Below are 54452 nucleotides of genomic sequence, written 5' to 3'. Positions count from 1 at the left end.
GCGAGTTGAGGTGGATTCCGTCGGCACTCCACATCGCGGGGTCGGCGACTTTCGCCACCGTTTCCCGCGCCGGAAACGGGATTCCGAACTCGGCGGTCGCACTCGCCAGCTCCGCATTGAAGTCATGAATCCGCTGCACGGTCCGTTTCTTGCGGAACTGCGAGATCGGGGATATGTCGAGCAGCGGCGGGCGCGGCACCGGGATGGCGAGCGCGACCGCGCCCCGCTCGCCGGCCCAGCCGAACAGCTCGCGCAGCCGGCCCGCCGCGTCCGCCCGCTCGAAGCCGCGCAGCGCGTCGTTCATCCCGCAGCCGAGCACGACGAGCCGGGGCCGCAGGTCCCGGACGGCGGGCAGCTGGTCGCGCACGACGTCCTCGACCGTCGCGCCGGGGTCGGAGACGTTGAGCATCTCCTCCCGGCGAATCGCCAGGTGACGGGCCAGTCGTCCGGCCCAGCCGAGCCACCCGCCGGCCGGGTCCGGATCGTCCTGGCCCTCGGCCACGCTGTCGCCGAGCACCACCATGGCGGGCCCGGCGGCGCCGGCCTCGGGCCGGCCGGCCATCACGCGACGAGGTCGAGCAGGTAGTCGGTGAGGTCGGTCACCGTCTCCCGCCGCCGGGCCTCGGCCACGTCGACCTCGACCTGCAGGTGGTCCTCGATGTCGCTGATGATGCTGATGGCGTAGACCGAGTCGACCCCGTAGCGGGCGAGTTCGACCGCCGGATCGATGTTTTCGGTCGGCCTGTCGAGGTAGAAGGCGATCCTGTCAAGAAGCCACGATTGAAGCTCGTCGTGGGAAATTGTTTCCGATCTGGTCACCGCATTCCTCCTTATGGCAGAGGATCATCGAATCAATCGCGATAGCTATCGGAAGACGAGCAACACGCAAGATACAGCCAAATGCAGGGCGTGTCTCGACCCGGATGTGAACGATCGGACACGGGCATGTCTCCGACTCGTAAACCCAGTCAGTGACCTGGTAAAAACGGCAGCAAGTTACCCACTGGTAGCCAGTTCCGATATGGGCCCACCCGAACGCCGGCCGGCCACGCCGTCCTCCCGGGTCCCATCGATCCGTCTACTCCCGCACAGCGTCCGGCGGCACGCTACCTGCGTCGTTCCCCAGCAGGCGCCCGCCGGTCGGCCGGCCCCGGCTCCCGCCCTCCGGGCACGTTCCATGAGAATTTCGGACAACCCCCCAGATCCGCCCATCCAAGTCGAGTCAGGGATGCCTTGCCCGAGGGGAAGGAACACCTGTCCTCGCGGTATCAGTGCCTGCAGACCCTCAGGCCACGGGTACGGGCCCGGCCAACCGCGAGGCCACGGGGTTGGGTTCGCGAGCCTCGGCGAGCCGGTCCCGGACGGCCTGCGTGTGCCGCGTCCGCCAGCGGTGCGCCGCGAGGCGGTGGAATCTGGCGAGATGCCCGGCGGCGGGGCGTGCTCCCTCGCTGAGCGAATAGCCGTGGTGGAGCAGGCGGGAGTTGAGGACATGCTCGACCAGATCCGCCTCCCACCCCTCCAGGCGGTCGCGCCATGCTCCGACTCGCCGGGTGTTGACGGCCTCATGCGTGCGCAGGTGCCATTTCCGTGTGGACGGCACCGTCCGCCGGGCGTGCTCGTACGCCCGCGTCATCTCAGGGTCGTACTCCTCGCCGATGAATGCGCACAGCTTCATCAGCGCGTCCTCGGGTTCGGCCACGAGATCCTCGTAGCGGAGCTCGTGGAAGGTACGGGGGCCCAGACGGGCCGCGAGGTTCGTGCCGGTGTCGACCGCCTCCCGCCAGGTCAGCGCGGCAGCGTAGATGTCGCCCTTGAACCAGGGCATGCCCATCAGGGAACTCACCGCGTCCCGGCCGTCCCGGACGAGGTGGACGAACTGCGCGTCCGGGAACATCCGCTGGAGCATCGGCACCCGGCGGAAGTAGCTGGGGCGCTTGTCCCCCCACCGCGGTTTGCCGTGCCGCCGCGCATAGGCGCGGAAGACGGCCGCGAGCGCCGACCCGAGCGTCGGCGGCCCGTGCACGATCTCCTCGATGACGTCGGCGGCGTCCAGTTCCAGAACCTTGAACTTGGTGTCCCGGCCGCCGGTGATCCACTCGGCCAGCGCCCGCCGGTTCTCGGCCCGCTCCAGGTCGCCGAACCCATGCCGCGCCTCGTACGAGGTGTGCACGAACCGCGTCTCGGACGGGAACGCGATGCGCCGGTGCGAGTGCAGCATCTGCTGAAGCAGCGTCGTCCCCGATCGCGGACACCCGAGAACGAAGATCGGCCGGCAGAACTCCCTTGTCATGGCCGGCGAACGTACCCGCGGCCCCTGCAACGAAGCTCAAGCGAACCTCAACACATCCTGAAAGCCGCACAGCCCCTCACAGACCCACAATGTGGCGCTTCGAAAGTTTCGAATCATTGGATTCGATCTTGATCAACAAATCCGACCGCCCCTTCGATTTCATCGAAGTCCGGCGACGCAAAATATGACCTACCAGGGAAGATGTTCCACCAACAGCGATCACGAATTACGAAACATTTCCGAAACTGTTGACACAGTGATCGCGCCCAGCCAACACTGACGCCGTGTTCACCCAGGGGGGCGACCCCCTGGAACCCCCGTTACGCGGGCCGGGTGACCTCCGGGCGCAAAGCCCCCTCCGGCCACCCTGCCCGTGACACGGGGTCGGGCTTCGAACCCGCGAGTGAGGAGGCTCCCATGAACGACTCCCCCGTCCCCCGCAGACACGGCCTCACCAGGCTCGATCTCCGCACCAGGCCGTTCGCCGCCGCCTGCGCCGTGGCGCTGGCCGCGGCCCTGGCGGTCCTGCCCGGGACCGCCAGGGCCGACACGACCATCACCACGAACCAGACCGGCACCAACAACGGCTACTACTACTCCTTCTGGACCGACGGCGGCGGATCGGTCTCGATGACGCTGAAATCCGGCGGCAGTTACAGCACCCAATGGAGCAACGTCGGGAACTTCGTCGCCGGCAAAGGCTGGAGCAACGGCGGACGCAGAAGCGTGAACTACTCGGGCAGCTTCAATCCGTCCGGCAATGCGTACCTGGCCCTCTACGGGTGGACCTCCAACCCGCTCGTCGAGTATTACGTCGTCGACAACTGGGGCACCTACCGGCCCACGGGAACGTACAAGGGCACCGTCACCAGCGACGGCGGCACCTACGACATCTACCAGACGACGCGGTACAACGCCCCTTCGGTCGAAGGCACCAGGACCTTCAATCAGTACTGGAGCGTCCGGCAGTCGAAGCGAACGGGCGGAACCATCACTACCGGCAATCACTTCAACGCCTGGGCGGCCCACGGCATGAACCTGGGCAGCTTCAGCTACTACATGATTCTCGCGACCGAGGGATATCAGAGCAGCGGAAGCTCCAACCTGACGGTGGGCTGAAGCGGCGGCGGCATACCTGTGGCGCGGCACGCCTACCGGCCGCGCCACTCCGCCGGGGTGTCCAGAGCCTCCAGGAATGCCGCGGCGGCCGGGGACGGGCCCAGCCGGCTCCAGATCAGGTGCTCCACCCGGGTGGGGGGATCGCGGAGCTCGACGACACGCAGGTCGGGAAATTCGGTGACGAAGGCGGCGGGCAGCATGCCGACGCCCAGGCCGAGCCGGACCAGCCGCGCCACGAGAGCCGGGGTCGTCACCTCGAAGGCGACCTCGCGGCTCACTCCGGCGGCGGCGAAAGCCTCGTCCGACTGGGCGCGCCCGGCCGTACCGGCGGAGAAGTCGACGAACACCTCGTCCGACAGCCGGCGCAGATCCACGTCCACCGCGTCGGCCAGCGGATGGCCGGGCGCGACCACCGCGACGAGCTCGCCCTGTGCGAGGACGCGGCCGTGGACGCCCTTCGGCCGGACGTCGCGCGGCAGCCCGAGGAGGGCGATGTCCATCGTGCCCTGCCGCACCCGTTCGGCCAGGTCGTCGCTCCCTCCCACGCGTAGCGTGATCCGCACCTGCGGATGGCGGACGTGGAAGCTCTTCAGCGCGCCCGGCAGGTCCACCGCCGTCACGGTGGGGATGGCGCCGATGGCGAGCCGGCCGCGGATCTCCCCGGACACCGCAGCGACCTCGGCGCGAGCCCGCTCCGCGGCGTCGAGCGCCTGCCGGGCGGCGGGCAGGAACGCCTCGCCGGCGGGCGTCAGCCGGACCCGGCGGCTGGTCCGGTCGAAGAGCCGGGCGCCCAGCTCCCGCTCCAGCCGGGCGATCTGGTGGCTCAGCGCGGACTGGACGACCCGGCAGCGCTCGGCCGCCCGGGTGAAGTTCGCCGTCTCGGCCACCGCGACCACGTAGCGCATCTGCTGGAGCTCCATCGATCAATCTTGTATCGAGATCGATGAGATGACAAACATGTGTTGGACTCATTGATCGCGTCGGAGCGAGACTTCCGGCATGACTTTGAGGACTGACATCCGCATCGAGCGACCGCATTCGACATTGCGATCATGGCTGGGGGTCTCCGCGATCACGGCCAGCCTGTTCGCCTTCCTCACCACCGAGCTGATGCCCGTCGGCATCCTCACTCCGGTGAGCGCGAGCCTCGGCATATCAGTTGGAGTCGCCGGGCTGATGGTCACGGTGTACGGCGTCTCGGCCGGGCTGGGCGTGCCGTTCATCGTGGCGTGGAGCAGGCGTGTCAACCGGCGCGTCCTGCTGTCCGCGCTGCTGGCGATATTGACTCTGGGGAACCTGGTCACCGCCGTCTCGCCGAACTATCCGCTGGTCCTGACGACGCGGCTCATCATGGGATTCGCCAGCGGCGTGTTCTGGGCCATAGGTGTCAGCATGGCGATGCGTCTTGTTCCGGAGCGCCACGCGAACAGGGCGGCCGCGGTCGTGATGTCCGGCATCTCGATCGCCGCGGTGGTCGGCATGCCGCTGGGGACGTTCCTGGAGAACCTCACCAGCTGGCGGACCACGTTCCTCATCTGGAGCGGCCTCGGTGCGCTGGTGTTCCTCGCGGTCACCGTCATGATTCCGTCGTTGCCGTCGGAGAACGCCGTTCCGGTACGGGAGGTCTTCACGCTCCCGCTCAAGAATGTGCGGCTGCGTTCGGTGATGTTCACCATCGTGCTGTTCGTGCTCGGCCACTTCGGGGCGTACACATTCGTGCGGCCGTTCCTGGAGGACAATTCGTCCATCACGCCGGGCGCCATCACCGGGCTGCTGATGGTCTACGGCATCGGAGGCGCGGCGGGGAACTTCGTCGCCGGGCACACCGCGACCAGGAATCTGCGGGCCACCTTCATGACCGCCTGCTCGGGACTCGTGGCGTCCCTGCTTCTGCTGCTCGCGATCGGACACTGGCAGGCCGGCCCGTTCATCGTGCTCGTCCTATGGGGAGTCTCCTTCGGCGCCTGGCAACTGTGCCAGGTCAACATGACGCTCGCCGCCGCTCCCGACACCTTCGAGGCCGCGATGTCGCTCAACACAATGGCCTACAACACGTCCATCGCGCTCGGCGCGCTCTTCGGCGGACTGTTCGCCGATCATGTCGGCGTCAGGAGCGTCCTCTGGTTCGGCGTGGCACTGACAGCGGCATCGCTGCTCGTCACACTCCTCACCCGCCGGGCCCCCGCGAGGGCCGCTTCCGCCGTCACAGTGCCGGTCGGCGAGTAATCCGAATTAGCACAGTAAAGGCGCGCCCGGTACCCGGGCGCGCCTTTCTCTAGAGGCGGGGGCGGGACTCGAACCCGCATCACCAGGCTTATTAGACCTGCATGCTCCCGTTGCACTACCCCGCAGCGATAAGACAATGCTAAGAGGCCGCCCGGCCCGATCACCAATGATTTTCGAGCCGCCTCCGTCGCCTGGTGGTCATCCGGTCACGTAGGGCTTCAGGGCGGCCTGAATCTGGCGGACGTAAGGATCGCCGTCCCTATCTTCGCTCCGGGGACCGTTCCGCCGGGCCTGGGCCGCCTTCGGACAGGACTCGGCCGGGTCGTTCTGTCCTCCCCCGAACCTGTCGCCCGCGAACTCCGAGCTTCCCAGTCGCCTGCCGGTCCGGGCCTCGTACACCGTCACCCGGTACTTTGGCACCGTAAAGGTTGACGGCGTAGTCACCCGAGGAGCCAACGGGACCGGGTCCGCCCAAGAGTACCCGCACACGAAGATCGGCCGCGGGGCCGCCGCGGCACGCGGCGCCGCCTCGTCGAAACCACGGGGCTTCTCGCACATCGCACGAACACTCCCCCGGCCACCACACCGCGAGCCATGGCCAGTCACCACGACGACCTCTCCGCTCACGCTGATCGGGGCATCGTGATTCTCGAATCACGCCCTCGTGCGCACATGATCGGGCCGTGGATATCCCACAAGATGACGAAACATCGGTAGCTGCAATCGCCCGGCCATCGAGACGCATTCGAGACGACCTCGAGACGACGTCCACGCGTGCAAAATCCCCATGTGCGCGATTACATAGGGCTCGGTGTGATCCGGCGTCAGCCCCCGCGGCCGAAGGGACACGCCCTGGCGAGCTGTCCCGGCTCCCCCTGGACAGGTTCGTATCCCTCGGCGAAAGGGCTGCAAGCGTGGGCATCGAGCACACCAGCGGGACCGACACCCACACCGAAGCCATCGACAAGCCCACGGCGCAGGGCCGGCCGCCGGGTCTGCGGCCCGACAACCCCGGCTCCCCCGGCCAGCCGTCTCGCTTGGAAAGCCTCGCCCGCGCTCGCGAACTCCCCCAGGAGCAGAACGGCTCCGAGAAGACCGACGTAAAAACGGTTCCGTCCCAGACCGACGGCACCGGCGAGAAGAAGGACGCCCCGCAGCCCAGCGGGCCCGAACAGAATGTGGACGAGCCGAAGACCGAGCCCGTCAACGAGAAACGCCGGACCGAGGGCCCCCGCGCCCGCACCGACGAAGACCCGGGCGATCGCGACCAGCCGACACCAGGCATGAGCGAGCCACCGAACGGAACCGGTGCCCAGGGCGCAGACCGCGGCAATACAGCCGAAGTCCCGGGCACCGAGGCAGAGACCGATAGGACCAAGGCAACCGAGCCCAAGAATCTCAATATTTCCGAGGCCAATTCCAAGGACGGCGCCGCCGGGCAGGTTCCCCATCCAGTGCGGGGAGTAAATGATGATCTGTCGGCCTGGATGGCCGCGACCGAGCAGATCGTCGGGAAGGGAGAGCCCGCATCACCTGCCGACAAAGCGTCCGCGAACGACACCGGGGAGAAGATCGAGGTAGCGGCGGATCGGCTCGACATCCCTGAGGACCTCAGGTCGCAGGTCGAGTACGGCCGCCCGCAGGGAACGAATGAGGACGGCGCGAAATACGAACTCCCACTGTTCGATGAGATGCCCAAGAGAGAGGACGCGATGCAGGGGGCGCTCGGTGACTGTGGCGTCATCGCGGCGATAGGAGCCGTGGCCGGAACCTCACCGGACAAGATTCATGACTCGGTACGAGACAACAACGACGGCACGGTGACTGTGGCCTTGCACGAGGCGGAATTCAGAGATCGAGACGTGACGGCACCCACCGGACGCGTGATCGACGTCACGATGTCGAAGGATATTCCAGTATTTACCGAAAGGACGAACGAGGCCGCGTTTGCGCGATGCACGAGAGCGGGTGTCACCTGGCCCGGGTACATCGAGAAGGCCCTAGGTGCCGTCGATGAAACCTGGCCACCCGATCGCGGCCAGAACCCACTGGTCGGCAACCCCAGCGAACGTGGCTATGCTCGCCTCGACAAGGGGACCGGAGCCTGGACCCAGGCCGAGATCCTTACACAGCTGACCGGGAGGGCGGCTCGTGTCAACCGCCTGGACACCGATCCGGGAGCCGTCGCCGACAACGAAGCGGTCCTGACCGACCTGGTCGAATCTGAGCGGCCGAGCGTGTTCTCGACCCTGCCGGATTCCATGCAACGCGCCGATCCGGATGCATACAAACTGAGATGCCAGCACGCGTATGAGCTGATTGGTGTCGAGAACGGCAAGGTCCTTATGCGAAACCCCTACGGCCACAAGCACCCTGACGCGATACCCGTAGCAGAATTTTCAAAGTATTTCAATAGCTACTATGCCGCACTCGAAGACGAAGCCGGAGGTCAGTGAAGATGGAAGGCATTACCGAACACCGGATCAAGCCCAACCGGTTCTATACGATCGGGAAGGCCGGCTTCGATGTCATGCGAGTGAAGCGCCAGGATCCCCCGGAGGTCATTCTCGGGGTCTCAATGGAGAAGACTGCAGAAGAATTCGAGTACACGCTTCACCCCGGTGAAAATTTCCCGGTGGACGACGAGACATGGCAGGTCGCCGAGGTTGTTTTTCCAGACAACGCCGACTGGGAGTGGGAAGTCGTCGTGCGTCGAATCAGTTGACTTCCGCTTCGAGATTCAGACGTTCTTGAGGGTCTCAGCGAATCGCCTGAACTCATCGCGGCTCACGATGATCTTGGGGCCGCCGGGATCCTTGCTGTCACGCACTGCAACCACACAAGAAACGGATGCCAGCTCGACGCATGCCCCGCCGTTCTCACCACTCTTCATTGCCTTGCGCCACACAGCACCACTCAGGTCCATTTGCTTTCTATGACCTTTCTTATCATCTCCCGTGACATGCTTGCCGGGAGAGCCTTGCTTCCCAATATTCTTATTGTACGAGCCAATCCAGAAAGATCGTTCTCGTCATCGGTCGTAATTCCGCGCACCGTCGTCTCAAGATACGCCACCTCGCTCCGGTCCTTCATCGTCGCGACAATGAACGCCCCGCCTGTCCCAGCGGGAACACCGTCGTCGTTTACGACGACCTGGACCGTGACGTTCGGTAGCTCGCTCATGACTATCAGGTGCTCCAGTTGCTCCCTCATGATCTCGCGTGAACCTATGAGATTCGTGATCGCCTGTTCGCTCACGAACGCGATCAGGGTAGTCGGAGCTGGAACGTCTCGCGTGAGGATCTCCTGACGCGCCATGCGGGCCGCCACGGCTTCCGGTGTCGCCAGGAAAGCGCGAGCGTAGCTCTCTTTTTGCAATAGACCAGGGATGACGGTGTGTTCCCACCAGGTCAGCACGTCGGCCTCGGCCTCCACCTCGGGCCAGTCGAACCACGTCGGGAAACCCGGCGTGCCGTCGCCGTTCAGGTCGTCGTAGAGGTTGAGGAGTACACCCCCCGCCTTGAGCTCCGGGTCCATGATCTCGACGAAGGTGCGTCTGCAGCGCTTCTTCCCGTTCTCGATCTGTGAGACGAAGGCCGCGGTCTTGCCCGTACGCTGCGCCACGCGCGCCTGGCTCAACCCGGCCCGCTCCCTGTACCGCCGCAGTTGCCGGCCGAAGGCCGCCAGCGCGGGCGACGTCGCCGCACGTCGTCGGGGGGATGCCATGCCCATCGCTCCTTAACCGACTGGAACCGCTTGTAACCGCTGCTGAAGATCAGCAGCAGGTTGTTTCGTCTTCTCGGAGATTAACGCTAACTCTGCGTCAATGGGTGGCTTACTGACAGATACGAGAACCGGACACGATTCGAAGGTCGTACCCCGATGTCAGCAGCAGCTCTCGCGCCGGAGACGCCGGCGCTCGTCCTTGAACCGACCGACCGGGCGCCCGCGGAGGCGCGGCGTTACCTGACGGAGCGGTTCCGCGAGATCGGCCATACCGAGGACTTCGTCGGCCGACTCGTGGTTACGGAATTGGTTACAAATTCCCACAAGCACGTCGGATTCGGGCACATCGTCGTCCGCGTCTTCCCCGACCCGCACGAGCCGCTCACCGTCATCGAGGTCTCGGACGAGGGCCCGGGGCGACCCGCAATTCAGGAAGAGGACCGCGACGCGACCTGCGGGCGTGGGCTGCTGCTCATGGCTCAGCTCGTCCACGACTGGGGTGTCCGGCCGCTCGACAAGGAAGGAAAGACCGTTTGGGCCCGTTGCGGCCGCTGAACGTCCAAGCCGAACGCCAGCGCCGCTGATCAGGTTGGCGACCTGCTCAAGAACCGTATGTTCCCCGTCACAGTCCGCCCTGAATCATTGGAGCGGTGTTGCGACTCGAACGCCTGGCAGGACTGTTTCTCCTGCCCAGGTTCATCACTTGGGCACCGTGCGCATCACTGGTTGCGTACGACGTCGCACAGAAGATCTCTGGAGGACGCTATGTTGCAGTCGACGCCGCCGGACCCGCGAGGCCCTGAGCCCGGGGGCCGTCCGTGGCCGATTCCGCCGCTTCCGCCGGGTCCGTCTGTACTCGGGTGACTTCGGCCCATAATTCGGGTCCTCATCGCTAGATGACGAGGACCCGCCCAGTACTGGCCCTTCCCCGCTCGGGGGAGGGCCAGTCTCGTTCACGGCCCCGGCGGACCGGCTACCCGGCCTCAGCAGATGCGGGGTAGGGGGTCGCCTACCAGGAGGTCGACGATGCGGGTGCCGCCGAAGGCGGTCTTCAGCAGGACGAGGCCGGACGGGTCGTCCGTGACGCGGCCGATGACGGCGGCGTCCGCGCCCAGCGGGTGGCCTTGCAGGGCCGACAGGGCCGCGTCCGCCGCGTCCGGGGCGACCACGATCACGGCGCTGCCCTCGCACGCGACGTACATCGGGTCGATGCCCAGGAGTTCGCAGGCGCCGCGCACGGCGGGACGCACGGGGATCGCGTCCTCGTCCACCACCACGGTCGTGCCCGAGTCCGACACGAACTCGTTGAGGACGGTCGCCACACCGCCCCGGGTCGCGTCCCGCATCCGGCGGACGCCGCCGGGGCACGCGCCGGCCACGTCGGCGAGCAGGCAGTTCAGCGGCGCGGTGTCGGACGACAGGTCGGCCTCGATGTCGAGCTCGCCGCGCGCCAGCATGATCGTGACACCGTGCTCGCCGATCGGCCCGGTCACGAGCACGGCGTCGCCCGGGCGGATCTCGCCCGGCGGCGAGGAGTGGGCTACCCCCACGCCGGCCGTGTTGATGTAGCAGCCGTCGGCCTTCCCGCGCTGGACGACCTTGGTGTCGCCCGTGACGATGTCCACGCCGGCGGCCTCCGCGGCGAGCCGCATCGACGCGGTGATGCGGCGCAGGTCCGCGACCGGGAAGCCCTCTTCGAGGATGAACCCGGCGGACAGGTGCAGCGGGGTCGCCCCGGACACCGCGAGGTCGTTGACGGTTCCGTTGACGGCCAGGTCGCCGATGTCGCCGCCAGGGAAGAACAGCGGTGACACCACGTACGAGTCGGTGGTGAAGGCCAGGTCGGCGCCGTTCACCGCGAAGCGCGCCGAGTCGTCGAGCCGGTCCAGCAGCGGGTTGCCGAACGCCTCCCGGAACACCGCCTCGACCAGCGTGTGGGTGGCCTTGCCGCCGGAGCCGTGCGCGAGCGTGATCGTGTCGTCGCGGAGCCGGGCCTTGCGGCTCCGGGCGCGCTCGATGCGTTCGAGGACCTGCTCCTCACGGATGATCATCGGATGGCCTCTCTGACCCGCTCCCGGGTGAAGCGGCCGAAGTTGTAGTAGGCGGCGCAGGCGCCCTCGGACGAGACCATGCACGTCCCGATCGGCGTCTCCGGCGTGCAGGCCGTCCCGAACACCTTGCATTCCCACGGTTTCAGGACGCCCTTGAGCACCTCGCCGCACTGGCACGCCTTCGGGTCCGCGACCCGCCCGCCCGGGATGTCGAAGATGCGCTCGGCGTCGAAGGCCGCGTACTCGTCCTTCATCCGGAGCGCGGAGTGCGAGATGAAGCCGAGCCCGCGCCACTCGAAGTAGGGACGCGGCTCCATCGTCCGGCCGATGACCTCCAGCGCCTTGGCGTTGCCGTCCCACGGGACGACCCGGCCGTACTGGTTCTCGACCTCCGACCGCCCCGAAGCGAGTTGGAGGAGCAGCATGTGCACGGACTGCAGCAGGTCCAGCGGCTCGAACCCGGCGACCACCAGCGGCTTGCCGTAGTCGCCCGTGATGAAGGAGTACGGCCGGCAGCCGATGACCGTCGAGACGTGCCCGGGGCCGATGAAGCCGTCGAGCCGCAGGTCCGGCGAGTCGAGGATCGCCTTGATCGCCGGAAGGATCGTCACGTGGTTGCAGAACACCGAGAAGTTCGTCACCCCGGCCGCCGCCGCCCGCAGCACCGTCATCGCGGTGGACGGCGCGGTCGTCTCGAACCCGATCCCCATGAACACGACCCGCCGCGACGGGTTCCGTTCGGCGATCTTCAGCGCGTCCAGCGGCGAGTACACCATCCGGATGTCCGCGCCGGCGGCCTTGGCGTCGAAGAACGATCCGCCGCCGCCCGGCACGCGCATCATGTCGCCGAACGAGGCCATGATCACGTCCGGCTGCGACGCGATGTGGATCGCGTCGTCCACCCGCCCCATCGGGATCACGCACACCGGGCAGCCGGGCCCGTGCACCAGCGAGATGTTCTCCGGCAGGTAGTCCTCGATGCCGTGCTTGTAGATGGTGTGGGTGTGGCCCCCGCACACCTCCATGAACTTGTACTGCCGGCCGGGCTCGCACAGGGACGCGATCGAGGCCGCGAGCGCCCGCGCCTTCTCCGCGTCCCGGTACTCGTCGACGAAGCGCATCAGTCGATCCTCGATTCCCGCAGTGCGTCGATCTCGTCGTCGTAGGCCGCGCCGATGCCCTCCAGCATCGTCAGCGTCGCCCGCGCCTCGTCCTCGTCGATCTTGGACATGGCGAACCCGACATGGATGAGCACCCAGTCGCCCGGGGCGAGCCCCTCCCCGTCCAGCAGGCCGATGTTCACCGCCCGCCGGACGCCGGTCACGTCGACCTTCGCCAGCGGACGGTCCGGCATGATCTCCACGATCTCGCCCGGTATCGCCAGGCACATCAGCGGGCCTCCCGGGTCAGTTCCGCCTGCGTCAGCTCCCACAGGACGTGGTAGACGGTCGTCTGCGCCTCCTGGATGCGGTGGACGGACGACGACGGCACCACGAACAGGTGGTTCAGGCCGGGCGTCTCCGCCATCTGCCCGCCGGTGTAGCCGGCGAGGCCGACCGTCACCATCCCGCGCCGGGTCGCCTCCCGCAGCGCGGCGATCAGGTTGTCGGAGTTCCCGCTGGTCGACAGCGCCAGCGCGATGTCGCCCGGCCGCCCGAACGCGGCGAGCTGGCGGGCGAACACCACCTCGAACCCGACGTCGTTGGACAGCGCGGTGACGACGGCGACATCGGTCGTGAGCGCCAGCGCGGGCAGCGGGCGCGCCGGCCCGCCCGGGTTGAGGAACAGCGCGGCGACGTCCTGCGCGTCGGTCGAGCTGCCGCCGTTCCCGAACGTGAACAGCCGGCCGCCAGACCGGAAGGCGGCCGCCATCCGCGCGGCGCAGACCGCGAGTTCCCCGCCGTACTTCTGCAGGACGGTCTCGCGGAGCCGCACGATGTCATTGGCCTTCTCCAGCGTCGAGCGGCGGACGTCCTCCATGAGGGTGTCCAGCCCCGACCCGCCCGCGTAGAGAAACGGATAGAGCATCTCGGTCACGTCACGACCCCGATCGCCTCCTTGGCGTGGACGAGCACGGTGCCGCCCACGGCGGTGTCCACCAGTGCCACGCTGACCTGTTCGAGCCGCCCGTCCCCGATGTCGACGTCGGCGAGGCCGCCGTCGAGCAGCCGCACGACGACGGCCGGGACCGCCTCGTCCGCGCAGGTCACGCAGTGGTCGCCCGTGCAATCCGTCACGCGCCCACCTCCTGGCCGAGCACGCCGGGCTGCTCAAGGAACACGTGCACCAGTTCCCAGAGCACGTGGTAGGCCGTGACGTGCACCTCCTTGACGACGCGCGGGTCGTCGGACCGGACGGTCACCAGATGGTCGGCCGCCCCGGTCAGCGCTCCCCCGTCCCCGCCCGTCAGCGCGACCGTCAGCATGCCGAGGTCCCGGGCGCTCTCCATGCCGCGCAGGACGTTGTCGCAGCGGCCGTCCGGCGAGATCCCGAACGCGATGTCGTCGGGCCCGCCGAAGCAGCGGACCTGGTGCGCGAAGACGTCGCCGAACCCCGCTCCGGCGCAGACCCCGGTGAGGGTCGCGACGTCGCCGGTGAGCGACAGCGCGGGCAGCGCCCGCTTCCCGACGATCACCGGGTGCACGAACTCGACCGCCACGTGCTGCGCGTCGGTCGCGGCGGCGCCGTTGCCGAAGGTGAACAGTCGCCCCCCGCGGTGGAAGCGGACCGCCATCGCGTGGCAGGCGGCGGCGAGGGCGTCCGCGTCCCTGGCGAGCGCGGCGCCCGGCTCCACCCGGCGCCGGAACACCTCCGCCACGGTCATCGTGTCGTCCGATCACATGTCAGCGGTTCCATCACATGGACTCGGCCTTCATGTACCGGCGCAGCGCAGGCATCTCCTTGACGAGGACGACCAGCACGGTGAGTACGAACAGGGCGACCATCAGCCGGATCATGCCCGGGCCGATGCGGATTCCCTTCCTCATTTCTCCACTCCCCTCTCTGTGAGTTCCTTCGCGAGCAGCCGCTCGATCAGCAGGACGGCCTCGGCGACCGCCGCGCCGACCGGCGCGCTGAGCTTCATCTCCCACGTGGCGTCCGTGGTCCGCGCCGACGGTTCGCACGCGACGAGCAGGATCCGCGCCGGTACCGGGCCGTTGTCCCTGGCCAGCCGCAGTACCTGCGCGGGGTCGAGACCGTGCGCGTCGACGGCGACGCCGCCGAAGCCGTCCGGGTCGGGCTCGACGAGCGACACGGTGCCGGGCTCGTGCCCGCGCGCCGCCGCGTCGACCAGGACGACGGTCTCGTAGCCGTCCCCGAGCGCGTACATCAGGTCGATGCCGCGGATGCCGAAGTCGGTGACGTCCACGCCGGGGGGCAGTGTCCGCTCCGCCAGCCTCCGGACGACCTCCACGCCGAACCCGTCGTCGCCGTGGAACACGTTCCCGATGCCCGCCACGAGCACCTTGCGGGACGGCGCGTCCCCGGCCAGCGGCTCGACCTCGTCCAGGCCGACGAAGAAGCGGTGCCCCAGCTGGTTGCGGGGGCCGAGGTCGCGGCCCGGGTCGTCGTCGAGCGCGACCACCAGGTGCAGCCTGCCCTCCATGTCCTCGTCGACCCGTTCGACGGTGGCGGTGCGCCCGACGAGGGCGAGGTCGAAGATGTCCGCGCCGCGACCGCGCGGGCACAGCCGGACCCGGCTCCCGGGCGCCATCTCCCGCCCGCCGGCGACCGTCCTTCCGCCGCTCACCAGACGTCCTTCCGCGGGTCGCGCAGGGTGCCGTGCAAGGCGAGCAGCTCGCCGGACGACAGGGCGCCGCACCGTTCCAGGATCTGCCGCGCCTTCGGGTCGGTCGCCGCCATCTCCCGCCGCTCCTCCTCGGTGAGGCTGAGCACGCTGAGGATCAGCAGCCGGTCGATCTCCGTCCCGTCGAACAGGTCGCCGGGGCTCTCCGGCGCCACCTGCGGCCAGTCGTAGAGGACGATCGGCGCCGCGAGGACGGTGTCGTGGCTGCCCGGCTCCCCCGCGAGCACCGGCCACAGTCCGTCCTTGCCGCACCCGGCCGCGGCCTCTGCCAGCTCGTCCGGCGGGTCGGTCAGCGAGACGAACGCCCCATCCCGGGTGTTCGCCACCACGTGCGCGCACAGCATTCCGGCGTTGACGGCCTCTTCACGCCCCTCCGCGTCGCCGCTGTTGACGACGTCGATCCGCAGCCGCACGACACCGTCCCCGACAGGTTCGGCGGACACGCCGACCCATCCGTCCACCCGCCCCCAGTCCCGCACGAACCGCACACCCGCTCGGCCGCCGTTGATCGCCCGGACGTTCGCTCCGGTGCTCGCCATGGGGATGAGCTGTTCGGCCTCCGTGCCCGGCGCCATCGCGATCGGGATCCGGGCCGGGCTTTCCAGCAGGCGCTCGATCGCGATCCGGTCCGTGGTGATCTCGCGCTCACGGGCCTCCTGCCAGGTGGTGTACGTCTCGTCCCCTACCTGGAGCTCGTCCGTGGGGGTGTCGCCGTTCATCACCTGGCGGTGGACCGCGTGCAGGAAGCGCAGCGTCACCTCGACATCGGTGCCCGGTGTCGTCTCCAGCAGGAACTCCGCATGGACGTTCCAGTGGTCGTTGGCGTTGTCGGCGTACGGGCGCGGGTAGACCCCGCCGATCGTCCAGCGCTGCCGGTTCTTCAAGGACGACCGGCGGTAGGGCCACAGCAGGTAGCCCTCGTACAGGACCGCATCCGCGATCGCCCTTATGTGGTCCACTCTTCCTCCTCCTCGCGGAGCGTCTCGGCGCGGCGAAGGAGTTCGTCGACCGTGTCGTCGAACGAGGAGTGCGCGCGCCGCGCCCGGTAGGCGGAGAGACGGGCGAAGCAGTCGTCGTCCAGGCGAAGCCAGCGGGCGGTGCCGTAGTAGCGGCCCATCAGGTCCCGCCACACCTGGACGGGCAGGACGCCGGTGGCCTCGTGGTGCCATGGGATCTGCCCGGTGCGCAGCCTGCCGTCCTCGCCCGGGTAGAAGACCGTGCCGTTGAAGGTGAGGTCGAGCGGGACGTCGCCGCCTCCGAGCGCGTGCAGGTAGCGGTCGGCCGCCACCTGCATGTCGTGCCCGCATGGCAGGGAGAGCGCCACCTCCGTCCCGCCGCGGAACGTCGGCACGGTGACGCCGACCCGCGCCCACGTCAGCCCCTGCAGCGACCTGTCCCACATGTCCGGCGTGCCGAACACGCCGGCGAGCCGGTCGCGTTCGGCGTCGTCGTAACCCCGGCGGGCCGCCGCGATCGTCACGGTCGTGGTGAGCAGGACGCACTGGACGGGCCCGCCGTCCATCCGCCGCAGCCCGATCCGCAGGTTCAGCGTCGGCGTCGCCGCGAACGTCTCCGCCTCGATGCCGAGCAGATCGAGCCCCAGCTCCGGCAGCCCACTCGCCCCGCTCATGCCGTGCTCATTCGAGGGGGGACGACCCCCCACACCCCCCGGGTTCGCTTCGCTCATGCCGGTGACAGGTTCGGCATCGAGTCGAGAATCGGCCCGTGGGACGACGGGTTGATCCCGGTGGAGCGGGCCGCCGTGGACGTCCCGTCGGGCAGGTGCCCCGCCTGCTTCTCGTAGTTGCCGCTGCTGTTGCCCTCGCGGACGCCCTTGGTGTGCGAAGGCCTGTCGGGTTTCACGTCGGGCCGGCCAACCTTGATCATTGCTCTCCCCTCATCTCCTCGAAGAAGGCGCCGATGCGGTCCCAGACCGCGTCGCCGCCGGCGAAGCCCGTCCAGTGCTCGCGCAGCAGGGCGGTGAGCCGGTAGCAGTCGTCGACCGGGAGGATCCAGTGCTCGGACGCGCCGCGCGCCCGGTGCACGACGAGCGCCTCCACGTCCGGGCGCAGCCCGGCCAGGACGGGGTTGGCCTCGGCCAGCCGCCGCCAGCTGTCGGCGTGGACGGCCGCGTGCAGCGCCCCGGCCGGGCTCGGGTACCGAGCCGTGACCTCGCCCGTCTCCGCCACGGAGAAGAACGCCAGGTCGACGGGGACGCCGAGGCCCGCCCACAGGGGGCCGTCCAGATGGAAGCCGGTCAGTTCGCGCCGTCCGTCCGGAACGAGCCGGTAGTGCCGCCCGCCCGCCGCCTGATCGTCGAACAGGACGGTGCACGCACCGCACGCGCACAGCGGCTCACCCTTCTCCATGTCGAGAAGATGCCGGTGCGTGTCGTGCAGCGGTTCGGCGCACAGCTCGCACCGCCCGGGCGCCTCGGCCTGCGGCGGAGCCGGCGGGGCCGAGGCCAGCGCCGCCAGCCGCGGGGTGGACAGCTCGGACGTCATACCCGGCTCCGCAGCTGGTCGAGCGGGATCAGCACCGGCTCCGGCGCGGGCGCCTCGATCTCGACCCGCGCCATTTCCGGCGCCGCGGCCAGCACCGCCTGCTCCACCGCCTCCCGCACCGGGCCGGGTGCGGCGGCGCGGCCCTTGGCGGCCACCTTCAACCGCACCGTCTCGCCCTCGATCCCGGCGAACTCGGCGGACGTCCGGTGCTTGCCGAGAAAGCCGTCCAGCGCGCCGAGCGCCCGCCGCACCCGTGTTTCCGGTGTTTCCGGGTGCAGGCCGTGCGTGAGCAGCAGGTGGCCGACCAGCTCGTCCCCGGTGAGCGCGGACGTGTCCGCCGAGAGCCGGACGATCCGGTCGAGCGCCTCCCCGTACAGCTCCACGAGTGCCTGGACGGCCGGCTCCGCCGCCGGATCCAGCCCGCCGATCAGCCCCTCAAGGTGCCGGACGTGCTCGCGAACCCGCTCGTCGTCCCAGCTCATCAGTGTTGTCCAGGGTTTTCCTGCGCACCGAACATCGGCGAGTGCCTCTTCTCGATCGTCCGGCCGTTGCCGACGTACATGTGCACGCCGCACGGCAGGCACGGGTCGAAGCTGCGGACCGTCCGCATGATGTCGATGCCCTTGAAGTCGTCCGGCCCGTTCTCCTCGAAGATCGGCTGGTCCTGGACGGCGTCCTCGTACGGCCCGGGCGTTCCGTAGGAGTCGCGCGGGCTGGCGTTCCACGGCGTCGGCGGGTACGGGTGGTAGTTCGCGATCTTGCCGTCGCGGATGACGAGGTGGTGCGACAGCACGCCCCGCACGGCCTCGTGGAACCCGCAGCCGATCGCCTCGTCCGGCACGTCGAAGTCGGTGAACACCTTCGTCCGCCCGGCCCGGACCTCGTCGAGTGCCTTCTCGGCGAAGTACAGCGCCATCCCGGCCGCGTAGGCGATGAAGTACGCGCGGGCGCGGTCGCGTTCGATCGTGTTGGCGTACTGCGGCGGCGTCCACTCCAGGTTGACCTCGGGCATGCCGGGCGTCTTCGGCAGGTCGATCTGCACGCTGTGCCCGGTGGACCGGACGTACGGCGTGTCCACCTCGCCGGCCAGCGCGGTCGCCCACAGCCGGGCGAGCGGCCCGCCGCCGGTGTCGAGCGCGAGATGGTCGCCGGTCTCGGGATGCTTCCAGCGCGGGCTCATCACCCAGCTGTACTTGCCGCCGTCGAGGTCGCGCCGCTGCGGGTTCGGCAGCGTCGTCTGGTTCCACGGGTGCCGCTGGTCGACGGGGTTGCCGAGCGGGTCCTCCTTGACGAACGTCTCCTCGCCGACCCAGTCGTCGTAGTACGAGCTGCCCAGCAGGATCCGCATGCCGAGGTTGATGTCGACCAGGTCCGTCGTGACGAGCTGCCCGTCCACGACGATGCCCGGGGTGACGAAGGCGGCGCGTCCCCAGTCGGACATGTGCCGGTAGTCGTAGTCGACGACGTCCGGGTTCTGGAACGCACCCCAGCAACCGAGCAGTGTCCGCCGGCGGCCGACCTGGTCGTAACCGGGCAGCGCCTCCAGGAAGAAGTCGAAGATGTCGTCGTTCATCGCGACGGCGCGCTTGACGAAGTCGAGGCAGCGGGTGAGCCGGACGAGATAGTCGGTGAACACCTGCGGGGTCGCGACCGTCCCCACCCCGCCCGGATACAGCGTGGACGGGTGGACGTGCCGTCCCTCCATCAGGCAGATCATCTCGCGGGTGATGCGGCTCAGCTGAAGGGCCTCCTTGTAGACCGAGCCCTCGAACGGGTTGAACGCCGTCATGATGTCGGCGATCGTGCGGAACCCGTGGACGGAACCGCGCGGCGCGTCGGTGTTCTTGGCCGTCGTCAGCAGGCCCGGGTTCGTCTCGGCGACCATCCGCTCGCAGAAGTCGACGAACACCAGGTTGTCCTGGAAGAGCGTGTGGTCGAACATGTACTCGGCGGCCTCGCCGAGGTTGATGATCCAGTCGGCGAGCGGCGGCGGCTTGATCCCGTACGCCATGTTCTGCGCGTAGACCGAGCAGGTCGCGTGGTTGTCGCCGCAGATACCGCAGATGCGGCTGGTGATGAAGTGCGCGTCGCGCGGGTCCTTGCCCTTCATGAACACGCTGTAGCCGCGGAAGATGGACGAGGTGCTCTTGCACTCCGCCACCTGCTTGTTCGCGAAGTCGATCTTCGTGTAGATGCCGAGGTTGCCGACGATCCGGGTGATCGGGTCGAACGCCACCTCGACGAGGCCCGCCTGCGTGGCCGCCCGGCCGCCACGCGTCTGGGTGCCCTGTTTCATGTACGGCCGCCTTTCAGTTGTGCGGCCAGCGGGGCTGGTAGCCGCTGGTCAGCCGGTCTCGGTTGTGGCGCCACTTCGGTTCCCTGTTGGCACTCCTGTTGGTGATCGACCGCATCGTCCGGATGAACGGCCCGTAGGTCCGCAGCAGGGTCGTCGAGAGGCTCGCACCGGGCGGCTCGTCCATGAACGGCATGAACTTGTCGGGGAAGCCGGGCATCGTGCAGCCGATGCAGATGCCGCCCACGTTGGGGCAGCCGCCGACGCCGTCCATCCAGCCGCGCTTGGTGACGTTGCAGTTCACCACCGGTCCCCAGCAGCCGACCTTCACCTGGCACTTCGGCGAGTTGTAGTCGCGGGCGAAGTCGGCCTGCTCGTAGTAGGCGGCGCGGTCGCAGCCCTCGTGGACCGTCTTGCCGAACAGCCAGGTGGGACGGAGCTGCTCGTCCAGCGGGATGACGGGCGCCTGCCCGGCCGCCTGGTGCAGCACCCACAGCAGCGTCTCCATGAAGTTGTCCGGCTGGACGGGGCAGCCCGGCACGTTCACGATCGGCATCCCGCCGGCGGACCGGAAGTCCCAGCCGAGGTAGTCGGCGAGGCCCATGCACCCGGTCGGGTTGCCCGCCATCGCGTGGATGCCGCCGAAGGTCGCGCACGTGCCCGCCGCGACGACCGCCCACGCCTTCGGCGCGAGCCGGTCGATCCACTCGTTCACCGTGATCGGCTCGCCCGTCTCGGGGTCGTTGCCCATGGACGTCCAGTAGCCGTCCCCGTTGATGTTCTCGTTCGGGATCGACCCCTCGACGACGAGGACGAACGGGTCGAGTTCGCCGCGCGCCGCCTGCCGGAACGCCTCCATGAACTCGTCGCCGTTCTCGTACGCGAGCACCTTGTTGTGCAGGTGGACCTTGGGCAGGCCCGGTATCGCACCGAGGACGACGTCCTCGATGCTCGGCAGCGAAGCCGCGGTCACCGAGATCGTGTCCCCGTCGCAGCTCATTCCCTCGGACGTCCACAGAATGTGGATCTCGTCCGCCAGCGGTTCCGCCGGAGCGACGCTCACCATCCGCTTCCCTCCCCCGACCGGCTGAGATCATTTACCAATGCGGCCTGCCCTGCGGGAACCCTGCGAAACACCGCCCGAAAAGCCCTTCAATTGATCGTCTCCGTTCGGTAAACACACCGTTTGAACAGGGAAGATCGGGGCAGCGGAGCAGCGACGGGCGAGCGGAAACAGGCCGGGAGGACGCGTGCACGAATTGGCCGTCACGGAGAGCGTCATAGCTGCGATTTCCGCGCAATTGCCCGATTCGCGAGTGGTGGTGGTCCACCTCGAAATAGGGAGACTTTCCGGAGTCATGCCGGACGCGGTGCGATTCTGCTTCGAACTCGCCGGTGAGGGGACCTGCGTGGCGGGCGCCCGGCTCGACATCACCGAGCCCGAGGGCGAGGGCCACTGCGCGAGCTGCGGGACGTCCTTCCCCGCCCGCGAGCCGCTCGCGCTCTGCCCGTGCGGCAGCGCCGACGTGACGGTCAGCGGCGGCGCCGACCTGACGATCAAGGCCGTGGAGGTCGCCGACGATGTGTGAGACCTGCGGCTGCGACGCCGGGGACGGCGTGCGCCTGACCACCCTGGACCACGGTCACGGCCACGTCGTCACGCTGGACCAGAAGGTCCTGGCCCGCAACGACGACCTGGCCGGGCGGAACCGGGCCTGGCTGGCCGAGCGGGGCGTCACCGCGCTCAACGTGATGAGCTCCCCCGGCTCGGGGAAGACGACGCTGCTCGAACGCACCGTCGCCGACCTGAGCCGGGAACGTCCGATCTCGGTGATCGAGGGCGACCAGGAGACGCTGCTGGACGCGCGGCGCCTCACCGCCGCCGGGGCCCGGACCGTCCAGGTCAACACCGGCGCCGGCTGCCACCTCGACGCCGCGATGGTGGCGGACGCGCTGGCCGCGCTCTCACCGCCGGACGGTTCGACGGTGTTCGTCGAGAACGTCGGCAACCTCGTCTGTCCCGCCCTGTTCGACCTCGGCGAACGGGCCCGGGTCGTGCTCATGTCCGTCACGGAGGGCGCCGACAAGCCGCTGAAGTACCCGCACATGTTCCGGGGCGCGGACGTCCTCCTGCTCAACAAGGTCGACCTGCTCCCGTACGTCGACTTCGACATGGACGCCTGCCGGAACGCCGCCCACCGCCTCTGCCCCGGCCTCACCGTCCTCCCGGTCTCGGCGACCCGGGGCGACGGCCTCGACGCCTGGTACGACTGGCTGGCCGAAGCCTGACGCGCGGTCGGCGCCCTTGACCTTGAGCGCACTCCAGCTCCTAGCGTTCTGGGCGTACGCCTGACGAGGGAGCACGCTCAGATGCAGTACCGCAAGCTCGGCCGCACCGGAGTCGAGGTCAGCACCCAGTGCCTCGGCGCGATGATGTTCGGCGCCGTCGGCAATCCCGACCACGACGAGTCCGAGCGCATCGTCCACAAGGCGCTGGACGCCGGGATCAACTTCATCGACACCGCCGACATGTACTCCGCCGGGGAGAGCGAGGAGATCGTCGGGAAGGCCCTCAAGGGCCGCCGGGACGACGTCGTTCTCGCGACCAAGTTCTTCTTCCCGCTCGGCGAGGAGCGCAACGGCCGCGGCGGGTCGCGGCGTTACATCGTCCGGGCCGTGGAGAACAGCCTCCGCCGGCTCGGCACCGACCACATCGACCTGTACCAGATGCACCGCCGCGACTGGGACGCCGACCTGGAGGAGACCCTCGACGCGCTGACCGACCTCGTCCGCCAGGGCAAGGTCCTGTACGTCGGGTCGTCGTCCTACCCGGCCGACTGGATCGTCGAGGCGCAGTGGGCGGCCGAGCGCCGGGGCGGCGTCCGGTTCGTCTGCGAGCAGCCGCAGTACTCGATCTTCGCCCGGTCGATCGAGGAGTCCATGCTGCCCGCCGCGCAGCGGCACGGTATGGGCGTCATCCCGTGGAGCCCGCTCGCCGGAGGCTGGCTGACCGGAAAGTACCGGCGCGGCGAGGACGCTCCGGCGGGCGCCCGGTTCGCCCCTTCGGACAACCCGGCGTGGCGGCGGCGCACCGTCGACGTGGACCCGAACGCGCCGGTCCGCTACGACGCCGTCGAGCGCCTCACGAAGATCGCCGAGAACGCCGGCCTGTCGCTGACCCACCTGGCCCTGGCCTTCGTCGGCGAGCACCCGGCGATCACGTCCACGATCATCGGCCCGAAGACCATGACCCAGCTGGACGACCTGCTCGCGGCCGCCGACGTCCGCCTCGACGCCGCCACCCTGGACGCCATCGACGAGGTCGTCCCGCCGGGCACCGACATCGGCGGCATCGACCACCTGACCGGAAACCCGTCCCTGACCCCCGACACCCGCCGCCGCCGCTGACCCAGCAGGTTGAACCTCGGCCACGGTCACGGGCCGGGTGGGCGGAGGGCGTTCTGCGCCCGGAGGTCGCCCGGCCCGTAACGGGGGTTCCAGGGGGTCGCCCCCCTGGGCTAGTACTTCTCGCGGGGGAGGCCGAGGATGCGTTCGGCTATCTGGTTGCGGGTGATCTCGGACGTGCCGCCGGCGATGGACAGGCCGCGGGAGCCGAGGCGGATCCAGCCCGCGGCCTGGCCGAGGCCGTCGGTGAAGGCGGTGCCGGGGCCGGCGAACTCGGCGAGGAGGCCGGCGGTGGCGTGGCCGTGCTCGGCCAGGACGAGCTTGGTGATGTTGCCTTCCGGGCCGGGTTCGCCGCCGGCGACGGCGCGTTCGGCGGACCGCAGGTTGAGCAGGCGCAGGGCCTGCTCCTCGGCGGCGTACGCGCCGACGCGCTCGGCGGCGGCGGGGACGCGGTCGCCGCGCTCGGTGTAGAGCCGGATCACGTCCGGTCCGGGCGGGCCGCCGAGGCCGCCGCCGATGCTGACGCGCTCGTTGCCGAGGGTGGCGCGGGCGACCGTCCAGCCCTGGTTCGGCGTGCCGACGACGTCGGCGTCCGGGACGAAGACGTCGGAGAAGAACACCTCGTTGAAGTCGGAGTCGCCGGTCGTCTGGCGCAGCGGCCGGACCTCGACGCCGGGGTGCTCCATGTCGATGACGACCATGGTTACGCCGGAGTGCTTGGGGGCGTCCGGGTCGGTGCGGACGGTCGCGAAGCCCCAGCGGCAGTAGTGGGCACCGCTCGTCCAGACCTTCTGGCCGTTGATCAGCCAGCCGCCGTCGGCCCTGACGGCGCGGGTCTTGACGGCGGCGGCGTCCGACCCGGCGTCCGGCTCGCTGAACAGCTGGCACCAGATCTCGTCGCCGGTCAGCGCCGGGCGGACCCAGCGGTCGATCTGGTCCTGCGTGCCGTGCTGGATCAGGGTGAGGATCACCCAGCCGGTGATGCCGAGCTGGGGACGCTTGACGCCGGCGGCGCGGAACTCGTCCTCGATGACGAGCTGCAGTCCGGCACTCGCCTCGACACCCCAGGGGCGCGGCCAGTGCGGCTGGGCGTAGCCGGTCTCGATGAGCCGCCGCCGCTGCTCGGCGGCCGGCAGCGCGGCGATCTCGCGGGCCAGTGCGCGGATCTCCGGGCGCCGCGCCTCGGCCTCGGGCGGCAGGTCCAGGTTCGCCTCCCGGACGACCCCGGCGGCCCGGAGCCGCGTCACGTCCCGCTCCGCCGCGTGCGGGCCCGCGACGGCCTCCAGCGTCGCCGCCCGCCGCAGCAGCAGGTGGGCGTCGTGTTCCCAGGTGAAGCCGATGCCGCCGTGCACCTGGATGTTCAGGCCGGCGTTGGACGTGAACGCGGGCAGGGCGAGCGCCGCGGCGACGGCCGCCGCGAGCTCGAACTGGGCGGACGGGCCGGTCTCGGCCCGCGCCGCGTCCCACACGGCGGCCGTGCCCAGTTCGGCGGCGACGAGCATGTTCGCGCAGTGGTGCTTGACGGCCTGGAACATCCCGATCGGGCGGCCGAACTGGTGCCTCACCTTGGCGTACGCGGTGGCGGTCTCGACGCATTCGAGGGCGCCGCCGACCGCCTCGGCGGACAGCAGCGTCCGGGCGATGGCGGTGGCCCGCGCCGCGGCTCCGGCGAGGACGTCCACGGCGGCGCCGTCGAGCCGGACGCGCGCCGAACGGCGGGACGGGTCCAGGTTGCCGGGGACCTCGACGGTGACGCCCGGCGCGTCCGCCCGCACGATGACCATGTCGTCGCCCGCCGGCAGGACGAGCAGTTCCGCGAGGCCGCCGCCCAGCACGACGCCGCCGTCCCCGGTGGCGACGCCGTCCCGCACGGTGAGCGAACCGTCCAGCCCGAGCGCCGCCGGGATCTCGCCCGAGGCGAGACCGGGAAGGAGCCGCGCCCGCTGCTCCTCGTTCCCGGACGCGGCGACCGCGGCGGACGCGATCATCGTGGGCAGCATCGGGCCGGGCGCGGCCGCGCGGCCGAGCTCCTCGGCGACCACGACCAGCTCCGGCAGCCCGGCGCCACCGCCGCCGTACTCCTCGGGAAGATGCAGGCCGAGCAGCCCGAGCGCGGCGAACTCCGCCCAGAAGGCGGGCAGCGTCTCCTTGTCCGCCTCCAGCAGCGCGCGGTTCGCCGCACGCGCCTCCTGGTCGCGCAGGAACGAGCGTGCCGTCCGCGCCAGTTCGCGGTGCTCGTCGCTGATGGCGATCGCCATGGCCCCTCCAAGCGTCGTTCCGGCCAGGACACCAGAATGTCATTCGGTCGGGGTCCGGCGCGAGGGGGGCGCGTCAGCCGGGCGGGCGGCGGCCGAGGTAGGCGACCAGGCGGTCGCCCGGTCCGGCGCGCGGTCCCGGCTCGACCGGATCGGCGAACAGCGGGCTCCGCGTCTCGGGCACCACCAGCGGGCAGAACGCCATCAACTCGTCCGCCAGGTCCGGCGGGATGGGACGTCCCTCCCCCGTGGCCTGGGAAAGGTCCCAGCCGTGCACGGCCACCTCGATCGCGCCGGCCGCGGCGACCAGCCCGCCGGCCAGCCGCCGGTCGCCGATCGTCACGGTGCGCCGGGCGGCGGACACCTTCAGCAGGCGGACGGCTCGCACACGCAATGCCGACACGGGGTCGTCCACCGGTTCCGCCTGGGGCGGCACCGTCTCGACCTGACCGATGCTCATCCCCTCGTGCAGTGCGTCCAGCGAATCACCGAGGTGCAGCATGAGCATGTCGAGATCCCAGGACTCGCACGGCGTGGGGCGCGCGAGCATCTGCGGCGTGACCGCCTGCACGGCTGTCAGCGCGTAGCCGATCGCCCGCTCCAGCAGCCTGCCGCGCATCACTGCCTGCGGCACGCGCGTCCGCTCGCGCATCCGGCCTCCATTCGGGGTGACGGCCCACTGTTCTATGGACCGGACCCCGAGCAGAAAGTCATCGGCCCGGACTCGACGAGTGAAAACAACCTGCCGCGAGGTGACTGCCCGGCGTCGTTCCCGTCTATGGCCCGTTCAGGCCAGGGCATCGCTCAGGAGGCGCCAGTGCGGCATCGCGGACTCGCCCGGTCCGATTCCGATCACCTGGACGGCGACATGATCGGCGCCGGCCTCGACGTGCGCGTGGAGCCGCTTGACGATCGTGTCGAGGTCGCCCCAGAAGACGAGGTCGTCGACGAGCCGGTCGGCCCCGGTGGCGATCTCGTCCTCCGAGTAGCCCAGCCTGCGGAACTTCGCGATGTTGTACGGGGTGTTCAGGTACGGGTCCAGGTGCTCCCGGGCGAGCGCGCGGGCCTTGCCGGGGTCCGGCTCGAACAGCACCGGGTGTTCGACGGCGAGGAACGCGTCCGGGCCGAGGATCTCCCGTGCCTGCGCGGTGTGCGCCACGTTGACGTGGTAGGTGTGCGCGCCGAGCGTGCGGTCGCGGGCCAGTTCGAGCATCTTGGGCCCGTACGCGGCGAGGACGCGGCGGATCGGAGCCTTCGCCATGGGGTCGGACGCTTCGAGCGCGTCCAGTTCGTCCAGGTACTCCCGCATCGCGGCCAGGGGCTTGATCCCCGGATGCGGCTCGCCGCCGAACCCCAGCCCGAGCACGTGCCGCCCGGGGTAGGCGTCGGCCAGCAGGACGGCCGCGCCGTGCGTCCGGCGCGCCTCGCGCGACCAGATCTGCGCGATGCCGTTGACGACGTGCATCCGTCCGGTGCCGGCGAGCAGAAAGCCGGCGTGGGTGAGCGCCTCGCGCCCGGCGGCCTCCGGAATCCAGAGGGCCCGCCATCCCTGCTCCTCCAGCTCCTGGACGGACTCGCGCATCCGCGCAGCCGGCAGGTTCTCGAAGTCGAAGGTGTAGATCCCGAACGTCCCGAGGTCCTCGCGGTCGATGGCGCTCATCACAAACCCCCGTATGTAGTGCCTTTCAGTACATATCGAAGCATCGCAGAATCTCGATATGTTTGCAACGCCGGGCGCTCCGCCCGCGATCCCGGACCCTAGAGGGTCCGCCCGAGGGCGGCGACGAGCGCGGCGATGCGCTCCTCGTCGCGCTTGTAGTGGGTCCACTTGCCGACGCGCGTGGCGCGCACCAGGCCCGCCCGCTGCAGTTCGGCCATGTACGCCGACACGGTCGACTGGGCGAGCCCGACCTTGGCCTGGATGTGGCTCACGCACACGCCCACCTCGGCCGGGTCGGCGATCGCGCCGTCCAGCGCGAAGTGCCGCTCGGGCTCGCGCAGCCACGACAGCAGTTGCAACCGCATCGGGTTCGCCAAGGCGCGCAGTGCGCCGACCAGGTCCGGATCCGGTGAAAGCACGGTCTCCGCCATGAGCTCATCATACCGATCATTACGACGTTTCGCGATATGTCGTCGCCGCGATGGCCGTCAGTCCGGGCGACGGCCGTGGACGCGGTAGGGCTCCGCGTCGTCCCACCTGACGGCCAGGCCCAGCCCGGGACGGTCGGCGGCGGGGCGCAGCGCGCCGTCCACGGGGTTGAGGGTTCCGTCGAAGACCAGCCGCTCCACCCGGACGTGGTCATGGGAGTACTCCAGGTGGCGGAGCCGCTTCACCGCGCAGAACGCGTGCGCGGAGACCGCCGGCGCGCAGTGCGCCGACAGGTCGGTCTGCCGCGCCGCCGACAGCCCCGCGACCTGCATCAGCCCCGTGATGCCGCCGCACCGGGTGACGTCGGCCTGCAGGCAGTCCACGGCGGGCCCGTCCAGCAGGTCGGCGAAGTCCTTCAGGACGAACCCGTACTCCCCCGCCGTCACCTCAAGCCCGCCGGGCCCGTGGTCGCGGACCAGGCGCAGGCCCACGATGTCGTCGGAACTCACCGGCTCCTCGAACCACCGGACGCCCCACTCCTCGGCGAACCGCCGGGCCCAGTACAGCGCGTCCTTGCGCGCCAGCGCGCCGTTGGCGTCGGCGAACAGTTCGGGGCCGTCCCCGATCGCCTCCCGTACGGCCGACAGCCGCCGCGGATCCTCGTCCGGCCGCCGGGACACCTTCAGCTTGACCCGTGGAATACCCTGCTCCACCCACCCGGAGAGCTGGGCGGCCAGCCGGTCCAGGGGGTAGTTCGTGAAGCCGCCGCTGCCGTACACGGGCACGCGGTCGTGGAAGGCGGGCAGCACCCTGAACAGCGGAAGGCCGAGCAGCCTCGCCTTGAGGTCCCACAGCGCGATGTCGACGGCGGACACGGCCATCGCGCCGAGCCCGGGGCGTCCGGCGTTGCGGATCCCGGTGAACATCCGTTCCCAGGCCGCAGGCGGGGCGAGCGCGTCCGCCCCCCGCACGGCGGACGCGAGCGCCGACTCCACGAAGGCCGCGACGGAGGCGTCCCCGTAGGTGTAGCCGATCCCGGTCCGCCCGCCGGCCCGCGCCTCGACGAGGATCATGGTCGTCGAGTTCCACCGGAGCGTGCCGTCCTCCTCACCGCCGCCGGGTCCGTCGGTGGGGACCTCGAAGGCGTGCACGCCGACGCTCTCGACCTCCACATCGACGCCCGGACGCATCGGCACGCTCCTTCCGTCCGCTTCTGACTACCTCCGGGAGGGAGCCCGAAACGAACCGGCCGGTGCGTCCGGCCGGCCGCCCCGCGGACGGTCACTACCGCCGCGTGTAACCGGTCTGCTCGGCGGCGCGGCGGCCGTACACGCACAGCGCCCAGATCACGGCGATGTCGAGGGCGATCATGACCACCGACCACACCGGGTAGTACGGCAGGAAGAGGAACTGGGAGATCGCGTTGGCCGCGGCGAAGGCGATGCCGACGGCGCGGGCCCACACGTGCCCGGTGAAGATGAACAGTCCCGCGAGCGCGACGAGGATGCCGAGCACCAGGTGCGTCCACCCCCACGCCGTCACGTCGAAGTCGTACACGTAGCGCGGCGTGACCACGTAGAACTGGTCCCGCACGATCGCGGCCACCCCCTGCAGTGCCTGGAACGACCCGATCATCAGCATCAGCACGCCGGCGAAGACCGCCAGACCGGTGGCCCAGACACCGGCGTGCTCGGTCCGTACCTCCGAATGCCGCCGCGCCGAAGTCTGCTGTGACATGTGGCACCTCCGTCCGTGCCCGTCCATCGCCCACCAGCAGGATCGTCCAGCGACGCCGCCGCGGACTCACCCGCTACGGATGAGTTCCGGCATTCCCGGCCGTAGTCGGCTCACCCGCCGGGGAGGATGCGACCTCCCCCCGGACCGGACGATCGTGGCAGCAGAGTTGCCGGAGGCTCCCGCCCACGGCGGCGCCTGCGTCTTCGATGCCGTACCGGGCGGAAGGAGAGGAGGTGGCGTGCCGAAGCCGGATGACGCCACACGGCATGTGGCGTCCGACTACGAGATAAGGATCAGCGGCCGGGTCGGCGAGTCGTTCCGGCTCGCCTTCGAGGAGCTCAGCATCACGGTGCGACCCGCCGAGACGGTCATGCGCGGCCGCGACATGGACCAGGCGGCGCTGTACGGGATCCTGGACCGGATCCAGGCGCTGGGGTTCGAGCTGATCGAAGTTCGCCAGATCCCGCCGGCCGCGTCCTGAGCGCGAGACGCTCAAGGGTCACAGCAACCGGTACCGGTGTGCACGGCGAACCGCCTCGCCCCGGCGCGTCACCGCGAGCTTGCGGTAGATGCTCTTCAGGTGCGTCTTCACGGTGTTGACCGAGATGAACATTTCGGCGGCGATCTCGTCCGTCGTGAGCATCCTGGAAAGCAGGCGCAGCACCTCCAGCTCCCGTGCGCTCAACCGGCCGACGACGGCGGCGGGTGCCTCACCCGCGTCCGGTTCCGGCGGGTGGCGGGGCATGGTGCCGAGAGGGTCGATGAGCCGCCGGTGCGGCCGCAGCAGCTCCGGATCCTGGCGCAGCACGGGGAGCAGCCAGCTCCGGGCCATGGCGAACGGCAGCCTGATCTTCTCGCGCTCGCCCAGCCGCAGCGCACGCTCCAGCGAACGACGGCCCCGCGAACGGTCGTCCGCCCGGTAGGCCAGGTACGCGTCCAGCAGCCACGCCTCCACGCGGGCCGTCGCGGGCGCGGAGGACTCCGCCAGCACCGGACGGACCGCGCGCGACGCGGCCGCCGGTTGCCGTTCGTGCAGGTGAACGCGGGCGAGCGCGACGGCTCCCTCGGCACCGCCGACGTCCCGGGCCGCCGCCATCGCGGCCTCCGGCGCACCGCCCGCGGTCCGTGCCTCGGCCTCGACCAGCCGCATCCGGCGATGCAGCCAGGGCAGGGCGGCGGCGTCCTCGCCGATGGCGTCCAGCGCGGTCAGCGCCCGGTCGGGCCGGCCGGCGGCCATGTCCAGGCGGGCCGCGAGCAGATCGTGCAGGGCGGCGAGGAGACCGTCCGGGGACTGGTCGTTGGCCACGCGGACCTTGTCCAGCTCGTCCCGCGCCTCGTCCAGGCTGACGTCTTCGAGCGCCACCCAGGCGCAGGCGAGGTGAACCGCCGTGACCCGCCGCCCCGCGGGACTGGTGGAGACCTCGGGCAGCTGTCCCGCCCGCGTCGTCAGGTGGGACGCCCAGCGGAAGCCGCCCTGGAGCGCCTCCGCCAGCGCCAGCGCGCCCAGGCATCGCCGACGTTGAAGATCACCCCCGGCCTCGGCGGCGGGCAAGGCGCGCTTGAACTCCGCCCCGGCCCGGCCCGGCCGTCCGGCTCGCAGTTCCAGGAGCCCGTGCGCGTAGCGGACCAGTGCGTGCAGCTCCGGCAGCTCGCGCGACGGCGTGCGCGGAATGGCGTCGAGCAGCCGGTCCAGGTCGTGGACGAGGTCCCGCAGGTCCTCGTACCGCGTGGGGCAGTCGGCGACGAGCCTGACCAGTCCCGCGGTGAGCCGCGCCGGGACGGAATGGCCGTCCGGCAGGCCCGCCAGGAGACGTTCCGCGCGGGCCAGGTGCGCGGCGCAGGCCTCGTCGTCGCCTTGGTCGAGCGCCACCGCGGCGGCCACGAGCGGCGGCTCCGGCTCCGTCACTCCCGCGGCATGGCCGGGGATGCCACGCAGGAGCCCCGCGAGCGGCCGTCCGTCCGACAGGCCGAGCAGCCGACCGATCGCCAGCCCGTCGACCGTCAGCCGGGACGCATAGGGCCAGTCCCCCGCCAGCACCGCCTGCCGGACGGCCTCCTCCAGCAGCCCCGCGCGGCTGAACCACTGCGCCGCACGCCGGTGAAGCGGGGCCACGTCCGCCGGATGTTCGTGCCGCAGCGTCAGGTTCAGCGCCGCGCCGAGCACCGCGTGATAGCGATACCAGCCGTGTTCCAGCGGGACGACGAAGGCGTTCTCGCGGACCAGGCCCGCGAAGAGCTCGCCCGCCTCCGGCCCCGCGAGTTCCGCCGCCAGTTCCGCGTCGAAGCGCTCCGCGACGCTCAGCCTGAGCAGCAGCCGGCGGACCGCGGCGGGCTGGGCGTCCAGCACCTCCGCGACGAGGTAGTCGACGACGGCGTGGTCGTCCCCGGCGAACGCCGCGGCGAAGGCGTCCGGGTCGGGATGGCCCTCCATCGTCATGGCGGCCAGGCGCAGCCCCGCCGCCCAGCCCTCGGTCCGCTCGCGCAGGGCTCCGACCGAAGCGGGGCTCGCCGAGACCTTGTGGTGGGCGAGCAGCGTACGGATCTCCTCCTCGTCGAACGCCAGGTCCCCGCTCCTGATCTCGGCGACCTCACCGTTGAGCCGGTAGCGGTGCAGCGGCAGCGGCGGGTCGCACCGGGAGGTCAGCACCAGCCGCAGTACCGGACCGGCCGCCTTGAGGACGCGGGCCACGTCGCGGGCCAGATCGGAGCCCGCCGGCGGGTGGAAGTCGTCCAGCACGAGGACGACCGGAGCCACGCGGCCGGAAAGGGCGAAGGCGAGTTGTGCGCGGAAGATGTCGTGTTCCCGTGCGGAGCGTCGCGGAACATTGGCCACTTCCGCGCGTTCCAGCGCCGCGACCACGAGATCCCAGAACACGTCCGGGCGGTGGTCTTCCTCCTCCAGGGAGACCCAGGCGACCGGGCCGGGCGTCCTGCCCGTCGCCGCCCATGAGGCCGCCGCGACCGACTTGCCCGCTCCTGGAGGACCGGTCACGACCGTCAGCGGACCCCGGGTCCCCATTTCGAGCCGCTCCATCAGGCGGTCCCGGGTGATGACCCAATTGTGCCGGGCGGGGATGCACACCTTCGCTCTCGAGATCGGCGCCCCGCCTGCATTAATTCCGGCCACGGAACTAGACACTTTAGTTACCTATCCTGCGCTATGCCGCGATAGGTCCGCAAGAAACCCATAAATTGGGAAAGATAAGCACGGACGGGCCCGACTCCCTCCCGGTCCGGGATTGGGGTCGTCGATGTCGCAGTCCGGGGCCCTAGGGCCCTACGGGCCGGGCGCCGCGCTCCGTAGCGTTCCTGCTGATCAGTCGGGGACCGATCTTCATCGAGGAGCGAGACATGCGCCAGACTGTGATCTTGACCGGCCTCTCCGCCGCCGTGGTCGTGGCGGCGGGAGGGGTGATCGTGACGACCCTGCGCCCCGAGCCCCTGACAGCCACGTCGGCGGGCGCCCGGCAGGGCGACGAGGTCGTCGTTCACGTAAGCCCCGGAGGAGGGGCCGGGACGTCCGCCAAGCAGGGGAACACCGCCTCGTCCCTGGCGGAGGCGGAGAAGATCCTGGAGGACAAGAGGGCGTCCAAGGCCACGGTGCTCGTCAAGGGCGGCACCTACAAGAGCGAGTCGTTCGAGTGGCGGTACTCCCCGAAGGGCGGGGACATCACCGTCCGGCCCGAGTCGGGAACGGGCCGCGTGGTCTTCGACGGCGGCGGCCGCGACGGCTACTGGGCCACCGTGCGGCCCGGCGACGCGAAGATCCACTTCAGCGGGATGACCATCCAGAACTACACCGCGGGCGGCATCCTGTTCAGGGGCGACAAGGAGAGCCGCAAGAAGATCACCGGCGGTTCCGTCCGGAACATGACCTTCCGCAAGCTGGGCACCAAGTACGGCTCCGGTGTGGAGGGGTACGGCGCCGTCCACATGTACTACTCCTGGAACATGAAGATCGAGAAGAACAACTTCTGGAACCTGGAGAACGACACGGTCCTCAGCCGGATCCACGGCGTCTACTTCTCCAACGGCTCCGGGGACAACTCCGTGTCCGGCAACGCCTTCTACAAGGTCAGCGGCGACCCGGTGCGGGCCAGCGACGGTGCGAGCGGCAACCGGGTGACCGGCAACAGGTTCCAGACCACCGGCTGGTACGGCCTGTTCTCGTACTTCAAGTTCGACCGCGACCCGGTGTGCGGGAAGAACAACTACTTCGCCGGCAACACCTACGGGAAGGTGTATCCGCGCCCCGGCCGCAAGAAGAGCTTCAAGAACCAGCCCGTCGACTGGGACAACCGGGGAAAGCGCGGCGCCTGCAAGCCGGACCCGATCAAGGTCGGCCCGGGCAACCGGTACGCCCCGGGTCAGCGCATCAGCATGGTCGGTGGTGCGGGGTGACGAGCCCCTCCCCCAGGTCGTGATCCCGGCGACCTGGGCGGCCGCCGCACGGCGCGGCCCGGACCGCTCGAACGAGGCGGCCGACCTCCGGTCGGCCGCCTCGTCGCCGTCCGCTCAGTTGCCGGCGGGGGCCATCACCGGAACGAACGTGTAGCCCCAGATCGACGTCTTGGCGCAGGTGGTGTGGACGGCCTGGACGGTGCCCGGGTGCAAGGTGTCGATGCCCACGCACATTCCGCTCTGGCGGGTCTCGGCGGACAGCAGGTTGAAAAGAGGCGCCGGCCGGGACGTTCCATTGTTCGCCGAGGTCTGGCCCTCCGGTTTGGCCGTCTCCAGGTTGAAGCGCTGCAACTTGTTCTTGTTGTCGCAGGCATTCGGATGCAGGAGGGCGCCGTCCTTGGGGGCGTCCAGCGTGAGGCACCAGATCTGGTCTTCGTTCGTGTTGGCCTGGACGACATACGTACCGTTCGGGCGGGCTTCAAGCCGGAAGCGCTGCAGGCGGTCCTCGTCGTCGCACTTGTCCTGGGAAAGCGTCGGGTCGAGTTCGTTGTCAGGAAGGATCGTCAGGCATTCCCCGACCGACACGGCGCTCTCGGGTTGGATGGAGTACCAGCCCGTGCTCGGCGGGGCGGAGGCGGACAACTCGCCCTTGTGCTTGTTCTCCTTCCCTCCGGAGTCATCGCCGGCGAGCCCGTTCAGCATAGCCGCCCCGATCACCGCGACGGTGATGAACGCCGGCGCGGCCACGAGCGGGGTGAGAGGACGGCGCTTGCGCGACTGATCGCGCCTGCCGGAGCGATCGTCCTGGTGGGAGTGATCGCGCCTCCGCGAGTGGCCCTTGCGAGAGTGGACGCGCCTCGGAGGGGACTTGCGATGCCGGGGGAGGTGCTGGTTCGGCTGCTCTTCGGGCTGCGCCTGCTCGGGCGAGGGGGGCACGGGCGGCTCCAAAACGGCGGCGGGCTTGTCCGGAGTACCGGGATCGGCATTCGCCGACGCGACCCGCTCGTGCGCACGCATCCATTCGGCCTGAACCTCGGGCACACATCCGCACGCACTGATGAACGCCGACACCAGTTCCCGTCTTGGCAGACTACTGCCTCCGAGCAGACTGACCAGCCCTCCCGGGAAGAGCACGGGGGCGGTCGCCGTCCGGGCCTCAAGCTCCTGGAGGGTCAGTCCCGACCAGCGTTGGAGGTCCCGCATCACCGCGACGAACTCGGCGGGCGTACGGACGCCGTCCGGCCGTGGGACGGTCCTCCGCACCGGCATTCTCGACCCTTCTTGAGTGGAAATGCCGTTGATCGTGGGCATAGTAGCGACCTCCACTAAAGATGTGGCTAATGTTCCTATGTAGATGCCTGCGGTGACCGGTGCCTGGCCGGCGGAGCGAACTCGCGGAGGGCAGTCCGATGTCCGACCTCACCGACCGCGCCTCCGGGTCTTTGCGCGGGTCCGTCGAATCCCGGATCGGGACGACGTTCGTGCTGCTCATCCAGGTGCGGGTGCTGGTCGTCGGGGTGACGGTGCTGATCGACCAGCAGGTGCGCGGCGACTTCTGGGCGATGGCCGTCCTGGTCGTGGTGGCGCTGCTCTCCGGGCTGATGCTGCTCGGCTGGGAACGGCTCATCCCGCGGCTGTACGCGCAGCCGGCGCTGCTGGCCTGGGACGTGCTCGTCGGCTACGCGGTGCTCGAAGCGGGCGGGATCATCGGCCCCTACTTTCTGGTCACCGTGATCGCCGCCGGTCTGGCGGGGCTGCTGTACCGCTGGCCGACGACGCTGGCGCTGTGCCTCCAGCAGGCCGTCCTGTACTACGTGGCGCTCTTCCGGGGCGACGGCGCGGACGACATCCGACACAGCGCCGCGCTCCCGCTGCTCCTCGCGATGCCCGCGTTCTACGGGATCGGCGCCCTGGTCGGGACGGTGATCCGGCGGCTGTTCGACGAGCAGGCCGCGGCCGAGGAGGCGGTCTGGCGCTCGGAGGCGCTGGCCATGGCCGCCGAGGAGCGTTCCCGCCTGGCCCGGGAGATGCACGACTCGCTGACCGGCACGCTGTCCGGGATCGCGTTGACGGCGTCCAGCCTTCCCATGATCGTGCGCAGGTCGCCGGACCGCGCGGAGAAGGAGGCCCAGCGCATCTCGGCCGCCGCGCAGATCGCCACTCGGCAGGCGCGCTCGCTCATCGCCGAGCTGCGCGCCGACGCCGTGCAGCGCCCTCTGCACGTCGTGGTACGCGAGCTGGTCGCGGAGTGGGGGCGGACGGCCGGCGTCCAGGTGCGCGATCGCGTGCAGGACGGCGCCGACCTTCCGCTGCGCGCCCGGCACGAGACCGTGGCGATCATCAAGGAGGCGCTGGAGAACGTCCGGCGGCACGCCGGGGCCTCGGCCGTGGAGGTCGCCGTGAACGGCGGCCCGGAGGACCTGCGGGTGGTCGTCCGCGACGACGGCCGCGGCCTCCCCGGCCGGCCCGGCCGGGACGGCTGGCTGAACGCGCTCGCCGACGACGGCCACTACGGCCTCCTCGGCATGCACGAACGGGCACAGCGGGTCGGAGGAGAGCTCACCGTGGACTCGATCCCCGGCGGCGGCACCGCCATCACCGTCCGATTCCCCCGCACCGCCTCGACCGGGACCGCCCACGCGTCGCAAAGCCTCGTGGCCGGCGACGGCCGGGCCGGGAACGGAGCGGACGGGCGAGAGTCCGCCGGGACCGCGGCGGTGCTCGAACCGGACTGGGAGAACGCCCAGCCCGTGGACCGGAGAGGCCAATGAACGTTGACGTGCTGTGCCGGGTGCTGGTGGTGGACGACAATCCGTTCATCCGCTCCGGGCTCGCGCTGGCGCTCGAAGCGAGCGGCGAGATCGAGGTCGTGGGCGAGGCGGGCGACGGCCGCCGGGCCGTCGAACTGGCGCGGGAGCTGGTTCCGGACGTGATCCTGCTGGACGTCCGCATGCCGCATGTCGACGGGGTCTCCGCCGCCGCCGCGCTGAGCGAGATCGGCCGGGTCATCATGCTCACCCAGGTCGAGGAGCCCGAGGTGGTGCTGGCGGCCGTCCGGAACGGGGCCGTGGGCTATCTGGTGCACAACACCTTCACTCCCGAGGAGCTGTGCGCGGCGGTTCTGGAGACGGTCCGGCAACGGGCTCACCCCCTTTCCCGGGTGGCGTCGGCTGCTCTGATCGACGCCGCCCGGACGGATCCGGCCACCGTGTCGGCGGCGGCCGACCCGGCCGAGCAGCGAAAGCGTTTCGGACTTTCGGAACGCGAAGCCGAGGTCATGCATCTCATTGCCCAAGGACATCCGAACTCGACGATCGCGGCCAAACTATTTCTCACCGAGAAGACCGTCAAGAATTACATCAACCGAATCTACGCCAAACTCGGCTCCCCCAACCGGTCCACAGCCATTGTGACCTGGCTCGGAATGCCTCCGCAGGGCTGAGCGGCCCCACTGGATTGGGGTCCCTCAGGCCCGATACCAGGGCCCTAGGGCCCTAGGGCCCCGGAACGCGCGCACAGTAGATTTCCACCGAATTATTCGAGTGCCGAACGGCCGGAACGGGCGGCCGGCGCAATAGCTCGGTTCGGAGGTTTGCTGTGCCTTTCTCTTTCCGAAGACGAACCGTCGTCGTGGCGCTCACCACGGTGACCATCACGGTCTCGGCGTTCGCCGCCCTGCGCGAGAGCCCGGCCGACTTCGACCCGGCGTCCGACACCCAGCGGATCCCTCCCGGCGAAACGACCGTCTGGGACGTCCCCGACGGCTTCGAACCCCCCGACGGCGTCGGCCCCTCCGACAGCCCCGGAGGGCCTGAGAGCATCGCGCCCCCGCCCCCCGAGGAGACGGAGAAGCCCCGCCCGCCCTCCGGCGGGGCGACGGCGGCACAGCGCTATGGGTGGGGGACTCCGCTGGCGGCGGACGAGTTCAACACCACTCTCGACACGAAGGCGTGGGAGGTCTACAACGGCCCCGGACACGCCGGGAACGGAAAGCGCAGGCCGGAAGCCGTGACCGTGAAGAACGGGGCTCTGCGGATCACCGGCGGGCCCGACGGGACCACCGGCGGGCTCGGCTGGCACAAGGGCAGCCAGAAGCTGGGCCGCTGGGAGGCGCGGTTGAAGCTCAACCGCTCCTGCGCCTGCTACAACGCGAACATGCTGCTGTGGCCCGTCGGCGGAGGCGGCGGCACCGCACCCAAGGGCGGCGGCGGCGAGATCGACTACATGGAGACCTATGAGGACAACGGCCTCCGGACGGGCGCGAACTTCTTCCTCCACTACGACCAGAAGGAGGGGTCGGAGCAGAAGGGCCGGGAAGGCAACTCGGGCCGCGTCGACGCCCACACGAAGGTCGACCTCACCACCTGGCACACGTTCGCGGTCGAGTGGACCGCCAAGGAGATCAACGGGTATCTCGACGGTCGGCGCTGGTTCCACACCTCCAGGCGGGACGTGCAGCCGCCGGGCCCGATGGGCCAGGCGATCCAGCTCGACTGGATCCCCGGGCTGACGGACACGACCGCACCCGGCATCAACAAGAAGGCCGAGGCGATCCTTCAGGTCGACTGGATCCGCATGTACGGCCCCTGAACGAATTCGGGCGACGCCCACGCGGCGCCGGATCGGCGGGGGCCGACCCGGCGCCGTCACAGGTTAGAGCGGACGAGGGCCACGGCCTCCGGCAGGTGGCGTTCATCGGGGCGTCAGCGAATGATCTGCCACATGCCCTCGGCGTTGCGGCGCAGCACGAACTCCGACTGGAGGGTTCGCTCCGTCAGATTCCCCTCGGTCCAGCTCAGTCCCGAGAACGGCAGGACGGCGTCGCCGGATTTGTTGATCTTCCCGCCGTTGACCAGGATCTGGCTGAGCGCCTGCCGCTCCCTCGGCCTGAGGAAATGCGGCGTGTTCTTCACGCCCCTGGTGCAGTTGCCCCGTAGAGCCGGGCCGTTCACGAAGTCGCCGTCCTTCGCCACGTACCGGCATACCAGACTCTCCCCCTTCGCCTGCCCCTGGAGGAACGCCTTCAACGCGGCGCGCGCTCCTGGAAGCCCGGGCGTGGAACCCGGATCCAGTTCGAGAGGGTCGTTCGTCTCCGGCGGCGGCGTGGTCTTCAGCGCGGACTGCTTGGAAGACGGCCCCTGGGCCCCCTTGTCGTCCGAGCCGCCGCCGCAGGCGGCGGTGGTCAGCATTCCGACGAGGAGAAGGACACAACCGGCCGTTTTCCGGTAAGCCATCGAACGCCTCCCTGAGAGCCCTGAATCGACCGTTGATCATACTGTGCATTAACCAATTTCTGCAATCGCTCCAGAAGCTGCAATTTGGGCGGTGAACCGCGCCTGGAGAGCCATTTTCACCGGGCCCGCCTCTTTCGCCGCCGCCGATCTCGTTGGGCGGCGGCTCCGGCGCCGGCCGGAGCGGCGCCGCGAGGCCGCCGCCCGCTCCGCCACCGGCGAGACACATCACATCCCGGCGGCCGTCACATCTCGTCCGGCCGCTCCGTCAGTGAGGTGTAACAGTCACAACGGCAAGGGGATCATGATGGAAGCCCGCTTCAACTACTACGGCACCGCGGTAGCGACCAAGTACATGAAGTACCTCCAGTCGGCGGCCAAGGTCATCTCCGGCTCGGGGCTGCCGGTCGCGACCCAGCATCTGGTGGAGATCCGGGCCAGCCAGATCAACGGCTGCGCCGTCTGCACCGACATGCACACCAAGGACGCCGCGCATGCGGGAGAGACCTCGGTGCGCCTCAACCTGGTCGCGACCTGGCGTGAGGCCACGGTCTTCACCGAGGCCGAGCGGGCCGCGCTGGAGCTGGCCGAAGAGGGCACCCGCATCGCCGACACGGCCGGAGGCGTCACCGACGAGGTCTGGGCGAACGCCGCGAAGCACTACGACGACGAGCAGCTCGCCGGCCTGGTGTCCCTCATCGCCGGGATCAACAGCTGGAACCGCATGAACGTCATCACCCGGCAGCCCGCCGGCGACTACAAGCCCGGCCAGTGGGGGTGAACCGGCGACCCTGACCGCCCGCAGTGCATCCCTGACCGGGGTCCGGTGATCACCTCGGTGACCACCGGACCCCGGTCGGGATACGCTGGGATCCGGTTCGACTTTGGGTGGTCAATGTGTCCGAGCACAGCGCTGTCTACTATCCCGAGATCTTCAGCCCACAACGGCTGATCGGGCGGCGCACGTTTGATTTCACCCGGCAAGTGGCGGTAATGGCGATAATCAATCGCACTCCCGACTCTTTTCACGATCGCGGACGCACTTTCGCCCTGGACAAGGCGTTGACCGCGGCCCAGGAAGCGCTCGACGAGGGGGCCGACTGGCTCGATATCGGAGGTGTGCCGTTCGCCCCCGGGCCCGTGGTGAGCATCGAAGAGGAGATGGACCGGGTGGTGCCGGTCATCGAGGGCGCCCGGTCCCGCACGGACGCGGTCATCTCGGTCGAGACGTACCGTCCCGAGGTCGCGCGTGCGGCCTTCGACGCGGGCGCCGACGTCCTCAACAACACGAGCGGGCTCCATGACCCCGCGCTCGCCGATGTGGTCGCGGAGGCCGGCGCGAGTCTCGTCATCACGCACAGCCTCGCCGATCCCCGGACGCCTTACCCCCGTCCGCGGTATGACGACGTGGTGTCGGAGGTCGCCGAGTTCCTTCGCGAGCGGGCCGCCCTGGCCGAGAAGCACGGCGTGCCGGCGGACCGGATCATCATCGATCCCGGCCACGACCTGAACAAGAACACCTACCACTCACTCGAACTCACCCGCCGCCTCCCGGAGATCGCACGGATCGGCCACCCGCTGCTCGTGGCTGTTTCCAACAAGGACTTCATCGGCGAGACGCTGAGACGAGACCAGCGGGAAAGGGTCGAGGGCACGATCGCCACCCTCGTCGTCTCGATCCTGAGCGGCGCCCGCATCGTGCGCGTTCACGATGTCACGGAGGCGAGGCAGGCGGTGAACATGGTCGAAGGCATTCTCGGCTGGCGCCCTCCCGCCTACGTCCGCCACAACCTGGACTAGCCCTGCGCGATGCGGTAACGCAGAAACAGGTAGTTTCCGTCCTGGATCGCATGGCACAGTTCCATGCTCTGCATATCGATCACCGGGCCGTTCAGGATGCGTGCGGCGTCGCCGGCGGTGATGGTCGGGCTCAACGTCAGGCACAGCTCATGCAGCCAGCCGGCGGCGGCGACCTCGGCCAGAACCACCGGGCCGCCCTCGCAGAGTTGACGCTTGTAGCCGCGCCCCGCCAACTCGGTCAGCGCCTTGCCGATGTCCGCCGATTCGGCACCGCAGACGATGACCTCGGCTCGCTGCTCGGCCAACCGCCGCGTTTCCCGCGGGGCGCCCTCGCAGGTGATGACGATCGGCCGGTGCCGCGTCCGCGCGAAGATCGGGCCGTCGAAGTCGAGGTTCAGGCTTCGGGACACGATGGCCAACGGCGGCGCCGACTCGGGGAAGTCGTCGTACTCCCGGACGGTCGTGGCCCCCATGATCACGACGTCGGCGAGGCTCCGGAGCCGCCGCATGAGCTCCCAGTCGCCCCGGTAGCCGATCGCACCGGTGTTCCCCTTGTACTGAATGGCTCCGTCGAGGGTCGCGATCATGTTCGCCCGCAGCCACGGCGTCGTCTCCGGGTAGGCGTAGTTCTCCAGCATCGCGTCCACGTCCATCCGACCACTGTAGACAGCGCCGGCTTTCCTTCCCCGCCTCGGTCTGTGTGACGATCAAGGCCGGGCGCCCGGCCCCCGGCGCCCGCGGGAAGGAGTGATATGCCGCTGATCTCGATCATCACCGCGGTGCGCGAGCCGATGGCCGGCCACCTGCGGCAGGCCGCCGACGGCGTGGCCGCCCAGCGCCTCCCGGACGGCTGGGAACTCGAATGGCTCGTCCAGGAGGACGGGGAGACGCCGACCGCGCGCGACCTCTGCCCCGGCGCCCTCTATGAGGCGAACGGCGCCCAGCTCGGCACCGGAACGACCCGGAACTTCGCGCTGAGTCGCGCACGCGGCGAACTGGTGGCAGTGCTCGACCATGACGACGTCCTTCTTCCCGACGGCCTCGCGACGCTCATCCCCGCCTTCACCGAGCATCCCGGAATCGGCTGGGCGATCGGCCAGGCGGACGACCTGATCGACGGCCACCGCGTGCCCTATCCCCTCGCCTACCCGTGCGGCAGGGTCCCCGCCGGAACGATCGGCCGTCTGTACGAGGAGACCGGCCTGTGCCAAGCCGCCTGCGCCGGCCTCGTCGCCCCGACCGAACTGATTCGCGCGTTCGGCGGCTGGGGAGCCCTTCCCCGGGCCCAGGACGTGGCTCTGTTCATCGCGCTCAGCGAACTGCTCGACGGCTACCAGGAACCGGCCGTGACCTGGCTCTACCGAAAGCACCCCGGACAGAGCACCCACCCCACCAAGACCGACACATGGGGCGGCTATCAGGACCGCTTCATCCGCCAACGCCTGAACGCCGTCCGCAACGGCAATCTGCCGCCTCTCCCGGCCCTGGATTCGCTGAGCCCCGCCGGGGTCAGCCCGCCTGGAGCCGGCGGATCACCACGCCGATGAACTGCTCGGCGTGGACGAACCCGTAGTCGCGGGAATCCCAGCTGGTGGACGCGTTGTCACCCAGCACGACGAGGGCGCCCGGAGGCACGGTCGTCTCCCGGGACTCCCGCAGGTACGGCACCCGGTCCACCGGCACGGGATCACCGGCCACCGCGATCGCCCGCTTGATGAGCAGCGGGCCGTCCGGGTGCTCAGGCACCACCGGAACGGCGGGCGTCTCCCCGTCCGGGACGGGGACATGATCCGACGGTGGCTCGTCCAGCACCGGCGGCCGGATCCTGACCACCACGATCTGGCCCGCGCGCACGCGGCGGGTGCGGCTGACCAGGAGCCGGTCACCGGAGTGAAGCGCCGGCTCCATGCTGGGCCCGTCGACCGTGGTGACCAGGTACCGCCGGCGTACCCATCCGACGAGAACGACGGTCGCCACCAGAACGCCTCCGACGACGACCGCGAGCGTCGTCATCCGATGTCCTCGCGAGGCTGGGAGACCTCCTGGTACCCGGCCGCCTGGAGCCGGAACAGCCGGGCGTAGTGGCCGCCCGCCGCCATCAGGGTCTCGTGCGCGCCGAGTTCGGCGACGCGCCCGCCGTCGAGGACCGCGATGAGATCGGCCTCCCGGACGGCGCTGAGCCGATGCGAGATCAGCAGGCTGGTCCGGCCGGCCCGGTAGCGGCGCATCTGGCCGTGGACCTCGTGCTCGGCCTCCGGGTCGAGGCCGGAGCTCGGCTCGTCCAGAATCATCAGGTCCCGGCCGTCTCGGACGAAGGCCCGGGCCAGCGCGAGACGCTGCCACTGCCCGCCGGACAGCACGACCCCGGTGTCGGGGTCCTCCTTGTCGGCCTCCGAGAAGAACATCCGGGTCAGCAGGGTGTCATAGCCACTGGGCAGCCCGGCGAGCTTGTCGTGGACGCCGGCGCGGGCGGCCGCCTGCCGGATCGCGTCCGGCCGGTCGAGCGCACGGAGGTCGCCGACCGCGATGTTCTCCTTCGCGGTCATGTCGTAGTTCATGTGGTCCTGGAACACCGCGCTGATGCGGTCGCGCAGCGCGTGCGGCGGTATGTCCCTCAGGTCCACTCCGTCCCACAGGATGCGCCCGCGCGTCGGGTCGTACATCCGGCAGAGCAGTTTGACCAGCGTGCTCTTGCCCGCGCCGTTCAGCCCGACCAGCGCGACGGCCCAGCCGTGCGGGATCGTCAGGTCGACGCCGCGCAGCACCCACGGATGGTCGTCGCTATAGCGGAACCACACGTCCTGGAACTTGATACCCCGCCGCAACTCCGGAGCCTCGCCCGTGCCGGCGCTCGGCAGGTCCGGTTCCGCCCGGGTCACCGCGACGTAGTGGGTGAACATGAGCAGGCGGCCATGGGCGGTGGCGATGGAGGACGTCAGCAGGTCCAGGGCGGCCTGCACGCCGGCGACCGCGGCGACGAACATGGTGACGTCGCCGATCCCGAGCGTGCCGTGCCGTGCCGCCGTGATCGCCCACCACAGGCCACCGCCCGCCACCGCCGCGCTCAGCGTGGTGAGACCGCCCTGGGCGGCCAGCTCACGCCGGCTCATCCGCTGCTCGGCCCGGTTGCCGCGGTCGCGTTCGGACATCATCCGGGCGCGCAGGAAGGCGCCGACGCCGAACAGCCGGATCTCGGTGGCCGCCTCCACGTCGGTCAGCAGGCGGCCGTAGAAGAACTCGCGGCGATGGGTCTGCTCGATCGCCCACTGCATGGCCGCCCGGCTCCGCGACAGCAGCAGTTCGGCGACCATCGCCGGTATCGCGGCCGCCAGCACCAGCATCGTCATCATCGGGCTGATGACCAGCAGCGATGTGAGGAAACCGAGGAGGGACAGCATGCCGCGCGCGGTGCCGCAGACGGCGTCCACCAGGTATCCGGTGGTGGCGGTCGCCTCCTGCGCCAGGCGCAGCCGGTCCAGGAAGACCGGATCCTCGAACCGCCGCAGCCCGACCTGGCGTTCGGTCGCGGCGAACAGCCGGTCGGTCGCCCGGACCCCGGCGGCCCGGCCGGTCTGGTCGCGCAGGTACCGGCCGATCCCCGGGAGGGAAGCGGCGGCCAGTCCGGTCACCACCAGCGCGGCCGCCGGGCCCGCGACCGGGCCCTGCGCCGTCGTCAGCCGGTCGACCACCGTCTTCATCAGCCAGGCGGTCGCGATCGGCCCGGCGGCCTCGGCCAGGGTGAGCAGCAGGTAGCCGGACACCCCGCCGGGCGCCGACCGCCAGGTGAGCACGGTCGCCTCGGCCCCGGCGACGGCCAGTTCCCGTACATGGACGTTCCTTCTCACCAGCGTGGCCCGGCGTTCGGCGTCCTCATGCCGGGGTTTCGATGGGCAGGTCCTCCAGGCGTCCGCCCGCGGCCACCACCCGGCCCTCACCGTCGACGATGTACAGCGCCGGCGTCCAGGTGTTCTGGAAGGCGCGGCTCACGACGCCGCCGTCCTCCTCGGCGACGACGCGGGCCGCCGGTGAAAGGACCGCGACCAGTTCCGGGTCGTCACCGGTCACCACCGCGAGCCGGGGCAGCCCCGTCGTGAGCCGCGCGAACCGAGGGGCCAGGTCGTGGCACGGCTCGCAGCCCGCGGAGAAGAAGCCGACCAGCCCGATGAGGTTCTCGCGCGAGACCGGATCGCCTTCGGTGGTCGTCGTGGTGAACTCTCCGACCTGCGAGCCGGGTTCGAGGGCCGTCGGCGGCCCGGTGTCCCGCGGCCGCGTCGCGCCCTGCTCCCGCAGCCTGCGGACCAGGGCGAGCGTGAGGGCGAGGTTCAGCACGGACAGCAGCCCGATGAGGACGACGGCGGCGGCAAGGTAGGGCATCAGGGGTTCCTTGCGAACAGGTCGACGATGTCGTCGAGAGAGACGATCAGCACGGCTCCGACCAGCCCGGCCGCGGCGGCCACCGCGATCCCGCCCGCCGGCGGCAGGCCGCCGGGAGAAAGGCCGCCGAGCACGGCGCAGGTGAGCAGCGCCCCGTTGCGGACGAGATGGCGTGGACCGAGCGGGACGCTGGACGGGCCGAAGCAGCGGCAGGTGGCGCGGCGTCCGCGCCGGATCGAGGCCGCGATGGCGGTGCCGAAGACGGCCAGCAGCGCCGCGGCGAGACCGAAGCCGTACGGCGCCATGGGCTGCGCGATCAGCAGCGGCGGCACCAGCGACTCAAGCACGGTCGTGGTGATCGCCAGGAGCCGCGCATGCCCGGCCCACGCCGGTACAAGCGCGGGAACGGACCTGGCGAAGCCGTCGAAGTCGCGAAACTTGGAAACGGCCGACACGGCGAAGACCAGCCCGATCAGGCAGGCGCTCCCGATCCGCACGAATTCCATGCGCACTCCTCACAGAACGCCCCTCGCGGGCGGCGGCACCGCGCCGCCGCCCGCGAGGGACCTGACGTCACGGCGATCCGCAGGCACCGACGACGTAGTGACGGCACTGGCCGTCACAACAGACCTTCTTGTAGTACAAGCCACCGGAGCAGTAGTAGTAGGTCCTCTTGCAAGCGGCGGACGCGGTGGCCTTCGGGGCCATCCGCGCCACCAGGCGATCGACGAGACGGGCCATACGTGTCTCCTTCTCCCGGCCGCTGACGGCCGTGGACGCCGTGATCACGATCCGGACTACCGGATTACAGCACAACCGGGCACACGAGTGGTGGTCAAAAATGATCATTTCTCAGGCACACCTGCCCGGGTGGCCTCGGGGGCCCTACCGCCCCGCTCCCACCTTGTCGCCTGGGCCCTCTCCAGGACGGTCATCCTCGACGGGTCCCACCATTGGGGTCCGGCTGGCTAAGCCATCAGTTTCATTTCACAACCCAAAGGAAAACGATCATGCTCAAAACAACAGGGCAGGACACCCCCGGGGCCAAGCTCATCGAGGCTCTGAAACTCGCCGACCACGAGTGGAGTCCCGACGCGCTCACGGCCATGGAGAAGGCCGCTGCGGCGGATACCCATCTGTTCGTTCTCCTCAAGGAGGACGGCACCAGATCCCAGCTGTACCTGAACACGACGGTTGGCGTGCTCGGCCTGGACGACCTCTACAAGGTGGACCGCGGCCTGGAGGCCATCGTCACGGTCTCCAGGGGACGGGCACGGCGTCGGCGTTACCTGCGGCCGCTTTGCGAGCTTTCGTGGTGGAACCGGTTCATGCTGGTGCATTTCGAGGGGTACCCGATCCCCGCGAAGCTGCTCGACGAGCTTCGCAGGTCCCCGGTGACGCGCACGCTGAGCTGGGGAGAGCTCAACGGTCTCAACCTGATCAACGAACGCTTCCACCAGTTCGGCGATGAGGACCTGCTGGGCGGTGAAGGGCTCCCTCGTGAGGGGAACGTACGCTTCGACCAGCTCGCTGTGGAGGACCTGCTGCGCCGTGAAGGGCACCCTCGTGAGGGAACTGCCTGGGCCTTCTTCGGCCAGCTCGCCGAAGTGCGGAGCGAGCCTCGTCGGCCGGTCACCGCCGGTGAGCGGCTGAGCAAGGCGACCTGGGTGAAGCCGAGGGCGCTGCGGAGGCTGCTGCGGCTGGAGTCCGGCCCGGCGATCCGGCAACCGGAGGACCAGCCGCGTGATCGGCGCGGCATCACGCTGGTGACGATCGAGGCCTCCGGTACCACGATCACCGGGGTGAGCCTGAAGCAGGCCTGATACCGAGTAATCGTCGACCTCTCAGCAGAGGCCGGCCATGACCATCAACCTAGTCACAGGGCCCGGCACCTCCGCCGGGCCCTGTCCTTGTTCGGGCGGCCCCCGGCGTCAGCGCGGGCGCCAGGTGCCGGGGCGGGCGCGGAACAGGTCTTCTTGCCCGTCCTTGTCCAGGCTTCCCAGGTTGACGAGTGAGGGGGCCACCGCGAGGGCCTGCTGGCGGCTCAGGTCCCTGGCGGCCCAGACGGCGCGGACGGTTCCCTGGACGGCGGCGGGCGGGTGGGAGGCGATGACGGCGGCCACGCGGTCCGCGGCGGCGTGCAGTTCGTCGCCCGGGACGACCTCGGACACCAGGCCGATCTCGTAGGCGCGCCGGGCGGTGATCCGCTCGGCGGTCCCCGTGAGGGACATGCGCATCAGCTCCCCGAACGGCAGGCGCTGACTCAGTTGCGTGGGCTCGACCGCCGCGACCATGCCGTAGGAGACGTGGGGGTCGAAGAACGTCGCGTGCTCGGCGGCAATGACGAACTCGCTCTCGCCGAGCAGATGGAAGGCTCCGCCGCAGGCCATGCCGTTCACGGCGGCGATCACGGGCTTCCACAGGCCGGCGGATTTGGGGCCGAGGCGCTCGGACGGGTCGTCGGCCATGAACGGCGAGCTCGGCTGGGGGATCACCTCGGCCCGGTCGATGCCGGTGCAGAACGCCCGGTCCCCGGCGCCGGTCAGCACGACGACCCGGACCGCGTCGTCGAACCGCAGGCTCCGCCAGAGCCCGTGCAGCTCGTCGACCAGGGTGCGGTCGAACGCGTTGTGCCGTTCCGGCCGGTCGAGGGTGACCCATCCGACGCCGTCAGCGGCCCGGTAGCGCAGTGTCCGGAAGTCCGTCACCTGTCCTCCCACCGTGGTGTCCGTTCATCGTCGGTCATCTGACGACCTTTCAGCAAGACGCCTCCGGCGCTAATCTGACGGGTAGTCAGAAAGGGCGGGTGATCAGACCGTGCCGGAGCTTCCAAAGATCGTTTCCCGAGTGGGACCCAGGCGAGAGGGACCGGGATGCTGGATTACCTGATCAAGGGCGGGACGATCGTCGACGGGACCGGGAAGCCCGGGTTCACCGGCGACGTCGGGGTGCGGGACGGGCGCGTCACCGCGCTGGGGGCCCGCATCGACGAACCCGCGGCGGAGAACATCGACGCGGCCGGGCTGGTGGTGGCCCCAGGGTTCATCGATCCCCACACCCACTACGACGCGCAGCTGTGCTGGGATCCGTTCGCCACTCCGTCGAACGTGCACGGCGTGACGACCGTGATGAGCGGCAACTGCGGCTTCACCCTCGCCCCGTTGCGGGAGCGGGACGCCGACTACATCCGGCGGATGATGGCGAAGGTCGAGGGCATGTCCCTGGCCGCGCTCGAAACCGGGGCCGGCTGGAACTGGGAGTCGTTCGGGGACTACCTGGACGTCCTGGAGGGACGGATCGCGGTGAACGCGGGCTTCATGGTGGGGCACTGCGCGCTGCGCCGCTACGTCATGGGGCCGCGCGCGGTCGGCGGCGAGGCGGACGAGGCCGAGCTCGCGGAGATGGTGCGGCTGCTGCACGCGTCCATAGAGGCCGGCGGGATGGGGCTGTCGACCACCCTCTCGCACACCCATTCCGACGGGGACGGCGAGCCGGTCCCCTCCAGGTCCGCCACGCGCGAGGAGCTCATCGCGCTGTCCCGCGCCACCGGCGAGCACGAGGGGACCACGCTTGAGGGGGCGTTCGAGGGCTGTCTCGACACGTTCTCCGACGAGGAGATCGACCTCGTCACCGCGATGAGCGCCGCCGCCGGACGTCCGCTCAACTGGAACGTGCTGACCATCGACTCGCGCTCCCCCGACACGGTGCGGAGGCAGCTGGAGGCCTCGGCGGCGGCCGCGGCGGCGGGCGGCCGGGTGGTGGCGCTGACCATGCCGGTGCTGGTCCCGATGAACATGAGCCTGGGCACCTTCTGCGCGCTCAACCTCCTCCCGGGCTGGGGCAACATCCTCGCGCTGCCGATCGACCGGCGCATCACCGCGCTGCGCGACCCGCTCGTGCAGGCCGGCCTGCTGGAGCGCGCCCGCAGCCCTGAGGCCGGCGTCTTCCGCCGGCTGGCCGACTTCGGCAGGTACGTCATCGGCGACACCTACTCGGCCGAGAACGAGGGGCTCACGGGCCGGGTGGTGGAGGAGGTGGCCGCCGAGCGGGGGCTCGACCCCTTCCAGGCCCTGGTCGAGATCGCCGCCGCCGACGGGCTGCGCACCGTCCTGTGGCCGATGCCGCCGGACAACGACCCGGCGTCGTGGCGGCTGCGGCAGGTGATCTGGGAGAACGAGCACGTCACGCTGGGCGGTTCCGACGCCGGCGCGCACCTCGACCGGATGTGCGGCGCCCCGTACACCACCCGCTTCCTCGGCGACACGCTCCGGGGTCGCAGGCTGGTGTCGCTGGAGCGGGCGGTCCAGATGATCACCCGGGATCCGGCGCGACTGTTCGGCCTGCGCGGGCGCGGCACCCTCGCGGAGGGCGGGTACGCCGACATCGTGCTCTTCGACCCCGCGACGGTGGGCGCCGAGAACGCGCGGCTCGTGCACGACCTTCCGGGGGGCGGGCCCCGGCTGACGGCGGGCTCGACCGGCGTGGTCCGGGTCCTGGTCGGCGGGGTGGAGACCGTCCGGGACGGCGCCGCCACCGGTGCGACGCCGGGGACCGTGCTGCGGTCCGGCCGCGATACGGCCACGGTGACGACGTCCGGGGGGCTCTCGTGACGGGCGGGGACGGGCACGGCGCCCCGCTCGCCGGGGTCCGGATCGTCGAGGCGTCCATGCTCGGGCCCGGAGCGGTCACCACGCACCTGGCCGACCTTGGCGCCGACGTGATCAAGGTCGAGCCGCCGCACGGCGACTACATCCGCGAGATGACCTGGCCCATGGTGGAGGGCGTGTCGCTGATGCACCTCCACATCAGCCGCGGCAAGCGCAGCGTGGTCCTCGACCTGCGCCTGCCGGAGGGCCGGGACGTGTTCCTCGACCTGGTCCGGGGCGCGGACGCCGTCGTCGAGGCGATGCGGCCCGGCGGGCTGGAACGGCGCGGGCTCGGTCCCCGGGTGCTGGCCGAGGTGAACCCGCGGCTCGTGTTCTGCGGGATCTCCGGGTACGGGGCGACGGGCCCCTACCGGGATCTGCCCAGCCACGGGATCGCCTATGACACCTGGGCCGGTCTCGTCCAGCCGGAATCGGCCGGGGACGGTCACTGGGCGATCCCCGAACACCCTTCGATCGGCATCCACGCCGGTCCGCTGTACGCGGCGCTGGGCATCCTCGCGGGGATCCTCCGGGCCAGGGCGACCGGGACGGGCGGGGTCCTGGAGGTGGCGCAGTCGGACGCGGCCGCGTCGATGGACTGGCTGCGGAGCGAGACCTGGCGCGCCTACGAGCGGCCGGAGGACGAGGTCACCGGCAATCCGGCCGACGGGTACCGGCGGCGCGAGCCCGGGACGGCGGGAATGCGCCACGGCGTGCGCTACCAGTTCTACGCGACCAGCGACGGCCACGTCCTCTTCATGGCTTCCGAGCGGGAGCTGTGGCGCAACTTCTGCACGGGCGTCGGGCGCCCCGACCTGTTCGAACGGCATCCCGGATCGCGCTACGCCGATCACGCCGTCGGGGACACCGCGCTGCGGGACGCGCTGACGGAGATCTTCGCGTGCCGCAGCAGCGCGGAGTGGATCGCGTTCGGCGTCGAGCACAACGTGCCGATCGGCCCGGTGAACACGCCCCGCACGCTGGCCGGTGACCCGCAGTTCCAGCACCGCCTGCCGTGGATCCCGGCCGACCGCCTGGGCGCCGAGCAGCTGCCGAGCCCGATCCGGTTCCTCGACGAGGAGCCGCGGTCACCGCGGCACGCGCCCTCGCTGGGGGAGCACACCGAGGAGGTCCTGCGCGACGTGCTCGGCTACGGCGCGCCGGACATCGCGCGGCTGCGCGATGCCGGGGCGCTGGGCACCTGACCCGGGCGGGGCCGCGGTGAGATCGCCGGGCAGGTGCTATTGCGTAAATCTGACGACCCGTCATATTGTCGCTTCCACCGCGCCCTTGGAGGTGAGGCCATGGAACTCAGCCGAAATGACACGAGTTCTACGATCCCCCGCGACGATTCGGAGCCGGCGCCCGGCCGGGACCCCGAGCCGTCCGTCAAGATCCGGGCCACCGGCGTCGAACGCCGGTTCCGCCGTGGCAGGGCCCGGCTGCCGCTGCCCGGACGCCGTCCTGCCGCCGCCGGCGAGGTGCACGCGCTCGGACCGCTCGACCTGGGCGTCGCGACCGGCGAGTTCTGCTGCCTGGTGGGGCCGTCCGGCTGCGGCAAGTCCACGTTCCTGCGCCTGGTCGCGGGGCTGCTGCGGCCGAGCGCCGGACGCCTGGAGATCCGCGCCACCGCCCCGGACCCGGCGGCGATGATCTTCCAGGACTACGGCATCTATCCCTGGAAGACGGTCCTGGCCAACGTGCGCTTCGGCCTGGACGTCCAGGGTGTCCCGCGCAAGGAGGCGACGGCGCGGGCCCGGGACTGGCTCGGCCGCATGGGCCTGACCGACTTCGCCGACTCCTACCCCGCCGCGCTGTCGGGCGGGATGCGGCAGCGGGTGTCGATCGCCCGCGCGCTCGCCGTGGAGCCGGAGATCTTGCTCATGGACGAGCCCTTCGCCGCGCTCGACGCCCAGCTGCGCACCATCCTCCAGGAGGAACTGCTGGCGATCTGCAACGCCGACCGGCGCACCGTCCTGTTCGTCACCCACAGCCTGGAGGAGGCCATCGTCCTCGGCGACCGGGTCCTGGTGATGAGCGCGCGCCCCGGCCGGATCCTGGCCGAGCGCGTGCCCCCGTTCGGCCGTCCGCGCAGCGGGGACGTCCGCAACTCCCCGGAGTGCGCGGAGCTGAAGGCCGAGCTCTGGCACCTGCTGCGAGGAGAGGTCGAGCCCTCCGAGAGGACGAGCCGATGACCGCGCCGAGCAAGTCCGACGCCCCCGCGGAACGGTTGATCGTGCGCGAGCCGGGTGCCGCCGAACGGTCCCCGGCACGTGCCGCCGCGCGGCGGCGGGCCCTGGAGATCGGCCTTGCGATCGCCGTGCCCGTCGTCCTGATCGCGCTGTGGCAGCTGGCCTCGGCACGCGGCTGGATCGACGCCAGGGTCTACCCGGCGCCGTCCACGATCGCCGCGAACGGATGGGAGCGCGCGGTCGACGGCGAGCTGTGGCCGGACGCGTGGGCCACGACCCGCCGGGTCGTCCTCGGCTTCCTGCTGGGAACGGCGGTCGGCATGCTGCTCGGCCTGCTCATGGGGACCTCGCGGACGGTGCGCGCCGCGCTGGAGCCGCTGCTCGACGCCCTGTACGTGGTCCCGAAGCTGGCCCTGCTGCCGATCTTCCTCAACATGTTCGGCCTCGGCGAGGGGCCGCAACTGGCGCTGGTCGCCACGACCGTGTTCTTCTTCGTGTGGATCTCCACCATGACGGCGATCATGGCCGTGCCGGAGGGCTACCGGGAGGCGGGCGCGGTGTTCGGCGCGAGCCGTCGGCAGATGTTCCGGCACGTGCTGCTGCCCGCCGCGCTGCCGCAGATCCTGGTCGGCACGCGGATCGCGGCCGGCGTGTCCGTCCTGGTCATCGTGGCCGCCGAGTTCGTCGCCGCCACCGACGGCCTGGGCTACCTGATCTTCAACTCGCGTTCGCTGTTCCAGAACGACGTGATGTACGTCGGCATCGTCTGCGTCGCCGTCCTCGGCGTGGTCTTCTCGGAGATCATCCGGTTCGCCGGGCGGCGCCTCACCCCCTGGGCGCCCGATGACCGCGACCGCGTCCGCACCTGACCGCCGTTCCTCTTCCGGCCACCCCACCACCAGCCGCTTCGGCAGCGGAGGACACCCATGAGATTTCCCGCAACCGTCCCGGTCATCGCCGCCCTGGCGCTCACCGCCGCCGCGTGCAGTTCGGGGGCGACGACCTCGGCCGAGCCGCGCAAGGCACGCCCCATCACCCCGGTCGCCGGGTGCGGCGCGGGCTCCTGGAGCGATCCGGCCGAGCTGGCGCAGGACCGCAAGCCGGCGCGCTGCGACAAGGGCACGCCCGCGGCCAGGCCCCTGGCCCGCAAGACCAAGATCACGGTGGCGGCGAGCACCGGCTCGGCCGAGTTCGTGGCGCCCGTCAAGCTGGGCATCGCCAACGGCGAGTTCGGCAAGGAGAACCTGGAGGTGGAGTTCAAGCAGCTGGGCGTCGCCGACTCGATCCCGCTGCTGGCCAAGGGCGAGGTCGACGCGATCTGGTCGGCGCCCGAGGCGGCCTTCTTCAACGGCATCGACCAGGGGTTCGAGCTGCGCTGGGTGCTGGGCAACTTCGCCCCTGGCGCCGGGTCCAAGTCCGGCCTGTGGGCGCGCGTCCCGCAGGGCACCGCACCGGACGCCCTCAAGTTCGGCGACGGGACCCCGGTGGGCACGCTCATCGGCAAGGGCAGCGTGATCATGTACCCGATGCGGGAGGTGCTGCGCAAGCACGGCACCGACCTCAAGAAGGTGCGCTTCACCGGCCTCGGCGGGCCCGCGGACGTCGTTACCGCGCTCGACAACGGCGGCGTGAAGGCGGCATGGGTGGTCGACCCGCTGTGGAAGCAGCTGGACGGCAAGCCCGGGATGGCCTTCCTCGGCGGGCAGCCGCACGGCGAGCCGCTGGGCGGCATGATCTACGGACCCAGCATGCTGCGGGAGAACCCCGACGCGGGCGTCGCCTTCGTCCGCGCCCTCATCCGCATCTACAACACCTACTTCGCCGGCGACTACAAGAAGGACCCCGCGCTCATCAAGCAGCTGTCCTCGGTCCTGGGCCTCAAGCCCGAGATCCTCAACGCCGTGCCTTCCTCGCAGTGGGACTGGGAGATCCGCAAGGACACGGCGGAGCGGTTGCAGCAGGCGTTCATCGAGGGCGGGGCCCTCGGCAAGGCCGTGCCCGAGAGCGAGGCCGTCGACCGCACCCTGTACGCCGAGGCGGTCGGTCACAAACCCTGAGCCTCGATCTCGCCGAGCGGCGCGCGCGGCCCCGGAACCGGTACCGGATCCGGGGCCGAGTCCTGTGTGGAGCAGGCGTCGCGGCCCGCTGTCAGCCGAAGCGGCTGCGCAGATCGTTCTTGAGGATCTTCCCGGCGGGGTTGCGCGGCAGCGCCTCGACGAGTTCCAGCCGTTCCGGATGCTTCTGGATCATCAGGCCGCGTTCCCCGAGCCAGGCGGACAGCTCGCGCAGCGACGGCGGTTCGCGG

General features: G+C 70.2%; 60 protein-coding genes and 1 tRNA gene (2 of these 61 only partly in view). 22 read left to right on the top strand and 39 right to left on the bottom strand.

Annotation, left to right across the window (positions count from 1 at the left end):
- The 3 genes from ACQPXG_RS08800 to ACQPXG_RS08790 all read right to left on the bottom strand — a co-directional run.
- A protein-coding gene (locus tag ACQPXG_RS08800) for an SGNH/GDSL hydrolase family protein (RefSeq protein ID WP_433467120.1) crosses the window boundary here: on the bottom strand, positions 1-562 show its 5' portion. The gene continues 71 nt to the left of window position 1, outside the view; the window shows 562 of its 633 coding nt (coding positions 1-562); the start codon lies at positions 560-562; its stop codon lies off the left edge, out of view.
- Complete coding sequence (locus tag ACQPXG_RS08795; RefSeq protein ID WP_433467119.1) at positions 562-819, bottom strand: acyl carrier protein; 258 nt, start codon at positions 817-819, stop codon at positions 562-564. The genes ACQPXG_RS08800 and ACQPXG_RS08795 overlap by 1 nt, the downstream gene beginning before the upstream one ends.
- A 466-nt stretch (positions 820-1285) precedes the next feature.
- Positions 1286-2290: a sulfotransferase family protein gene (locus tag ACQPXG_RS08790; protein ID WP_433467118.1), complete on the bottom strand. Its 1005-nt coding sequence runs from the start codon at positions 2288-2290 to the stop codon at positions 1286-1288.
- 417 nt (positions 2291-2707) lie between these two features.
- Here ACQPXG_RS08790 and ACQPXG_RS08785 point away from each other — a divergent pair, with 417 nt between their 5' ends.
- On the top strand, positions 2708-3409 hold the full coding sequence (locus tag ACQPXG_RS08785) for a glycoside hydrolase family 11 protein (protein ID WP_433467117.1): 702 nt from the start codon (positions 2708-2710) through the stop codon (positions 3407-3409).
- A gap of 32 nt (positions 3410-3441) precedes the next feature.
- Here the strand turns inward: ACQPXG_RS08785 and ACQPXG_RS08780 are convergent, their stop codons facing one another.
- Positions 3442-4329 (bottom strand): LysR family transcriptional regulator, encoded by an 888-nt coding sequence (locus tag ACQPXG_RS08780; RefSeq protein WP_433467116.1) that lies wholly within the window; start codon positions 4327-4329, stop codon positions 3442-3444.
- Between the two features lie 79 nt (positions 4330-4408).
- On the opposite strand from ACQPXG_RS08780, the gene ACQPXG_RS08775 reads away from it, so the two are divergent.
- Entirely contained in the window at positions 4409-5635 is a 1227-nt protein-coding gene (locus ACQPXG_RS08775) for an MFS transporter (protein WP_433467115.1), read from the top strand.
- A 53-nt stretch (positions 5636-5688) separates the two neighbouring features.
- Here the strand turns inward: ACQPXG_RS08775 and ACQPXG_RS08770 are convergent.
- Positions 5689-5759 (bottom strand) — tRNA-Ile (locus tag ACQPXG_RS08770).
- 790 nt (positions 5760-6549) lie between these two features.
- On the opposite strand from ACQPXG_RS08770, the gene ACQPXG_RS08765 reads away from it, so the two are divergent.
- Complete coding sequence (locus tag ACQPXG_RS08765; protein WP_433467114.1) at positions 6550-8091, top strand: hypothetical protein; 1542 nt, start codon at positions 6550-6552, stop codon at positions 8089-8091.
- 2 nt (positions 8092-8093) lie between these two features.
- Positions 8094-8360, top strand: a complete 267-nt coding sequence (locus ACQPXG_RS08760) for a DUF6406 domain-containing protein (RefSeq protein ID WP_433469929.1) — start codon at positions 8094-8096, stop codon at positions 8358-8360.
- A gap of 15 nt (positions 8361-8375) precedes the next feature.
- Here the strand turns inward: ACQPXG_RS08760 and ACQPXG_RS08755 are convergent, their stop codons facing one another.
- Together ACQPXG_RS08755 and ACQPXG_RS08750 are read right to left on the bottom strand one after the other, a co-directional pair.
- Positions 8376-8561: a DUF397 domain-containing protein gene (locus tag ACQPXG_RS08755; protein WP_433467113.1), complete on the bottom strand. Its 186-nt coding sequence runs from the start codon at positions 8559-8561 to the stop codon at positions 8376-8378.
- A complete protein-coding gene (locus tag ACQPXG_RS08750) occupies positions 8552-9361 on the bottom strand; it encodes a helix-turn-helix domain-containing protein (protein ID WP_433467112.1) in 810 nt (269 codons plus the stop codon). The genes ACQPXG_RS08755 and ACQPXG_RS08750 overlap by 10 nt, the downstream gene beginning before the upstream one ends.
- A gap of 156 nt (positions 9362-9517) precedes the next feature.
- Between ACQPXG_RS08750 and ACQPXG_RS08745 the strand changes: the two genes are divergently transcribed.
- Entirely contained in the window at positions 9518-9916 is a 399-nt protein-coding gene (locus ACQPXG_RS08745; RefSeq protein WP_433467111.1) for an ATP-binding protein, read from the top strand.
- Positions 9917-10344: 428 nt separating this feature from the next.
- Here ACQPXG_RS08745 and hypE read toward each other — a convergent pair whose 3' ends face one another.
- Genes hypE through ACQPXG_RS08670 form a run of 15 tightly spaced genes read right to left on the bottom strand, consistent with a single transcriptional unit; the run spans position 10345 to position 21083 of the window.
- A complete protein-coding gene (gene hypE / locus ACQPXG_RS08740) occupies positions 10345-11412 on the bottom strand; it encodes a hydrogenase expression/formation protein HypE (RefSeq protein ID WP_433467110.1) in 1068 nt (355 codons plus the stop codon).
- The gene (gene hypD / locus ACQPXG_RS08735) at positions 11409-12533 is read right to left on the bottom strand and encodes a hydrogenase formation protein HypD (RefSeq protein WP_433467109.1); all 1125 of its coding nucleotides are present in this window, start codon (positions 12531-12533) and stop codon (positions 11409-11411) included. Before hypD ends, hypE begins: the two co-directional genes overlap by 4 nt.
- Positions 12533-12802, bottom strand: a complete 270-nt coding sequence (locus tag ACQPXG_RS08730) for a HypC/HybG/HupF family hydrogenase formation chaperone (RefSeq protein WP_433467108.1) — start codon at positions 12800-12802, stop codon at positions 12533-12535. Before ACQPXG_RS08730 ends, hypD begins: the two co-directional genes overlap by 1 nt.
- Positions 12802-13440: a D-sedoheptulose-7-phosphate isomerase gene (locus ACQPXG_RS08725; RefSeq protein WP_433467107.1), complete on the bottom strand. Its 639-nt coding sequence runs from the start codon at positions 13438-13440 to the stop codon at positions 12802-12804. Before ACQPXG_RS08725 ends, ACQPXG_RS08730 begins: the two co-directional genes overlap by 1 nt.
- Before the next feature lie 5 nt (positions 13441-13445).
- Positions 13446-13649, bottom strand: coding sequence for a HypC/HybG/HupF family hydrogenase formation chaperone (locus ACQPXG_RS08720; RefSeq protein ID WP_433467106.1), 204 nt, complete (start codon positions 13647-13649; stop codon positions 13446-13448).
- A complete protein-coding gene (locus tag ACQPXG_RS08715; RefSeq protein WP_433467105.1) occupies positions 13646-14236 on the bottom strand; it encodes a D-sedoheptulose-7-phosphate isomerase in 591 nt (196 codons plus the stop codon). Before ACQPXG_RS08715 ends, ACQPXG_RS08720 begins: the two co-directional genes overlap by 4 nt.
- A gap of 31 nt (positions 14237-14267) precedes the next feature.
- Positions 14268-14399 carry a hypothetical protein gene (locus tag ACQPXG_RS08710; RefSeq protein ID WP_433467104.1) on the bottom strand — a complete coding sequence of 44 codons (132 nt, stop codon included), beginning with the start codon at positions 14397-14399 and terminating at the stop codon, positions 14268-14270.
- Positions 14396-15163, bottom strand: a complete 768-nt coding sequence (locus tag ACQPXG_RS08705) for a hydrogenase maturation protease (protein WP_433467103.1) — start codon at positions 15161-15163, stop codon at positions 14396-14398. Before ACQPXG_RS08705 ends, ACQPXG_RS08710 begins: the two co-directional genes overlap by 4 nt.
- Positions 15160-16179: a hypothetical protein gene (locus tag ACQPXG_RS08700; RefSeq protein ID WP_433467102.1), complete on the bottom strand. Its 1020-nt coding sequence runs from the start codon at positions 16177-16179 to the stop codon at positions 15160-15162. The genes ACQPXG_RS08705 and ACQPXG_RS08700 overlap by 4 nt, the downstream gene beginning before the upstream one ends.
- Entirely contained in the window at positions 16167-16850 is a 684-nt protein-coding gene (locus tag ACQPXG_RS08695) for a DUF6084 family protein (protein WP_433467101.1), read from the bottom strand. Before ACQPXG_RS08695 ends, ACQPXG_RS08700 begins: the two co-directional genes overlap by 13 nt.
- Positions 16851-16903: 53 nt before the next feature.
- The gene (locus ACQPXG_RS08690) at positions 16904-17107 is read right to left on the bottom strand and encodes a hypothetical protein (RefSeq protein ID WP_433467100.1); all 204 of its coding nucleotides are present in this window, start codon (positions 17105-17107) and stop codon (positions 16904-16906) included.
- Entirely contained in the window at positions 17104-17724 is a 621-nt protein-coding gene (locus ACQPXG_RS08685; protein ID WP_433467099.1) for a DUF5947 family protein, read from the bottom strand. Before ACQPXG_RS08685 ends, ACQPXG_RS08690 begins: the two co-directional genes overlap by 4 nt.
- Positions 17721-18206, bottom strand: a complete 486-nt coding sequence (locus ACQPXG_RS08680) for a hypothetical protein (protein ID WP_433467098.1) — start codon at positions 18204-18206, stop codon at positions 17721-17723. Before ACQPXG_RS08680 ends, ACQPXG_RS08685 begins: the two co-directional genes overlap by 4 nt.
- On the bottom strand, positions 18206-20020 hold the full coding sequence (locus ACQPXG_RS08675) for a nickel-dependent hydrogenase large subunit (RefSeq protein ID WP_433467097.1): 1815 nt from the start codon (positions 20018-20020) through the stop codon (positions 18206-18208). The genes ACQPXG_RS08680 and ACQPXG_RS08675 overlap by 1 nt, the downstream gene beginning before the upstream one ends.
- A gap of 13 nt (positions 20021-20033) precedes the next feature.
- On the bottom strand, positions 20034-21083 hold the full coding sequence (locus ACQPXG_RS08670) for a hydrogenase expression protein HypE (protein WP_433467096.1): 1050 nt from the start codon (positions 21081-21083) through the stop codon (positions 20034-20036).
- 184 nt (positions 21084-21267) lie between these two features.
- Here ACQPXG_RS08670 and ACQPXG_RS08665 point away from each other — a divergent pair, with 184 nt between their 5' ends.
- The 3 genes from ACQPXG_RS08665 to ACQPXG_RS08655 all read left to right on the top strand — a co-directional run bounded on the left by ACQPXG_RS08665 (position 21268) and on the right by ACQPXG_RS08655 (position 23425).
- Positions 21268-21606: a hydrogenase maturation nickel metallochaperone HypA gene (locus ACQPXG_RS08665; RefSeq protein ID WP_433467095.1), complete on the top strand. Its 339-nt coding sequence runs from the start codon at positions 21268-21270 to the stop codon at positions 21604-21606.
- Positions 21599-22306 (top strand): hydrogenase nickel incorporation protein HypB, encoded by a 708-nt coding sequence (gene hypB / locus ACQPXG_RS08660; protein WP_433467094.1) that lies wholly within the window; start codon positions 21599-21601, stop codon positions 22304-22306. Before ACQPXG_RS08665 ends, hypB begins: the two co-directional genes overlap by 8 nt.
- An 81-nt stretch (positions 22307-22387) precedes the next feature.
- Positions 22388-23425, top strand: a complete 1038-nt coding sequence (locus ACQPXG_RS08655; RefSeq protein WP_433467093.1) for an aldo/keto reductase — start codon at positions 22388-22390, stop codon at positions 23423-23425.
- Between the two features lie 110 nt (positions 23426-23535).
- Here the strand turns inward: ACQPXG_RS08655 and ACQPXG_RS08650 are convergent, their stop codons facing one another.
- From ACQPXG_RS08650 to ACQPXG_RS08625, 6 genes are all read right to left on the bottom strand, one after another.
- Positions 23536-25680, bottom strand: a complete 2145-nt coding sequence (locus ACQPXG_RS08650) for an acyl-CoA dehydrogenase (RefSeq protein WP_433467092.1) — start codon at positions 25678-25680, stop codon at positions 23536-23538.
- Between the two features lie 73 nt (positions 25681-25753).
- Complete coding sequence (locus ACQPXG_RS08645; RefSeq protein ID WP_433467091.1) at positions 25754-26329, bottom strand: TIGR03086 family metal-binding protein; 576 nt, start codon at positions 26327-26329, stop codon at positions 25754-25756.
- A gap of 135 nt (positions 26330-26464) precedes the next feature.
- Positions 26465-27337, bottom strand: coding sequence for a TIGR03620 family F420-dependent LLM class oxidoreductase (locus ACQPXG_RS08640; protein WP_433467090.1), 873 nt, complete (start codon positions 27335-27337; stop codon positions 26465-26467).
- A 98-nt stretch (positions 27338-27435) separates the two neighbouring features.
- Complete coding sequence (locus tag ACQPXG_RS08635) at positions 27436-27768, bottom strand: ArsR/SmtB family transcription factor (RefSeq protein WP_433467089.1); 333 nt, start codon at positions 27766-27768, stop codon at positions 27436-27438.
- 57 nt (positions 27769-27825) lie between these two features.
- On the bottom strand, positions 27826-28956 hold the full coding sequence (locus ACQPXG_RS08630; RefSeq protein WP_433469928.1) for an enolase C-terminal domain-like protein: 1131 nt from the start codon (positions 28954-28956) through the stop codon (positions 27826-27828).
- Positions 28957-29050: 94 nt separating this feature from the next.
- Positions 29051-29503: a DUF7144 family membrane protein gene (locus ACQPXG_RS08625; protein ID WP_433467088.1), complete on the bottom strand. Its 453-nt coding sequence runs from the start codon at positions 29501-29503 to the stop codon at positions 29051-29053.
- Positions 29504-29741: 238 nt separating this feature from the next.
- Between ACQPXG_RS08625 and ACQPXG_RS08620 the strand changes: the two genes are divergently transcribed.
- Entirely contained in the window at positions 29742-29984 is a 243-nt protein-coding gene (locus ACQPXG_RS08620; RefSeq protein ID WP_433467087.1) for a hypothetical protein, read from the top strand.
- Positions 29985-30002: 18 nt separating this feature from the next.
- Here ACQPXG_RS08620 and ACQPXG_RS08615 read toward each other — a convergent pair whose 3' ends face one another.
- A complete protein-coding gene (locus tag ACQPXG_RS08615) occupies positions 30003-32537 on the bottom strand; it encodes a LuxR C-terminal-related transcriptional regulator (protein ID WP_433467086.1) in 2535 nt (844 codons plus the stop codon).
- Positions 32538-32854: 317 nt separating this feature from the next.
- Between ACQPXG_RS08615 and ACQPXG_RS08610 the strand changes: the two genes are divergently transcribed.
- Positions 32855-33904: a right-handed parallel beta-helix repeat-containing protein gene (locus tag ACQPXG_RS08610; protein WP_433467085.1), complete on the top strand. Its 1050-nt coding sequence runs from the start codon at positions 32855-32857 to the stop codon at positions 33902-33904.
- A 114-nt stretch (positions 33905-34018) separates the two neighbouring features.
- On the opposite strand, the gene ACQPXG_RS08605 is transcribed toward ACQPXG_RS08610, so the two are convergent.
- On the bottom strand, positions 34019-34975 hold the full coding sequence (locus ACQPXG_RS08605) for a hypothetical protein (protein ID WP_433467084.1): 957 nt from the start codon (positions 34973-34975) through the stop codon (positions 34019-34021).
- A gap of 338 nt (positions 34976-35313) precedes the next feature.
- Here ACQPXG_RS08605 and ACQPXG_RS08600 point away from each other — a divergent pair, with 338 nt between their 5' ends.
- From ACQPXG_RS08600 to ACQPXG_RS08590, 3 genes are all read left to right on the top strand, one after another.
- Positions 35314-36675, top strand: a complete 1362-nt coding sequence (locus tag ACQPXG_RS08600) for a sensor histidine kinase (RefSeq protein ID WP_433467083.1) — start codon at positions 35314-35316, stop codon at positions 36673-36675.
- 20 nt (positions 36676-36695) lie between these two features.
- A complete protein-coding gene (locus tag ACQPXG_RS08595) occupies positions 36696-37346 on the top strand; it encodes a response regulator (protein WP_433467082.1) in 651 nt (216 codons plus the stop codon).
- A gap of 155 nt (positions 37347-37501) precedes the next feature.
- Positions 37502-38494 (top strand): glycoside hydrolase family 16 protein, encoded by a 993-nt coding sequence (locus ACQPXG_RS08590; protein WP_433467081.1) that lies wholly within the window; start codon positions 37502-37504, stop codon positions 38492-38494.
- Between the two features lie 113 nt (positions 38495-38607).
- On the opposite strand, the gene ACQPXG_RS08585 is transcribed toward ACQPXG_RS08590, so the two are convergent.
- Positions 38608-39093: a hypothetical protein gene (locus tag ACQPXG_RS08585; protein ID WP_433467080.1), complete on the bottom strand. Its 486-nt coding sequence runs from the start codon at positions 39091-39093 to the stop codon at positions 38608-38610.
- Positions 39094-39439: 346 nt separating this feature from the next.
- On the opposite strand from ACQPXG_RS08585, the gene ACQPXG_RS08580 reads away from it, so the two are divergent.
- Entirely contained in the window at positions 39440-39916 is a 477-nt protein-coding gene (locus ACQPXG_RS08580) for a carboxymuconolactone decarboxylase family protein (RefSeq protein WP_433467079.1), read from the top strand.
- A gap of 212 nt (positions 39917-40128) precedes the next feature.
- Positions 40129-40935 carry a dihydropteroate synthase gene (gene folP, locus ACQPXG_RS08575; protein WP_433467078.1) on the top strand — a complete coding sequence of 269 codons (807 nt, stop codon included), beginning with the start codon at positions 40129-40131 and terminating at the stop codon, positions 40933-40935.
- Here the strand turns inward: folP and ACQPXG_RS08570 are convergent.
- Positions 40932-41588 carry a dihydrofolate reductase family protein gene (locus ACQPXG_RS08570; protein WP_433467077.1) on the bottom strand — a complete coding sequence of 219 codons (657 nt, stop codon included), beginning with the start codon at positions 41586-41588 and terminating at the stop codon, positions 40932-40934. The genes folP and ACQPXG_RS08570 overlap by 4 nt on opposite strands.
- A gap of 99 nt (positions 41589-41687) precedes the next feature.
- Here ACQPXG_RS08570 and ACQPXG_RS08565 point away from each other — a divergent pair, with 99 nt between their 5' ends.
- Positions 41688-42482 (top strand): glycosyltransferase family 2 protein, encoded by a 795-nt coding sequence (locus ACQPXG_RS08565; RefSeq protein WP_433467076.1) that lies wholly within the window; start codon positions 41688-41690, stop codon positions 42480-42482.
- On the opposite strand, the gene ACQPXG_RS08560 is transcribed toward ACQPXG_RS08565, so the two are convergent.
- The 5 genes from ACQPXG_RS08560 to ACQPXG_RS08540 form a co-directional block, all read right to left on the bottom strand.
- A complete protein-coding gene (locus tag ACQPXG_RS08560) occupies positions 42445-42948 on the bottom strand; it encodes a S26 family signal peptidase (protein WP_433467075.1) in 504 nt (167 codons plus the stop codon). The genes ACQPXG_RS08565 and ACQPXG_RS08560 overlap by 38 nt on opposite strands.
- Positions 42945-44780: an ABC transporter ATP-binding protein gene (locus ACQPXG_RS08555; protein WP_433467074.1), complete on the bottom strand. Its 1836-nt coding sequence runs from the start codon at positions 44778-44780 to the stop codon at positions 42945-42947. Before ACQPXG_RS08555 ends, ACQPXG_RS08560 begins: the two co-directional genes overlap by 4 nt.
- Before the next feature lie 25 nt (positions 44781-44805).
- Positions 44806-45309, bottom strand: coding sequence for a TlpA family protein disulfide reductase (locus ACQPXG_RS08550; protein WP_433467073.1), 504 nt, complete (start codon positions 45307-45309; stop codon positions 44806-44808).
- Positions 45309-45815 carry a MauE/DoxX family redox-associated membrane protein gene (locus ACQPXG_RS08545; protein WP_433467072.1) on the bottom strand — a complete coding sequence of 169 codons (507 nt, stop codon included), beginning with the start codon at positions 45813-45815 and terminating at the stop codon, positions 45309-45311. Before ACQPXG_RS08545 ends, ACQPXG_RS08550 begins: the two co-directional genes overlap by 1 nt.
- Before the next feature lie 67 nt (positions 45816-45882).
- Positions 45883-46098, bottom strand: a complete 216-nt coding sequence (locus ACQPXG_RS08540) for a hypothetical protein (protein WP_433467071.1) — start codon at positions 46096-46098, stop codon at positions 45883-45885.
- Between the two features lie 221 nt (positions 46099-46319).
- Between ACQPXG_RS08540 and ACQPXG_RS08535 the strand changes: the two genes are divergently transcribed.
- Positions 46320-47132, top strand: coding sequence for a hypothetical protein (locus ACQPXG_RS08535; protein WP_433467070.1), 813 nt, complete (start codon positions 46320-46322; stop codon positions 47130-47132).
- Between the two features lie 108 nt (positions 47133-47240).
- Here ACQPXG_RS08535 and ACQPXG_RS08530 read toward each other — a convergent pair whose 3' ends face one another.
- Positions 47241-48017 carry an enoyl-CoA hydratase/isomerase family protein gene (locus tag ACQPXG_RS08530; protein ID WP_433467069.1) on the bottom strand — a complete coding sequence of 259 codons (777 nt, stop codon included), beginning with the start codon at positions 48015-48017 and terminating at the stop codon, positions 47241-47243.
- A 165-nt stretch (positions 48018-48182) separates the two neighbouring features.
- Between ACQPXG_RS08530 and ACQPXG_RS08525 the strand changes: the two genes are divergently transcribed.
- The 5 genes from ACQPXG_RS08525 (at position 48183) to ACQPXG_RS08505 (ending at position 54204) form a co-directional block, all read left to right on the top strand.
- Complete coding sequence (locus tag ACQPXG_RS08525; protein WP_433467068.1) at positions 48183-49919, top strand: N-acyl-D-amino-acid deacylase family protein; 1737 nt, start codon at positions 48183-48185, stop codon at positions 49917-49919.
- Complete coding sequence (locus ACQPXG_RS08520) at positions 49916-51160, top strand: CaiB/BaiF CoA transferase family protein (RefSeq protein WP_433467067.1); 1245 nt, start codon at positions 49916-49918, stop codon at positions 51158-51160. Before ACQPXG_RS08525 ends, ACQPXG_RS08520 begins: the two co-directional genes overlap by 4 nt.
- Before the next feature lie 99 nt (positions 51161-51259).
- Positions 51260-52150 carry an ABC transporter ATP-binding protein gene (locus tag ACQPXG_RS08515; RefSeq protein ID WP_433467066.1) on the top strand — a complete coding sequence of 297 codons (891 nt, stop codon included), beginning with the start codon at positions 51260-51262 and terminating at the stop codon, positions 52148-52150.
- Complete coding sequence (locus ACQPXG_RS08510) at positions 52147-53016, top strand: ABC transporter permease (RefSeq protein WP_433467065.1); 870 nt, start codon at positions 52147-52149, stop codon at positions 53014-53016. Before ACQPXG_RS08515 ends, ACQPXG_RS08510 begins: the two co-directional genes overlap by 4 nt.
- 57 nt (positions 53017-53073) lie before the next feature.
- A complete protein-coding gene (locus ACQPXG_RS08505) occupies positions 53074-54204 on the top strand; it encodes an ABC transporter substrate-binding protein (RefSeq protein WP_433467064.1) in 1131 nt (376 codons plus the stop codon).
- A 91-nt stretch (positions 54205-54295) separates the two neighbouring features.
- Here the strand turns inward: ACQPXG_RS08505 and ACQPXG_RS08500 are convergent, their stop codons facing one another.
- Positions 54296-54452: the 3' end of an AMP-binding protein gene (locus ACQPXG_RS08500; RefSeq protein ID WP_433467063.1), read on the bottom strand. 1394 nt of this gene lie beyond the right edge of the window; 157 of the gene's 1551 nt are visible here — the last part of the coding sequence; the start codon falls outside the window, past its right edge; it ends in the stop codon at positions 54296-54298.

This window comes from Spirillospora sp. CA-128828 (assembly GCF_050945415.1).
Classification (GTDB): domain Bacteria; phylum Actinomycetota; class Actinomycetes; order Streptosporangiales; family Streptosporangiaceae; genus Spirillospora.
Note: the sequence above shows the minus strand (reverse complement) of the source record. Positions and strands in the feature narration are given on the sequence as shown.

Bases quoted from the DNA above. Each gene is read 5' to 3' on its own strand.
- ACQPXG_RS08790 (WP_433467118.1), bottom strand. From the start codon at position 2,290: ATGACAAGGGAGTTCTGCCGGCCGATCTTCGTTCTCGGGTGTCCGCGA.
- ACQPXG_RS08785 (WP_433467117.1), top strand. From the start codon at position 2,708: ATGAACGACTCCCCCGTCCCCCGCAGACACGGCCTCACCAGGCTCGAT.
- ACQPXG_RS08780 (WP_433467116.1), bottom strand. From the start codon at position 4,329: ATGGAGCTCCAGCAGATGCGCTACGTGGTCGCGGTGGCCGAGACGGCG.
- ACQPXG_RS08775 (WP_433467115.1), top strand. From the start codon at position 4,409: ATGACTTTGAGGACTGACATCCGCATCGAGCGACCGCATTCGACATTG.
- ACQPXG_RS08760 (WP_433469929.1), top strand. From the start codon at position 8,094: ATGGAAGGCATTACCGAACACCGGATCAAGCCCAACCGGTTCTATACG.
- ACQPXG_RS08755 (WP_433467113.1), bottom strand. From the start codon at position 8,561: ATGGACCTGAGTGGTGCTGTGTGGCGCAAGGCAATGAAGAGTGGTGAG.
- ACQPXG_RS08750 (WP_433467112.1), bottom strand. From the start codon at position 9,361: ATGGCATCCCCCCGACGACGTGCGGCGACGTCGCCCGCGCTGGCGGCC.
- ACQPXG_RS08745 (WP_433467111.1), top strand. From the start codon at position 9,518: ATGTCAGCAGCAGCTCTCGCGCCGGAGACGCCGGCGCTCGTCCTTGAA.
- hypE (WP_433467110.1), bottom strand. From the start codon at position 11,412: ATGATCATCCGTGAGGAGCAGGTCCTCGAACGCATCGAGCGCGCCCGG.
- hypD (WP_433467109.1), bottom strand. From the start codon at position 12,533: ATGCGCTTCGTCGACGAGTACCGGGACGCGGAGAAGGCGCGGGCGCTC.
- ACQPXG_RS08730 (WP_433467108.1), bottom strand. From the start codon at position 12,802: ATGTGCCTGGCGATACCGGGCGAGATCGTGGAGATCATGCCGGACCGT.
- ACQPXG_RS08725 (WP_433467107.1), bottom strand. From the start codon at position 13,440: ATGCTCTATCCGTTTCTCTACGCGGGCGGGTCGGGGCTGGACACCCTC.
- ACQPXG_RS08715 (WP_433467105.1), bottom strand. From the start codon at position 14,236: ATGACCGTGGCGGAGGTGTTCCGGCGCCGGGTGGAGCCGGGCGCCGCG.
- ACQPXG_RS08710 (WP_433467104.1), bottom strand. From the start codon at position 14,399: ATGAGGAAGGGAATCCGCATCGGCCCGGGCATGATCCGGCTGATGGTC.
- ACQPXG_RS08695 (WP_433467101.1), bottom strand. From the start codon at position 16,850: ATGAGCGGGGCGAGTGGGCTGCCGGAGCTGGGGCTCGATCTGCTCGGC.
- ACQPXG_RS08690 (WP_433467100.1), bottom strand. From the start codon at position 17,107: ATGATCAAGGTTGGCCGGCCCGACGTGAAACCCGACAGGCCTTCGCAC.
- ACQPXG_RS08685 (WP_433467099.1), bottom strand. From the start codon at position 17,724: ATGACGTCCGAGCTGTCCACCCCGCGGCTGGCGGCGCTGGCCTCGGCC.
- ACQPXG_RS08680 (WP_433467098.1), bottom strand. From the start codon at position 18,206: ATGAGCTGGGACGACGAGCGGGTTCGCGAGCACGTCCGGCACCTTGAG.
- ACQPXG_RS08675 (WP_433467097.1), bottom strand. From the start codon at position 20,020: ATGAAACAGGGCACCCAGACGCGTGGCGGCCGGGCGGCCACGCAGGCG.
- ACQPXG_RS08670 (WP_433467096.1), bottom strand. From the start codon at position 21,083: ATGGTGAGCGTCGCTCCGGCGGAACCGCTGGCGGACGAGATCCACATT.
- hypB (WP_433467094.1), top strand. From the start codon at position 21,599: ATGTGTGAGACCTGCGGCTGCGACGCCGGGGACGGCGTGCGCCTGACC.
- ACQPXG_RS08655 (WP_433467093.1), top strand. From the start codon at position 22,388: ATGCAGTACCGCAAGCTCGGCCGCACCGGAGTCGAGGTCAGCACCCAG.
- ACQPXG_RS08650 (WP_433467092.1), bottom strand. From the start codon at position 25,680: ATGGCGATCGCCATCAGCGACGAGCACCGCGAACTGGCGCGGACGGCA.
- ACQPXG_RS08645 (WP_433467091.1), bottom strand. From the start codon at position 26,329: ATGCGCGAGCGGACGCGCGTGCCGCAGGCAGTGATGCGCGGCAGGCTG.
- ACQPXG_RS08640 (WP_433467090.1), bottom strand. From the start codon at position 27,337: ATGAGCGCCATCGACCGCGAGGACCTCGGGACGTTCGGGATCTACACC.
- ACQPXG_RS08635 (WP_433467089.1), bottom strand. From the start codon at position 27,768: ATGGCGGAGACCGTGCTTTCACCGGATCCGGACCTGGTCGGCGCACTG.
- ACQPXG_RS08630 (WP_433469928.1), bottom strand. From the start codon at position 28,956: ATGCGTCCGGGCGTCGATGTGGAGGTCGAGAGCGTCGGCGTGCACGCC.
- ACQPXG_RS08625 (WP_433467088.1), bottom strand. From the start codon at position 29,503: ATGTCACAGCAGACTTCGGCGCGGCGGCATTCGGAGGTACGGACCGAG.
- ACQPXG_RS08615 (WP_433467086.1), bottom strand. From the start codon at position 32,537: ATGGAGCGGCTCGAAATGGGGACCCGGGGTCCGCTGACGGTCGTGACC.
- ACQPXG_RS08610 (WP_433467085.1), top strand. From the start codon at position 32,855: ATGCGCCAGACTGTGATCTTGACCGGCCTCTCCGCCGCCGTGGTCGTG.
- ACQPXG_RS08600 (WP_433467083.1), top strand. From the start codon at position 35,314: ATGTCCGACCTCACCGACCGCGCCTCCGGGTCTTTGCGCGGGTCCGTC.
- ACQPXG_RS08585 (WP_433467080.1), bottom strand. From the start codon at position 39,093: ATGCTGACCACCGCCGCCTGCGGCGGCGGCTCGGACGACAAGGGGGCC.
- ACQPXG_RS08580 (WP_433467079.1), top strand. From the start codon at position 39,440: ATGATGGAAGCCCGCTTCAACTACTACGGCACCGCGGTAGCGACCAAG.
- folP (WP_433467078.1), top strand. From the start codon at position 40,129: ATGGCGATAATCAATCGCACTCCCGACTCTTTTCACGATCGCGGACGC.
- ACQPXG_RS08570 (WP_433467077.1), bottom strand. From the start codon at position 41,588: ATGGACGTGGACGCGATGCTGGAGAACTACGCCTACCCGGAGACGACG.
- ACQPXG_RS08565 (WP_433467076.1), top strand. From the start codon at position 41,688: ATGCCGCTGATCTCGATCATCACCGCGGTGCGCGAGCCGATGGCCGGC.
- ACQPXG_RS08560 (WP_433467075.1), bottom strand. From the start codon at position 42,948: ATGACGACGCTCGCGGTCGTCGTCGGAGGCGTTCTGGTGGCGACCGTC.
- ACQPXG_RS08550 (WP_433467073.1), bottom strand. From the start codon at position 45,309: ATGCCCTACCTTGCCGCCGCCGTCGTCCTCATCGGGCTGCTGTCCGTG.
- ACQPXG_RS08545 (WP_433467072.1), bottom strand. From the start codon at position 45,815: ATGGAATTCGTGCGGATCGGGAGCGCCTGCCTGATCGGGCTGGTCTTC.
- ACQPXG_RS08535 (WP_433467070.1), top strand. From the start codon at position 46,320: ATGCTCAAAACAACAGGGCAGGACACCCCCGGGGCCAAGCTCATCGAG.
- ACQPXG_RS08525 (WP_433467068.1), top strand. From the start codon at position 48,183: ATGCTGGATTACCTGATCAAGGGCGGGACGATCGTCGACGGGACCGGG.
- ACQPXG_RS08515 (WP_433467066.1), top strand. From the start codon at position 51,260: ATGGAACTCAGCCGAAATGACACGAGTTCTACGATCCCCCGCGACGAT.
- ACQPXG_RS08510 (WP_433467065.1), top strand. From the start codon at position 52,147: ATGACCGCGCCGAGCAAGTCCGACGCCCCCGCGGAACGGTTGATCGTG.
- ACQPXG_RS08505 (WP_433467064.1), top strand. From the start codon at position 53,074: ATGAGATTTCCCGCAACCGTCCCGGTCATCGCCGCCCTGGCGCTCACC.